Genomic DNA, 57,671 nt, shown 5'->3' with positions numbered 1-57,671 from the left:
AACGTCCAGTCGATGGCTTACGGCAACATGGGCCAGGACAGCGGTACCGGCGTGGCTTTCACCCGTAACCCGTCGACCGGCGAAAACAAGTTCTACGGCGAGTTCCTGATTGACGCTCAGGGTGAAGACGTCGTGGCCGGTATTCGTACGCCACAGCCTGTTTCCGAAATGAGCAAGTGGAACAAGGCCGTCTACAAGCAGCTGATTGAAATCAAGGACATCCTGGAAGCCCACTACAAAGACGTTCAGGACATCGAGTTCACCATCGAGAAGGGTGAGCTGTTCATGCTGCAGACTCGTAACGGTAAGCGTACCGGCGCGGCTGCCGTGAAGATCGCCTGCGACATGGTAAAGGAAGGTCTGATCGACGAAGAGACCGCCCTGCTCCGCATTCCAGCGAACGACCTGACGCAATTGCTGCTACCAAGCTTCACGGTAGAATCGAAGAAGGACGCTACGATCCTAACGCGTGGCCTGCCTGCTTCGCCAGGTGCTGCCGTGGGCGTTTTGGCCTTCACCGCACAGGAAGCCGTCGATCGTACCCATGCTGGCGAAAAGGTCATCCTTTGCCGTAAAGAAACCAGCCCAGAAGATATCGACGGGATGCACTCTGCGGTTGGTATTCTCACCTCGACCGGTGGTATGACCAGTCACGCCGCCGTGGTGGCTCGTGGTTGGGGTCGCTGCTGCGTCGCAGGTGCCGGTGAAGTCGAGATCGACGAGAAGACTCGCAAGATCAAAGTCGGTGGCAAGACCTTCAAGCACTCCGACACCATCTCGATCGACGGATCGACAGGCGAAGTCATGGCTGGCACCGTCGAGACGAGCGAACCGAAGCTCTCCGGCGACTTCGCCAAGGTCATGAAGTGGGCCGATAAGTATCGAACCCTTGGTGTCCGCACCAATGCTGATACCCCGAACGACTCGAAGCGTGCTCGCGACTTCGGTGCGGAAGGGATCGGCCTGTGCCGTACCGAGCATATGTTCTTCGAGGAAGATCGTATCACCAGCATGCGTGAAATGATTCTTGCTGAAAGCGAAGAAGATCGTCGTGAGGCCCTGGCGAAGCTACTACCGTATCAGCGTGAAGACTTCATCGGCATCTTCACCGCCATGAAGAACCTGCCCGTGACGGTCCGTCTGTTGGATCCGCCGCTGCACGAGTTCCTGCCGCACGATCCCAAGGCTCAAAAGGAAATGGCCAGCCTGATCGGCGTTTCTCCTGCTAAGGTGAAATCGCGTGTGGCTGCCTTGCACGAATCGAACCCGATGCTTGGTCATCGTGGCTGCCGGTTGAGTGTCACCTATCCAGAAATTCTGGAAATGCAGGTCACCGCCATCGTTGAAGCGGCTATCGAATGCAAGAAGAAGCGTATCAACGTGATGCCGGAAATTATGATTCCGCTGGTTGGGACCGCTGCTGAGCTCGCATTGCTGCGTGAAAAGGCCGAAGAAACGATCGCCAAGACCAAGGAAGCCAAAGGCTACAGCGGCGAATTGAATATCTTGATCGGTACCATGATCGAAATTCCACGTGCTGCTCTAACCGCCGATGAAGTCGCTGAACATGCCGAGTTCTTCAGCTTCGGTACCAACGACCTCACGCAGATGACCTTTGGTTACAGTCGCGACGACATCAATACGTTCCTGCCAGACTATACCCGCTTGGAAATCCTGCCGACGGACCCGTTCCAGTCGCTCGACACCTCCGGCGTGGGTCAACTGGTCGAAATGGGCGTCACCAAGGGTCGTAAGGGTCGCAAAGGCCTGAAATGCGGTATCTGTGGTGAACACGGTGGTGACCCGGCTTCGATCAACTTCTGTCACACCGTTGGCTTGGACTACGTGAGCTGCTCACCATTCCGCGTGCCAATCGCACGCTTGGCAGCTGCTCAGGCTGCGATTCGCAACAGCAAGTAATAAGCTTGCGTTACGATCGGAAGACAATCAAAACGCCGACCTGAATTCAGGTCGGCGTTTTTCATTTCAAGTCCGAAAAGCCTAGTCTTCCAGACTCATCACCAATCCTTCTCGCGTAGCCCAACGCCGTAGGATTTCATTCGCTGCAGGGCTCAGATCTTCATTGCTCTTGGCTTGAGCCTGCACGATTGCTTTCCTTTCCGGATCGACTTCGATCGTCACAATGCGTTTGGGGCAACCTTTTAGATGGATCCGCATCGACCAAATTGATGATTTCCGATCAGCGCATTGCTCGACGTAGTCGCTGACGCAGTGATCCATCGCAGCTCCCTCCAGCATCAAGGCACGGTCGTTCAACAGCTCGAAAATGATCCATTTCACATCGCCATCCTGATGCACCATGGGCTGAACCTCTATCGCTGGCCAATGGAAATTTCGCTGCGCCAGCGATGGCCGTTTGAGCAGTAATTCCTGCCGCCAGTTACTCATGTGCCGCCAGAGAGAACCAAGGGTTCGCCCTTTCATCGAAAACTTTGGCTGCAGTGGCAAAGGTCCTCCACCGCGTCCCCAAACCTTTTCGGCTGGCTGAAACCTCTGCTCGTCGACAAAATCAACCAGCATCGACGCATGCTGAATGTAACTTGGCTTCTCGCGAATCAGAAAACGAATCATCGTTTCCCAAAAACGTTCGTCACGAGTCGGTTCTTTCAGGATCGTGTTGCGAACCAACTCCGCGGCCAATTCCTTGCTACCACTGAACCCACGAATCTGAGCCCACCGCATTGCTTCGCCAGGTTCCAGATGATCGGGCGTCTTAAGGAAACACTTAGCGGCCGTCGGCGATAACGCGATGCCAGGCTTCTGCTTGAATTGACGTACACCCCGTCCAGCGGCCATGTGCAGGTACAATTCGTGGTACCAGCGTTTGGCATGCGGTCGCATCCAGGCAAACGCCATAAAGTTCGGCACCGGATAGCGTTCGAACAAGTGTTTCATCAACGATCGAAGGGCGACTCGATTACTGGTCGGCTCTACTAGAAACTTCTCAGGACGCCAGAACTCGGGCTGGCGAATCCACTTAGTGCGGTATTTAGCCATATAGCCGAGAGCCCTGATACAAACACGTAGATGCTCAGGCTTCCGGATAGCTGGATCAAATCCGACACTCAATATTTCAGACTTCGCCCGCACCTCGCGTATCAAATTCCAATACACGCGTCGATGCCGTGCGCAAGGCTGTTGGCAGACGAGCATTTCGTCTACGTATTGTTTCATTTGCTGCTTACGAGAACTCATAGCAACCCATGCTTTCCTAGAAATTACGGACATACCGCGAGCGTTACACACGCTTCGCGAGTGATTTCAGGTCAAACCGAAACAAGCCTGACCAAGCACGTCACTGTCCGAAATCCAAGAGCATGATTACTAACCTTCCATCCGCAGGACTTTATCGGCGCGCGGATCGATCGCAAAATGAATAGAAAAGACAAGCGTTCATACAACGCCTGGCCGTCGGAAAAGAGAGATGCATGCCGACAGAGAAAGGTTCACTGAAATCTCTTCCAGCCAAATTAGCCCTACTTTTTGCGAGTCTATGACCGCACCGGAAGCAACGCCCATAAGCGGCGATCTCGCAAGAAAATGCCGAGCCATATCAACACGCCGATGATCACCTGCACGACGAACACGTCCCCGACTCTCCAGTGTGTACAAATCGCGCCGCCGATGTAGCCGGTCAGAAGGATAGCCCCGAGAACGGCCGTTTGCGGGATCAGATAAATGATCGCAATGACCAGTTCCAAAGTAGCCAGCGGATACTGAATCTCCATCGGCAATCCCAAGTGGGAGAAGCCTTCTTCCAGTCCCGGCCCTCCGACAAATTTCAATGCGGCGCTGGCGAGAAAGGCCAAACCGACGAGCGCGGAAATGGCCCGCCCTGTCCACTTTGCCGCGACTGGCGTCGATCTCGACTGCTCGGTGGAAGGGGCAATCTCTGTCTCGTTCATCCTCGGCTCCTCTGGAGGTAAAAGCTATGACCGTCAATGAAGTACTTGTGCAAAACTATTCGCTCGCCGAGCCAGCCTGGACCTGAGCGAATCCGGCAGGGTCCATCCAGAAGACTTCCCAGATATGACCGTCCAGATCTTCGAATCCATGTTGAATCATAAAACCATGATCCTTTGGCTCGGCATATGTCTTTCCGCCAGCGGCGACCGCCTTTTCTATAAACTTGGCGACTTCCTCTCGAGACTCTAGCTGCAACGCATTTAGTACTTCGGTACTTTTCTTGCTATCGCAAATCTCCTTGGGCGTGAACTCCTTGAAACGGCTTTCAATCATAAGCATCACCATGATGTTCTCTGAAACAATCATGCATGTGGCCGAGTCGTCGGTAAATTGAGGGTTGAACGTGAAGTCCAATTCCGTGAAGAACTCGACCGATTTCGCCAGATCTTTTACCGGCAGATTGACGAATAGCTGTTGAATCATCGTGTTCTCTCTTAGAAAAATGAAAAAGTGGCTGTGCGGCTACGAGGTTGTCGCCGATGCTTGTTTCTCGCTTATCTCTTTCAAACTGGCGAGCCCCTCGGTGAACTGGTCGCCGCACATCTTGTCGATGTCGATTATGAGATGAAAGAACTTCGCCATCAGGTCTACCTTACCACTCATGCTCCACGTCACCACCGTGCTCTTGCCCTCAGGCCGGAATGTGAAAACGACATCATTGTGACAGTCCATCGGAGCGGTCATTTGAAGATCAATCTGAATCGACTCGTTGGGTTCACTTTGGACGATGGTCGTGCTTCCAGCACCTGCGTTACCATTTCCCGCCCATCGCATGACGGCCCCCTGCCCTGCCGTGGGCCCTTCTAAAGTTGTCGTCATATTAGGGTCGAGCTTTTCGTAGGGAGACCAGGCCTTCCAGGCAGCGAACTGATTTACATGCGGAAAGACTACCTCAGGCGGAGCATCCATTTTCATGGATCGGGTAACCTGAAATTCATTTGGCTGCAGGGACACGGCAATTGCCAAAGCAAAGGCCAAAACGATCAGCCCGATCAATAAGAATAAAACGATATTCAAAACCCGACGTTTCACAGGCGAAAGTGCCATTTTAAGGATTCCCTTGAATAGGATAGATAATCATTGTTGGCGAGTATATTTGGCCGTCATGAACTCTTGCCAGACTTCGTTTTCGTCCAGCATGAAGGAATGCAAAATACGGTGGTCCTTGTCCACGATCTCAATAACATCCTGATATTGCGACATGCCTTCCCCAGTAAAACTAGGCCCAGTCGTGTTTAGCGTCAGCTGATTGCCTGCATCGTTGAGCGTGCCGCCTCCATAAATCCAGAGTGTGGCCATGCTCGACGAAACAAAAGAACCGACAAACGACTTCTGTTGCGGATCGTACCCAAGGGCCATTTGCGAGAGCGCTGTGCTGCCCTCAGGCATATCGCTCTCCATATCGCAAAGCACCCACACTTCGCCGAGAAGCCGAACGCTTTCCTTGCCGACAGATGTTTCCCTTGGCTTGCCAGGGCCCATATCCATTTCTGCTTCGATGGTCCAGTCACCCAACAAATTCTCTAGCCAGCGGTGCTCGACTTGAGGTTCAACGTGCATGAATATTGTCCTTGCAATGGGATTGAGAACGGGATCTAAGGTCAGCTACCGATGTGCCTAAATTTCGTTGGTTTCTTTGGCCAAACGCTCTGAGATTTCCAGAATCTGCAAGTTCATAGCTTCGTCAGCCGGGCGAATTTCAAAGGGGCCCATGCGAACTCCAGGATGCTTTGTCATCAGCTGTATGGCATGATTCAAGTCGCGGGCTTCCAACAGCAGGATCCCCCCGATCTGTTCTTTTGTTTCGGTATACGGACCATCCGTCACACGGACTTGGCCCGCTTGATGGCGAAGTGTCACACCGTTTTGGGGAGCATCGAGCGCCCCGCCGCCTGCGAAATTGCCTCCCTTGCGGAGTTCATTGTCGTAGGCCATACACTCTTCCATCGCCTTTTCGGCTTCTTCCTTAGGGAGACTCTCCCACATCGACGCATCGATATATCCCAAGCAGACGAACTTCATCAGGTTCTCCTAAAACTGAGGTAAGACTCGTTCCTTTACCCCATGGTCGATTCAGCCGGTGCGAAATCGACAGGTCCTGAAAAATAATTGGAAATTGAGACTAACTCAATTGTTTGATCCGTCCCTCAAGAAAACGGCGTTCCGGTTCCTGCTTCACCAATTCCAAGGCACGCCGATAAGCATTCACGGCATCGTTGGTCTTGCCCATTCGTCGACAGAGGTCAGCTCGCGCGGCATGTGCCAGATGGTATTCGGACAAGGTCCCTTCGGCGAGTATTTCGTCGATCAACGTCAAGCCAGCTTCAGGACCATCACGCATTGCTACAGCGACGGCACGGTTTAATTCAACGACTGGCGACGGATCAATTCTAGACAGAACATCATAGAGGGCAATGATTTGCGTCCAGTCGGTTGCTTCAGGTGTTTTTGCTTCAGCATGAACGGCGGCAATAGCCGCCTGGATGGTGTATAAGCCAAATCGACGAGTCAGCAAAGCTTGTTGAATGAGTTCCACCCCTTCCGAAATGTACTGCCGAACCCACAATGACCGGTCTTGGTTTTCCAGCAAAATAATATCGCCTGAAGCTGAAGTACGCGCCGTTCGGCGCGATTCCTGGATCAGCATCAGGGCCAAGAGGCCAATTGCTTCGGCGTCGGGAAGTAGTTGGACTAAGAGCCGCCCCAGCCGAATGGCTTCTTCTGAAAGATCACGTCGCGTGGCCGTCTCTCCAGACGAGGCGGAGTACCCTTCGTTAAATACAAGGTAGATTACCGAAAGCACTGAATCCAAACGCTGAGGCATATGAGGAATCGTCGGTATCTCAAACGGGATGCCTGCGTCTCGAATCTTTTGCTTTCCGCGGACAATCCGCTGAGCGATGGTGGGCGGAGTGGTAAGAAACGCGCTGGCAATTTCTTCCGTACGAAGTCCGCATACTTCCCGTAGCGTCAAAGCCACCTGAGTATTGGATGGGATCCCTGGATGACAACAGGTAAAGATCAGCCGAAGTCGATCGTCTTCGATATTTTCGTCATCAATGGCCGCAAACTGGTCTTGTTCTTTGTCCAGTCGTTTCGCGATATCCCCCAACGATTCGTCGAACCTCACGCGTCGACGAATCGTGTCGATAGCCTTAAATCGCCCCGTAGATACTAACCACGCACGGGGGTTTTGGGGAATTCCCTCTTCCTGCCATTTCACCAACGCTGACGTGAACGCCTCATGCATAGCTTCTTCTGCAAGATCGAAGTCGCTAAGCAGGCGCACTAAGGTTGCATAGACACGGCGCGATTCCGTGCGGTAAAGCTCATCAACGAATTGACGAACGTCTCGACGGTCCTCGTCCACCATTGCGGACAAATCCTGAAACGAGGTAGAGTGAATATCGCTGGAAGCAAACGGAAGCGTTTACTCTTCCTCAACCAACCACTTCTTAGCTTCTTCCAACTTGGTATGGTCGAAATACTTAACATTTGCGGAAGTAAATGGCTTGCAGAAAACGGCCATGCCCGATTCCCATTTCGATTCACCAACGATCGCCAGACGTTTGATGTCGCCCCAATGCTTTGCATCAAACTTGACGTCGTCCCACAGAGCTCCCATGGTCCAGCCTTCGAAGTTGTGCATTTCGACCAATAGGCGAAGCTTACCGAATTCCGAAATCTGTTTTTCGATTTCAGGTACAAAGTGTTCGTAGTCGGCAGCGGTTAGCTTGCCGGTTATGCGAACAATGGTCAGATCCTTCAGATGCACAACTTCTACGTGTTCACTCATTACTTGTTGCTCCCTTGAACGCAATCTTGTCAGCGGGTGTTGGTTTTGCCCCGACAGGGGCGAGCCTATATTCTAAAGGTCGCGGCGGGCTAAACAAATCCTAGGCGGACTTTTCTGATTGGCTTACGCTTAATCATCCACGATGCTTTACGCATTGTGCCTTTTGGTGAACTTTTTCCAATCCAGGCCTTATTATGCCCCTCCTTTTGGTTCTGCCGCTTTTGTTTCTGTGCGTTTCTCCTGCAGTTGCAGTCGCCGAGATCGAAGTTACCTCAAAAACTGAACTTCTTCAGGCTGTTTCCCAAGCAAAGCCGGGAACCGTGATTACCATCACGTCTAAGTCTCTGGAGGGAGGTATCTCGATCAAGAATCTTCACGGAACTTCCGAAATGCCGATTGTTATTCGCGGTAAAGATCCTGCCAACCGCTGCCTTATCGAAGGAGGACATTTCGGACTACAAGTTTCCGATCCGGCCCATGTTGTACTTGAGAATCTGGAGATCCGACGGGCCTCTCAAAATGGCTTGAACGTCGACGATGCTAGCACCTATGACTCCCCTGCCCTGCATGTGACGCTTCGAAACATCTATGTTCATGACATTGGTCCCAGCGGTAATTGCGACGGCATCAAGCTCTCTGGCGTCGATTATCTCACCATCGAAAACTGCCAGATCGAACGGTGGGGGAAAGGGGGATCGGCAATCGATATGGTTGGCTGTCACCAAGGGATCGTACGTAACTGCACGATGAAATTCGACACGATGAACTCTGCCAGCGGAGTTCAAATGAAGGGCGGTACAAGCAAGATAGTGGTTTCTCGATGTTTCTTTAGTGAATGCGGACACCGCGGCGTTAACATTGGCGGAAGTACTGGACTCCCTTATTTTCGACCGCGGGGTGTGACTTACGAAGCTAAAGACATCACGGTCGAAGACTGCACATTCATTGGCGGCATGGCCGCGATGGCGTTTGTTGGGGTGGACAGAGCCATCGTCCAGCACAATACGATTGTCGACCCTGCCAAGTGGGTTTTACGCATTTTACAGGAAACGACCGAACCCGGATTTGTACCGTGCCGAAACGGAGTCTTTCGCAACAATGTCATCCAATTCAAAGCAGAGCAAGCTTTTCGTAGTGTGAACGTAGGCCCGCACACCTCACCCGAAACGTTCCAATTTGAAAGCAACGCCTGGTACTCAATCGATAGAAAAATCAACGAGAGTGCCCTGAGATTGCCTGTCAAAGAAAAGGACGGAATCTACAACATCGATCCTCAATTGAAATTAGTTAATGGCAGGATGCGGGTAGCAACGTCCCAGCAGCTTCCAAGCAACGTTGGCGCACGACAACTCCACTCGCGTGATCAATAATCGGCATTTCAAGTTAATAACCATATCTTGCTAATCTATGGTTTTGTCTCTCTCTGAACACAACGCGTCGCTACTAAGCTCGCTGGAAGACGTATCGATTTCACGTGAGAATCCCATTGGCGGGATCTTCGTTTCGAATGGATTTGCCTGCACTGAGTTAGAGTTGATTCAACTGCGAATCAGCACTCTATCGGCTGCTCGTCCTGCTTGCGAGTGTCGGTTTACATCCCGCTAGGTAACGAAGTTGCCGTCTGACAAGGAACCGACCTAACACTTCAAGTTCTGGCGAAGACATCTCAAAGATTCCGCTAGAGCCCCTTAAGAACGAAAGAAGTCCACGGGTGGAATAAGATCGACGTAATTGGGCTGGTTGATCAGCATGGGGAAATTCAACGCCCTAGGCATGACGAAACGTCCTCCTCTGCTGGAGTTCGCTTACGTAGCGCACCATACTTTTCAAGGCCCCGTTTTCTAATGCGTAACCGCTACTGAACAGCGATGGCACTTAACTGATTCATGATCCAATCGACTGGTGAGACCTCTGAATCCATATCGGTTAGCATCTCTTGTTTCTCATCTCTGCCGTAGGCCACTCGCACAGGCTTTTCACTATCTTCGTCTTCCCCAATAACTCGAAGAAGCATCGGAGATGCCATCGCTAAGAATCCTGGCACGTCGCCGTACTTTGCGCCGCCCGGCAACAAATCAGGCGAACGGATTGATTTAACGTGACCGAATCGAAAGCCATCGGTCTTAAGGACACCGAAGTCAAATGCGTCTGAGTGTGTGGCGACAGCGACACTACCTAACGCTGCTATAGCAGGATCGAGAGCGACCAGCCCGATCGACTTTGGTTGACGATCATGTTTTCTCATGAAAGCCGCCGTGGACAAAATATCTTGAATGCGTTGAGCGGCGACCGAGTGGTTATAACCGAGAGTATAAGCTGCTGCCTCTCGGCTATTTTCGACTCTTGGTGTCTCCTGAAAAGACTGCCGATCCGGCAGAAAGTCTCCCTGATAGATCAAGTCTACCGCCGCGACCGATATGCCCGAAGAGACTAACTTGGCGACCTCAGGTTTTAGACGTTCTCCCTCGTCAAACACACCAGACTTCCCTTCCTTGGTGAGCCAGAGAACCGTGTGCCCGTTCCAATTTTCATTGGGGTATAGAAAAAGTGCTGGCAACTGGGACTTGTTCTGATCGTTGTGCAGCAGCCCGGAAATCAACAAGAAGTCTTGCTGCTGCTGTTTATCCTTTACATTAAAGTCTAGCTGATCGGCGGCAGGGGCTTCCCAACCAACAATCACGTCCAACGCCTTATCAACCATCTCACGATAATTGGCGAACTTTTCCGAGTCACCCAATAGCAGCGGCATGATCGTTTCGTCCGACTGCTCGGTCATTCTCTCGACCAGTTCTCTCTCAAACTCTGGTTTGTACGTTGGGCGATTCTCTTCGTTCCAGACTGACAGCTCTTCAATGCCAAGCCGGTTGAACGGTCGCTCTTGGGTGGAAGCATCTAAACCAAATTCCTTCTTGAACAGCTCGTACATCGCTTTGCGAGATACGGCATTATAATTATGCCCGAACTCGGTTCTCGCGGTCAGATGCACGCGGTTTTCAGCATCCATTAAGTCGTATAGCTGATTCAGTTCGGGAAAACCTTTCGTTTCAAAATCGACCGTCCAGTCATCGGCAGACGTAAGTCCCTGAGGCTTAGGGGCGAAGAGAGCGGCGAACTCGACGTTGCCAGTCCCAATGCGAAGCAACGTACAGTTTTCACAGGTGCAACCTCCTTGCATGGCCGTTGAAACCATCACAGCTGGAAAGCAAACGGCGACCCGAGGGTCGATCGCGGAAGCCAACATAGTTTGCGTCGCACCACCACTCGCTCCTGTGATTGCCAGGCGTGACTTGTCGACGCGAGAAAAACTTTCGAGAACATCAAGCGATCGAATGCAATTCCAGATCTGTAGCCCCATGACCGATTGCAAATGCGATTCCGCTTGAGGGCTGAAAAAACCCCAACGCTCGTTCGTGTTCATTTCTGGCCGCTGCTGGGAAAACTTGTGAACGAGCTCGAACGATAGTTGCTGACTATCGGCATAACCAAGCATGTCGATTTGCAGTACGACACAACCCATGCGTGCCAAATGCACGGAGCGGGCCTGAATCGGGTTCTCAGCGGCTACGGCGTCGGTTTCCGCACCGCTTTCAAGCTGCTTTTTCACAGCGTTTTCATCGGCAACGTAGTATCGCCCATTCGCCCAGTGCCCGTGCGGACAAAGGACACCAGGAAAAGGCCCCTCTTTGCCTAGTGGTTCGTATAGATTACCGGTGACATACAGCCCTGGAATACTCTCAAATCGAATATTTGAGACCGAATAGTCGACAAACTCTCGTCGTCCGGTGACCTCATAGTTGAGCGATGTCTTTGGAGGCATTGGCCAAAGACCGAGCGCGACTTTCAATTGAGTACGAACGTCTTCCGACCGGACATCCCACTGGGCGACACTCGCAGGTGGCGAGAACGGAAAGTACCCGTTCAGATCTTTTGGCGGAGCCAGACGAGAATCGCTAGGCAGCTCTCCAGGAGGTAGAACACGCATGGCATCCTGAGCGTTTGCTACCGAAAAAAACATGCAGGCAAGCATTAGGAATATGCCTGCCAAGAAGACTTTAGTTCGTCGCATCACAATGGTCGTCCAGAGGGTGGGAAATTGAGGGACGAGGGGGCGACTAGCAGTTTAAGCAACCGCCAAGAGATATGCGAATCTTTTTAGGAAGCTTTGAGCTTTTCGATCTCTTCCCGAGTTTTGGCAATCTCTTGCTCGACTGCTTCCACTTCTCCCGGTTCGTCTGCTTGTTCCTTGACTCCGGCAAGTTTCTGATTCAATGTTTGCATCTTCTTCTGAAGAATATCGAGACGCTTCTTTTGCTTCTTGTCCATGAAGACTCCCATTTATCGCTTGGTGAAAGAATGTGTTGTACTAACTGCTAGAGGGAGCAGCAATAATCTCCCGCATCTTTTGCAGGGCAATCATCGCCTCGATTCCCTGAAGTCCGAAGCATTCGTGCATCAGCATTAAGGCATCGTTAAAACGGTTATGCGTAAGTTCCTGTCTAATACGCATCGCCTTGACGACAACGGCCGTATCGCTTTCGTACCGAACGGAGAAGGTTTCTGCGCACTTCATACCGCTAAAAGGAGACAAACCAAAAATATGAGCAATGACATCTCCAGCCTGATCGATTTCGCCTTGTTCGATATGGGAAACAAAACGAGCAAAAGCAGGGGCCTTCGGCTGACTAACGCCGGGAGCGGGCAGTCCGATTAAGTCATCGCGTTCGATGCTTGGCGCCAGCTGCGTAGCCGACTGCGATGCGATTGGAATATGAGGTAACCGGGCCTTTGGCTTTTCGTCGGCTTCGTCTTCCCGATCGTATGAGTACGCATCCAATTGCGGTTCTAGCTCAGCCGGCAAGTTGGCAATCATTTGATTTAGGTGCGCCAGCTTATTGCCCATTTGGTCGTACAACGATTCGATCTCGCTGAGAAACGATTCTCCTTCCGCATCGGCGACGATCTCTTCGGCTTGGTCGAGTATCGCTTCGGTCATGCGAGCGAGGAGCGCATCGCGAGCTAGCTTCAAGACAGCCAAGGCCTCGTTTCGGTTGGACATGGCAGGCACACCTATCGTCGAAGGGGAATATAAAACGCCAGCAGCCTTAAAGGAGGTAGCCCCCGGCGTGACTCTATCTTAGTCGCTTTCCCCCAATACATTAAGAATTCTCGCCGGTCACCCCTTCCTGGGAAGGAGCTAAGACCTCAGAATCGGCAGAATCGGCATTTTTAGGCACGCGATCGGCCACTCGTAGCGTTCCGGCCATCAACACCAAGATGACTGCCAGAGTAGCGTTGAGCTTCAGCCAGAAGGCCTCCTTCTCGCGGAACTTCTCTGCATTCTTACTACGCCCACTCAGCAAACTGGCAATGTAAAGAATGACCAACGCCAATAAAAACTTCATCCCAGCTACGGGATGATAATACTTCTGAGGGAACGTATACGTGGTTGCTTGAAGCACCAGGGATGCAATCCCACTAAGAAGAATGATGCCGGCACAGATCATCACAACCTTGGCCCAGCGCGCACGAATTGCCGACTTTAACTCGTCCTTTTCGGAAAACTCGGTTGCTTGTATCGCGGGACGCAATGCCAAAACCATATAAAGCGTTCCTCCTACGAGAATGATAGCCGGTATGATGTGGGCCCAGCGAATGATTAATTCCAGTAGAAAATGCATCGGGTCGTCCTTCGGTTGTCTGTTCTTTGTCTGGTTTGTTGTCAGTTTAGCTGTGGTCTAAATCCCAATTAGCCCTAGCGAAAGCCAAAGCCTCTTCGGTGGTGTGCAGGCGTTTCTCCAGTTGCTGATCGCGAACCGCTTCAAGCACTCTTTGAAACTGCGGACCTGGCTTGAATCCAGCTTGAATTAAGTTGCTGCCAGAGAGGAGAGGAAGGGGATTCAATTCTTCTTCTGGCAGGCTCATGCGAGATTCGGCATATTCTACGCCGGACGTTGAGTAATCACGAGCTCGCTGAATGGCATACCCCATGCCTAGCAACAGCGGTGCCGAGTCAGCAATCAATAACCGCTGAAGCTTTGGCCAAGTAACTTGTTCTGCATGGCGAATAGTATATTCGTGCCGTAGCAACCATTGAATTGTTTTTGTCTCGTCGTTGGTTAACTTCCAGCGATCGCACACCCTTTCGGCTGGCTGAATTGGCTTGAGAGGGTTGCCATTCAACACGCTATTTTGACAGGGATATCTCAATAGTAGCGCCATCGCGATTCGAAAGTCACTCAGTGTTAAACGCTGAAGCGAATGATAGGTCTCGCTCCACCGCAGCGCATGGCCCACGGTTGAATCTGCTTCGGGAAAAATCTCGTGCAGCAAAGTCAGATCTCGCAACATTCTCACGGCGATCATGCGATGATCGTTAGTCAGCATTCGCCGCATCTCGGAAGCGATTCTCTCCGCGCTCACGACGTGAATATGCCTGGCGTACTCGCGGATCGCATGCTGAGTCTGCAGTTCTAGATCAAAAGCAAAGGTTGAGCTAAACCTTACAGCTCTGAGCATTCGCAGCTTGTCTTCCTCGAAACGCTTGTATGGGTTGCCGATACTGCGTACTAGGCGATTCTTCAGGTCGCGTTGTCCGCCGACATAGTCGAGAATCTTCTCTTGGATAGGATCATAGAACATCCCGTTGATCGTAAAGTCGCGTCGCTGAGCATCTTCCTCGGCACTACTAAAGCGAACTTCATCTGGCCGACGACCGTCGGAATACCCCAAATCGGTCCGAAAAGTGGCGACCTCAACCTGACCTCGACGCTTGCCCCCTTGCACGGTGATAACCCCAAAAGAGGCCCCAATCGGCAGTGTTCGATCGAAACCGAAAAGATCGCGGACCTGATCCGGCGTGGCGTCGGTGGCGACATCAAAATCTTTCGACGGCTTTCGCAGTAGCAAGTCTCTTACGCACCCCCCTGCCCAAAGTGCCTGAAACCCTGCCGACTGAAGCGTTTGGATGACTTCGATTGAGAATGTTCGGGTTGCTTCGAGATTCATGCTAATCGGTAAACTGGCTGAGTAAGACGTGCATCCTGTAAACCATCCAACTTATCAGATTACGTCCTACTGGACGATGGACGGCCTCATCCTTTAGATTCGTCGGTACATTAACTTCCAACTGCCAGGAAATAGAAATGTCTGAAGAAACCAGCCTACCTATCGAAACAACCTGCCTCGACGTTCAAGAACTGACAAACCAGAAGGCCGATTTCGTCTTGCTGGATTGCCGCGAACAGAATGAGTTCGACTTGGTCCGCATTGACGGTTCTACGCTCATTCCCATGAGCGAGATTCAGGATCGTCTAAGCGAATTAGAACCACACCGTCAGCGGCACATTGTCGTGCATTGTCATCACGGGGGACGTAGTATGCGAGTCACCCAGTGGCTGCGTCAACAAGGGTTCCCCAAGGTGCAGAATATGGCCGGCGGTATCCACGCTTGGGCTCAGGATATCGACCCAAGCATGCCCACCTACTAAGCGATCAACTAATTCTTTTCCGCTTCAAACGGACGCTTTGCCTCGGCGTTGGGTTCGGGAAAATCATCCGGAATCGTTTTAGTAACTTTCCCCGTAGCGGCCCACTCTGTTCCGCGAAGCAAGGTCGTAATGAAACCAACGCATTCCATTGAATATTCGGCATGCCCCATCGGCGTGTGGAAAACGCGGCCTTTGCCATAGTCGATGGTCATAATCATCGGTTCGTGCCGTCCACTTCCGCCGGTCGCTGGATCGGCATAGGCAGTGGCAAGCACTTTCATGTTTTCAGCAGGGCCACGAAGCTGATCGTATAATTCGTCTTGCGTGTGCATCCACGACTTGGGCATTCCCTGAGTAATCGGATGATCTGCGTCCCGCACGATCACTTGAAATGGATGCTGGCGTCCATGGTGCCCCCCTTTACCCTTGGAGGTATCGCGGACGATTTCGTCTTGCTTGTTGAAGTAAACGTAAGGCCCGCTCTGGGCATTACGGCCACCCCAACCCCCTAGCCCAATGATGCGGTTGTATTCGTCCCAGTCGCCAAACGCATTGTTCGCAGCATGTACGACAACGAAGCCGCCGCCAGAGTTCACATATTCGACAAAGGCCTTGTCCGTAGCACTAGGCCAACGCTGACCGTTGTAATTGCTGATGACGACATCATAGTCTTTGAAAACGGGAGCAAACCCATCGGTTGATTTCTTACCTGTCGTAGCGACATCTACGGTAAATTTCCCTGAATCCTCTAGGTATGACTTCATCATCTGAGTCGTTTTGGGCCAAACTCCATGATTATTTTGACCATCGACGATCAAGGCCTTTAACTTGGCATCATCCGCAAAGACTGCGGACGAGAAGACAAACAGAAGCAAGCAAGTCCAGGACAGCAATAGGGTACGCATCGTAGAACGCTCCGAGGAAGTTCGGCTGGGGCGAGATACTCTTTCAGACTTGCTCCAGTATAAACCAAGCGAGCGATGCGCTAAGCAGCATTCCGAGCCAGTTAGAACTGCCAGATCAGCAAACAGGCATAATCCAAGTCATTTCTTTTGCGATCGTTGGGGGTACTGTCGTAGCGATCTTCAGCGCTGATCTTCAACGAAAGTCCATGATCCAAAGCTATCGTATAGCTTGCATCGGTCACGCTGCGGTAGCCCTGGTCGGCTTCAAATGCAGGGAAGAATTCAAATTTGAGCTGAAATGACTGTTTCTCGGTAAGCTGATGGTTTAATTCCGATCCAAGCGTCGCTTCCGGAATAATCCCCTTCTGAGGACTGCCGTATTCCTGTGAAAAACCAGAACCGACGGACAACGTCCAATCTGTTGCATCGGTCTTATACGGCTTGTAACTCACACCGCCGTTGAAAACCAACCGCATATCGAACGCTTTGAATGCGTCGTATTCGATGTCCGTTTTTTCAAACAAGGACCAATTCTTATGAAGCTTCAGTGGCCATTCCAACTTATGTTTCACGTAGGCGTTGTTCTGCGTGAGACCGTCCTTGTCGCTCGTTCGAAGATGGCGAATATCTGCGGAAAAGATCGTCCCTTTCCCTTCGCGTTTAATTTTAGCGCCGACACGCAAACTGTTAGATTCGGTATTACCTGTTTGCCCATTTAAGCCTAGCTCTGCACTGTTTTTCCAGATTGCCTCACCTAGCCAATAGTCGACATGGTAGTACTGTCCGTACGGAACATATTCGAAATATCCATACGTATCTTCCTCTTCCTCCGGCTCCTCTTCCTGCTTGGTCTCTTTCGGTTTCTCTATCTCTTCCGGCTTGGGCTCTGCAGGCTTTTCTTCTTCTGGCTTTGGCTTGGGTAGCTCTGGCAGCGGAGGCACCTCCAGCACAGAAGACAACGAGGATTGTACGTCGCCTTCAGGCATCAGATAGTGGACGAACTCAGCGTCCGACTTTTCGGTAGGTGCCTGGTCGAAGTAGCTTAATCCGATTCCATCCAAAGACGCCTGTTCCGAAGCGCGCACGCTTGAAGCTAGCGTCAGTAGCGTAACTAGGGACAAGACCTGTATTGATTGCGGAGAGAACCATCCCATTCGGGGAATTTCCTTATCGGACTCCTAGGTGGGCAATTACCGAAAAGAGTCGTATAAGGAAATTCTGACCTGTTGCCAAGATCAATCGTTAGCGTGATGAATCAATCGGCTTGTTCGGTCTCATCAATGCGTGCAACATAGGCAAAAAAAGAGCGTCCCGAGCTGCGAACAGCAAGGGACGCTCTTAATGCTGGCGTACAAGGACTAAAGGCCTCCGTGCCGCCGTATCAAACTGCAATTGTATTATCCTGAGCCTATCGACGCAGTCTGCGTATCAATCGCGTTAACGGACCTTCGCAGCACTCGGTGCGACAAGGTCGGCAACAGCAGGGGGTGCTCCCTGCGTCAAGTGTTCCGCCAGGCGATGAAATTCCGACGGGGTCATCGGTACTAGTCGCTGCTGGCTCACTTGGCTGGTCAGGCTTTGAATCACTTTCCACGGACTGACTGGCGAGGACGGAGGCGAAGCGGGCGTCGGGGATCCAAGACGAGCTAGGAGCTCCCCCACATTGGACTGCGCTTCCTCCATATCGTGTCCGGCATGATTCAACTGTTTCTGCATCGTCAGAAGTTGCTCCAAAGATTGAACCGCAAATTGGGAATCTCCCATCTGGCAGATCAAGTCGGCTTCAATCTGGATCATGTCATTGGCAACTTGTCGGGCTTTTTCCGTTCGAGATTGCCCATCAACCAATTCTTGCTGCATCGCAAAAACATTTTGCAAAACCAAGTCTGCCTGGTTTGCTTGCTGTGCTTGCAGGACGAGTCGATCCTGCAGGTTGACCAAATCCGCCAACGTAAGTTTTGCCTTACGGACGTCATTCTGAGACAGAATCAGCTGAGAGTTCAAATTGGCCGACTGGTTGAACACATGCTCGGCCTGGATCGCAGCAGGATACTGGTTTGCGACACGATCATGCAGGCTCGAAATTCGATCGAGTGTAACTTCTGCCTCGTGCATGGCCAGTTCCATCGACGTCAGCCTTTGAAACTGAGTCAGTAGTTGATCGTTGACTGCACTGACACGCTGGGTCAGCAACTTCTGTTCTTCCAAAGAAGCCAGCAGATCATTGGTACCACTGATGGTAGAAGCTGCCTTACTCAGCTTTTCGACCGACCGATCCAGACGCGAGACGCGGATGTTGAGGTCGTGAAGTTGCTCTTCCGAAGGGCGAACGGCAAAAACATAGACCAAGACCACGCCCAAAATGATCCCGAACGCGAAAGAACCCCAACTGTAAGGTTCGTAGGCGTGCTCTTCTCCACCGTGATTGCGATAACCGTCGCTCATCGTTCACCTGCCTCCTGCGGCCAGCATTCGTCCAATAATTGCCAATCGTTTCCGTACGATAGCACTGGTTATCGTCAGACTCTGTACAAGCATAACGGTCTTTTTAGATTGCCCATTTTAAATTCACACAAGGCGGTTCCGGTTATAGCGAATGAACTGTCCTTGAGTTTTCCAGTTTTGATGTGGCCCATTTTCGGTGAAGGAGAGTGGCCACAATCGCCCGTGGTATGCGAGCACTCACTCGACTGAAATCTGAATAGTCCCCAATGAAACCTATTGCCCGGTATTGTTGCGGGCGTTTTGACCTAGACCCGCCTCAATCATCTTGGTAATTTTCGCGCCCACACAAGTCTCGGGCGGTTAGAAAGGGTATTTGGAATATGAGCAACAACTTCAATTTCTTCGAGTGGATGCGTAACGGAGTCAAGTCGGCCGTCTTGCTAGGCGTTTCGGACGCCGTGGAAGAAATCGGAATGCCGACCGAAGCCGAAGGTTCCGACAAAAACATGTTGGGTTTTCTGCAAAATGCTAAGACGGAGAAGATCAGCAACTCTTCCAGTTCCGGCAGCACCACCACGCGTGGCGGGAGCCGAAAGCGGTTAGGACGATCGCTGAAAGACATCGAGCCTTCGTCGACTTCAACAAAGTAGTCGATCCAAGCCGTTCACAGCATCAAAGACAATAAAAGGCCATCTGATTCAGAAGAATCAAATGGCCTTTTTTCTCAACATGTCCCAGAAACGTACTTCAGGGACGGTGTAATCGATATGAAGCTCGCGAGTAAAAATCAAATCGCGAATTCATAAGAGGAGGTCAATACGATTATCGCCGCGCATCTCACGGCGACGCGGATAAACTTTAAGCCGCCTTGGCAGGTGAATCCAACTGAGTCGTCGGCAACTTCTTTGAGGCATGGTCAACCCGTGGTTGCTTAGGATTGAAGATCTGCGGAACGGCTTTCTTCAAGCGCCCGTGCCACCAGAATTTATTTCGCCACAGCGGAATATGCTTGAAATCAGGCGTTTCCCAGTCTTTGGCTTCGATTCGATCCGCCATTAAAGCAGGGTGAGTTCCATTGTAAGGAACACAAGACTGCATGTCGTAAATGTATTCGCCCACTTCTTCTAACGGGCGGTCTTTGATCTTACGGACCTGGTTACCCTTTTTATCGAAGACGTAGAACTGCTGGAATTGAGCAGCCTTTTCGGCCATTTCCTTCGGGGGACGGACATACCCGTAATGAAAAACACGAGCATTAATTAGGCTAGACCGTAAGCGGTGGCCATTCTTCCCGAAACCGCAAGCATCGCCAACGCTACGAATGTGGCGATCATTTCGCACGATCCGAACCTGCCGTCGATACCCCAGTGGATCTCGAATATTGTAGTCACCCCGAAAGTGTAAATATCGAAAGCGAATACCATCGACCCACGGCTTGTGCCAGTTGTCTTTCATCGCCCGTCGAATCACAGGGTAATCGTCTTCGTGGATCACTTCATCCGCTTGGATATAGAAAAACCAATCCCCATCGCAACGGTCCATTGCCAGATTGGTCTGGTGGGCCAGCACTTCGCCGGCCTTCCTCATTTCGGGATCCCATGGCGTGATTTCTATGTCGATCTTGGGATCGTTGATCGCCTTCAAGACTTCCAGAGAATTGTCGGAGCAATCCCCTACTTGAATGACGAATCGGTCGACCAGTGGTAATACCGAACGAATACTCTCAACAAACGGGTACCCGAACCGCACTCCGTCTCGCAGAATTGTGAATCCACAAACGCGCATTTGACGCATCCTTGCGACGCTAGCATTTCAGTTCCAGGCAATTTAAACCTGCGAACCGACTATTGTTCCATAAACTCTGGGTGACGATAACAAATCGACCCGTTTGAAACCAACCCAGTTCGTGCGGGTTTAGCCGTCAACACCTGCGTCCTTCTCGGCCAGCAGATCAGCAAATTCCTGTTCATTAAGAACTCGCACTCCCAAGGCTTGGGCTTTTTCAAGCTTACTACCGGCCTTTTCACCAGCAATGACAAAACTTGTCTTCTTAGAAACGCTTCCCGACGCTTTCCCGCCACGCGCCCGAATCAGCTCTTCGATTTCATCCCGCGTGAACTTCTCTAGCGAGCCGGTCACAACGAACGCCATTCCATCGAAGACCGCCGGGCCAGAATCTGCACTTCGCTTGACCGTCTCCATCGAAACCCCTATGCCCCGCAGATCTTCGATGGTTTCCTGCCCGAATTCGGTTAGGAAATACTCGCAGACACTCTTGGCGATTACGCCACCAATGTCTTCGATTTCGGCAAGTTCTTCTTCTGATGCTTGCATCAACTTGTCGATGGTTCCAAAGTGCATGGCCAAACGCTCTGCTCCCCGAGCACCGACATGGCGAATAGAAAGTGCATTCAATAGGCGGCCAAGCCCCCGCGATTTACTTTCCGTTGCCGCAGCAACTAGATTGTCGCCAGACTTCTTTCCCATGCGGGGCAGGGCAGCGATTTGGTCGGAAGTAAGCCGATACAAATCGCCGTAAGTTTTCACTAGCTGCTCGTCGACCAGCATATCGACCAGTTTGTCTCCCAGACCTTCGATATCCATCGCATTACGTGTGGCAAAGTAACGAATGCGTTCCTTAATCTGAGCCGGGCAACCCTGCCAATTGGGGCAACGGATGGTTACCCCTCCTTCATCCTTGACGACCGGAGTACCGCACGAAGGGCAGTTCTTAGGAAAAGGGAAGGGCGGCAAATCTACTTTTCGCTCGTGTTTCTCCGTGCGAACGATATGCGGAATGATCTTACCGGCCTTTTCGACAACCACAACGTCGCCGATTCGCACATCCTTACGCTCGATTTCATCCGCATTATGCAAACTGGCCCGCGAAACGGTCGTCTCGGCTAGTTCTACCGGTTCCAAGATCGCCACCGGCGTAATAGCGCCCGTTTTGCCGACTTGGACTTCGATGTTATTGACCTTGGTAATCGCTTCGTACTTCTCGAACTTATAAGCGATCAGCCATCGAGGACTCTTAGAGGTTGTCCCAAGACGTTCTCGTTGCTCGAATCGATCGACTTTCAAGACAAGCCCGTCGACCTCGAATTCAAGTTCATGCAGCGACTCGATCAATTCCTGGCAGTGCTCGATTGCCGAATCAAAATCGACAAACGATTTCACGAATGGTGTCGCTGGCAGGCCGTAAGAGTTTAACTCTTGCAGGAATTCAGTATGCGAGGTTGCCTTTAATCCTTCGGCGTATCCGACACCGTGGCAGAAGACCCGCAGGTTACGCTCGGCGGCAATGCGAGGATCAAGCAAACGGATCGTTCCGGCTGTTACATTGCGAGTATTCTTATAGGCAGGTTGCCCGGCTTCAGTTTGCCTTTCATTAAGCTTCACCAGATCGGCGTTGGTCATGTAGATCTCGCCGCGAACTTCCACTACCGGCGGAACACTTTCGCCCGACAGCCTGAGCGGCACATCGGCGATCGTGCGAACGTTATGCGTGATATCGTCCCCAACCGTTCCGTTACCTCGCGTTAACGCCCGCGTGAGGACACCATCCTCATATAAAATCGATACCGCCACACCGTCTATCTTCAGTTCCACAACCCAGGCAATCTTCTCGTCGGGCAATAGCTTATTAATTCGCTCCCCGTACTTTTTCAACTCTTCAAGGCTATAAGTGTTGTCGATCGAAAGCATCGGGATACGATGTTCGAATTGCTCCAGGTAAGGAACCGGGGCGTCGCCGATTCGCTGCGTGGGACTGTCAGGCGTAATCAGATCTGGGTACTGCGACTCCAGTTCTTTTAACTCGTTGAGAAGCTTGTCGTACTCAAGGTCCGAAATCTCGGGACTGGCTTCGACGTAGTACTTCCGATCATGATAGCGGATCTGGTCTCGCAGCTTCTGGATATCCGTTTCGACCGACATGAAAAGGTTTCCTTCTTCGTCCCCGTGAGGAAAGGGCTAGAGTGACCGTCACCGAAAGAATGTGCTATTCCTGGCACTCTGGCGGGAACTGGGCGTTGTTAGCTGCGTTAGGAACCAGACACAGGAACTTGAGCGGCGAGGTTCCCGTATTGCGGAACTGATGTACTTCGTCCGGCTCGACCAAAATTGCGTCTCCTGCTTTGATAGGACGGGGCGAGTCCTTTTCCAAAATGACGCCTTCCCCAGCGATCACGTAGACTTCGTGCTCGTAGGGATGATGGTGGTGGGGGGTGTAACCTCCCGGGGCGACTTCAAATTGGCGCATGGCGAACAACGGAGCACCATCTTGCTGGCTGATCAATTGCTTTACCTGGCATCCGTCGACGCCGTCCATCTCGACTTTCATCGAATCGCCTTGATCGATGTTCTGAATCTTCATATTCACTTTACTCCTGGCAGACCGCGGGTACTTGGAACAAAGAAAACTTATCTCACCCCCAAAGCCTGAACAAGCGGACAGTCCTCCCCCCTGGTATTCTCACGAGAACATTCTCGTTACTATAAAAAGTTCCTTTGCCATGATGGATCCCGTCCAGTAGGAAGGCGAGCCTTGTCGACACTGCAGATTGAAGCCCGAGGGGTCGAAGTTCATAACCTGAAAAAGGTGGATCTCGACATTCCACACCGTCAGCTGATTGTCTTCTGTGGTGTCAGTGGGAGCGGTAAAACCAGCATGGCCCTCGACACGCTCTACGCCGAGGGACAGCGTCGATATATCGAGAGCTTCTCGGCCTACACGCGGCAATTTCTCGATCGACTGGAAAAGCCGGATGCCGACCGCATCGATAACATTCCGCCAGCTTTGGCTGTCACCAAGGTAAACGACACCCGCTCAAGCCGTTCCACAGTGGGTACGGCCACCGAAACGACTGATTACCTGCGGCTTCTCTTCAGCAAGATCGGCCATATTATATGCCCGAGTTGCAATCAGCCGATTACCAAAGACACCCCTGGGCGTGTTGCCGATCAACTCAGCGAGGCTGGGGCGAGTGGCCGGATGATGGTCGCATTTCCTGTTACCTGTGAAAGCGATGAATGCGAAGGGGTCACCGAACAGCTACGTGAAGATGGCTTCGTACGAGCAATCGTTGCCGGGCAAACCATCTCGTTAACGCCAGACCAAGACGGCCCCCTCACCCAGCGACTCGAATCAGGCGAATCGATTTCGGTGGTGGTCGACCGACTGACGCTCGAATCGCTCAAAATCGAACGCCTCCGTGAATCGCTCGAAACAGGCTTCGCGCATGGGGACGGTGTCTGCGAGATATTGCTTCAACTACAAGAGGAAGGTGAACTGAAAGGGCAGGGGACTGCCGTCGAAATCGATGGAACCACCTGGCAAAGCCTTCGCTTCAGCAGTCAACTTCGGTGCGAAGCATGCAACTTAGAATTCATTGAACCCGACCCGCGTCTGTTCAACTTCAACAGTCCTTTGGGCGCATGCCCCGAGTGCGAAGGCTTTGGCAACATTATCGACATGGACATGGATCTGATTGTCCCAGATCGTCGTAAGTCGATTGCCGAAGGTGCCATCGCGCCCTGGAATACGCCAGCCTACAAACACGAGTTGGAAGAGCTGATCGCGTTGGCTCCCGACTATGACATTCCCGTCAATAGTCCTTACCGCGATCTGACGGAAGCACAGGTCAATCTGATCATCGAAGGCGTACCGGAACGTGAATTCGGAGGCCTCAAAGGTTTCTTTGCCTGGCTTGAACGCCGCAAATACAAGATGCATATGCGGGTTTTCCTTAGCCGATGGCGAAGCTTCCGCATGTGCGAGTCTTGCCGAGGGACACGTCTCCGTCCGGAAGCCTTGGCCGTTCGTGTCGGTGGTAAAAATATCGCCGAGATAGCCTCGATGAAAATAGTGGATGCCCTCGAGCACTTCCGTCAATTGAACCTCAATGACTATCAAAGCGCCCTTTGCCGCCAAGTGCTCCCGCAGGTACTCGCTCGCTTAGAGTACTTGTGCATCGTCGGCCTAGGCTACCTTGCATTGGACCGATCACTGCGAACGCTCAGTGGTGGGGAAGCCCAGCGGGTCACTCTCACCAGCACGCTCGGATCGAGCTTGGTGAACATGCTGTACGTGCTTGACGAACCAACAGCCGGACTTCACCCAAGCGATATCACGCGACTTAATGAAGCAATTATTGACCTGAGAAACCGTGGCAATACGGTGGTCGTTGTCGAACATGAAGAGTCGCTCATTCGCGCGGCGGATCAGATCGTCGAGTTCGGTCCCGGGGCAGGGGAACGTGGCGGAGAGATCATGTTTCAAGGGCCGCCCTCCGAGATCGAAGAGGATGAAGACAGCCTGACCGGCGAGTTCCTCTCTGGCCATCGCAGCGTGGTCCGCAAGCGAGACCGACGGACAGCCACCCACGGGAGAGTCCGCTTAAAGGGAGCATGTGGTAACAACCTTAAGAACCTGGAGGTCGAGTTTCCACTTGGCGTCCTAACGGTTGTCACAGGCGTCTCCGGGGCAGGCAAGAGCTCACTTGTCGATCAAACACTTTATCCAGCGCTCTGCCGACGCAAGAAGAAAGAAAACATCCAGAGTCTGCCGTATGACGATGTCTTCGGCGATGGTCAAATCGATGATGTGGTGCTCGTCGATCAGGGGCCCATTGGACGCTCTCCGCGGTCAAATCCCGTTACCTATATCAAAGCCTTCGACGAGATCCGCAACGTCTTTGCCGGAACCATGCAGGCCCGGACACGAAACCTGACCGCCAGTCACTTCAGCTTTAACGTACAAGGAGGCCGCTGCGAAAGCTGCAATGGCGACGGGCACATCGCCATTGACATGCAGTTCATGGCCGATGTCTACGTCAAGTGTCCTGAGTGCAAGGGACAACGCTATAAAAAGGAAGTCCTGGAGATCACCTACCGCGGCAAGAGCATTGCCGACGTATTGAATATGACCGTTCGTGAGGCATTCGTTTTCTTCCGCGGTCAGCCCAAGGTGCAAGGCAAGCTAAACCTGCTTAATGAAGTAGGTCTCGACTACCTTCGTCTCGGCCAACCGGCCAATACGCTTTCCAGCGGGGAAGCCCAACGGTTGAAACTAGCCGGCAATTTGGCGACTACCAAAAAGGCCCGCACTTTGTTTCTCATGGACGAACCAACCACCGGCTTGCACTTTGCCGACATTGTGCAGCTGCTGGATTGCTTCGAGAACCTTCTGCAAATCGGTCACTCGCTGATCGTCGTCGAGCACAACATCCACGTCATGACGGCCGCCGACTATATCATTGACCTTGGCCCCGGAGCCGCCGATGAAGGTGGCAACATGGTAGCAACAGGAACGCCGGAAGAGATCGCAGCAAACCCTGACTCGGTGACCGGGAAGCATCTCGCGGTGGCTCTCAAAATGTTGAAGGCCTAAACATGCTTCGTCAAGGAAAGACTTCAACGCTAGAAGCGGAAGTCTGGTATTTCCCAGGCGAAGGAGAAGATGCCGATTCTCCTTATCTGGAAGGTCCGATCAGCAGCAAAGCGCAGACACTCAAAGCGAAGTACTTCTTTCGACCGACAGAATTGCATGGGCAAAAGGCTTGGAAGGCCGTTATCCCTGAACCTTGCCTATGGAGCATTCAAAACCCTGCGATCTATGCATTAAATGGGCATGCACCGCTCATCGGACTACGTGACCTTCGGGTTCGTGGTGAAAGCTTCTACCAGGAAGATCGCCGGTGGGTTGTTCGCGCTGCACGTGGAAGCTACCGCAATGACAAGGAATTGATCGCCAATGCCATAACCCCCATCCACCGCAGGGGGGACCTCGCCTATATCGATTCTGGCAATATTGCTGGCTTGCCGTTGATTGTTTGGCCGGATGGATATCCCCAAATAGAAATCGAACGGCTGAGCCGTTCAGCGGCCGTTTTGATGCTCGTTTTGCCATCCGATTCATCGCTCGAAATCATTGCCGAAGCCCATTCTCATCTCCTGTTAGGAGCAGAGATTAGCCCCGGCAAACCGACTCCCGACTGGGCAAAATTCGCGGTCGTGTCGGAAGACTTGATTCATGCTAATTGGCAGCCCGAACGTCGACTTCCCGTGGTCGTCACGCGACAATTGGATGCTGGCGTACTTTCAGGAGAAGAAGTTCGTGCTCATTGCGATAAATTCCAGGCCAGTCTCAAAAATGGTGCTGAGTTCGCCGGTCTGTGGCTAATGTGGGAGCCTTCCTAATGACAGATCCCAATCAAGAACCTTTTGCTCGGTACGCTCGCCAGACAAGCTATGCTCGCTTCGGTCGTGAGGGACAAGAGAAGCTTGCTCAGTCGACAGCCCTAGTGGTAGGCCTGGGTGCGCTTGGTTCGGTGATTGCCAACACATTGGCTCGCAGCGGCGTGGGAACGCTAAGAATTGTCGATCGCGACTTCATCGAATGGAACAATCTTCAACGGCAGGTCATTTACACCGAAGAAGATGTTCGCCAGCGTTTGCCCAAGGCCATCGCGGCTAAGAATCACTTGGCTGCAGCCAATGCTGACATTCGCATCGAGGCTGAAATCACCGACGTCGATCATCGCAACATTCGTCAGCTTTGCGACGGCGTCGATGTGATTGTCGACGGGACCGATAACTTCGAGATCCGTTTTCTGCTCAACGATGCCTCGCTAGAGCTTGGTATCCCCTGGGTGTATGGGGGATGCATTGGCGCCGAAGGCCAGACCATGACTATCGTTCCGGGAGAAACACCGTGTCTGCGGTGCGTTGTGCCGGAATCACCTCCCCCAGGCACCACACCGACGTGCGACACGGCTGGCATCCTTGCCCCAATCATCGGCGTCATCGCTTCGATTGAAAGCATGGAAGCGATCAAAATTCTTAGCGGTCATACACAGCAAGTCAGCCGAGCGTTGACCGTGTTCGATCTGTGGGAGAATCGTATTCGGCCGGTGAAACTGGATGGCCTAAAAGACAACACCGATTGTCCGGCATGTGGTCGTCGAGAATTCGAATGGCTTGCGGGGAAAAAGGGAAGTCAATCTGCAGTGCTATGTGGGAGAGATGCGGTTCAATTAAGTTTTGTCGAAAACGAAATGATCGACCTCACTGCATTTGCCGAAAAATTGAAGCCGCTGGGAACGATCGAAGTAAACCCTTACTTGCTACGAGCAAACATTGGCGAGCATGCGTTTACGCTCTTTGGTGACGGACGCTGCATAGTCCATGGGACAAGTGACCCTGTCGTAGCGCGTTCGCTTCATGCACGCTATATCGGAACCTGATCGACCATTCTGGTTTTAGGCTCTGCTAATCAGTACAATTAATTGAACCTTACGGCGCTTTCACCACTCGTAAATTCCCCCTCGTGCGACTAAGGATTTCCCCGTGACGGACCAACCTCACCACCAGTTCAATGAATCTGACTTCCAAACCATGTTAGATTCCATGTTCGCCGCTGAGAACGAAGAGCTTCTGGAGAAATTGCGGGAACAGATCAAGCATGACGAAGAGCTGGAAGAACTCTCAAAGGCGATTGGGATCGACGACAAGCAGCTTGTCCAGAGACTCATGGACCTGGGTATCACCGCGCATAGCATGGCCGCATTGACCATGTACCCGATGGTATGCGTTGCATATGCGGACGGCGTTCTTAATCTTGAAGAACGCGACTTGATCATGAAGATGGCGAGCGAATGGAACATGAAACCGGGTGATCCGGGCTTCGAGGTTCTTAATCACTGGCTGATTGATGGTCCTACGGAAGATGGCTTCGCGGTCTGGAAGAAATATATCAAGACCGTCATGACCCAAATGACCCCCGAGCAAATTGCTGACCTGAAAGTCAGCATCATGAACCGCTCGAACGCCGTTGCGACCGCTGTCGGGGACGTTTTGGGCCGATTCGGCAACCGTACGAACAAGGCAGAAGACGCCCGATTGAAAGAAATCGAGTCGGTCTTCCAGTAACACTGGGTGGTACGCAAAAAATTCTTTTTAACGAATCGTTTGCAAGAAATCGCCGCAGTTTGCAAACTAAAGGACTTCCGGGAGCATTCAAAGGAACAATACTCCCGACTCCTTTTCCACTCATCCCTAGCTCGTGGTTCTCATGGAGCGATCCGTCGCGCGACGCCTTAGTTTGGTTTCCCTGATGGGAGTCTGCCTATTAGGCATGTTCGCCAGCTTATCTGTTGGTGCGGAAGTCCCTAACCCACTAGCTGAAAATGGATTTGAAAAATTCGGGTCGAAGTGGATCCTACCGGAAGAACTTGCATTAAGAAGAGATTTGGATTCGCTAGAAGATATCGTCAAACGCACTATTCCCCTGCGTCGTCAGGTTGATCTTGCCGTAGCAGATAACGCACTGAGATGGCAAAAGCAGCAGGCGACCTCCAAATTGATTGATCAGATTGCTAACATCATGCGGCGTTCGGCCGTCGGAACCGACGAAGAGAAGAAAGTTCAAAAGCAAGTCGATCAACTGAAAGAAGCGAGCCGAGAACTTCGAGATGGCGTTGATCCTAAACGACTTGGCGCTCAACCGCACATGCGTGCAATGCTTGAATCGTTAACTTTGATGCATCAACAGGCAGCGGTTCTAGCGGTTCGAGTAGAAAGGGCTTCTGCAGAGATTAACCAGGTCTATCAAAAACTGTCCGATACAACTCGAAACTGGCTGGAAGCTCATCCCGAGGTAAGCATCGGACCTCTCTCACGTACCGAGCAAATTGGTCAGATCACTCGAAAAGCGCGTGCTTCGATCGATTTGGATGACGTCCCGATGTATCTACAGGGAGATCAAAAACGCGTGGGCGTCGTATTGAGCGACCAGTTTCCGACCGTTGTAACCATCTGTCCGAAAGACAATCGACTAATTTTGACATCCAACATGGCTTATACCGCTGGCTTGCGCAATTTAGGTGGTACCGTGCCAGTGACCCTCCCATGCGGGCACGAAACCAAAGCTCGAACGGGTAAGCTTTCGCAGGTGCGAATGGGATCAGCAACCCTTCTAGATATATCAGTTATCGTTCTAGAACCCTCGGATGAGCATCTAGGGGGGTTTATTGGCCTCAAGTTGCTCCAGGCTTGGAACCCTACTTTTGCCAAGTCGGGAATTTCTCTATCGCTCGATGCGTCCAACCAAACATCAACCGCATCACGCTAAGGCGAACTCGCTCTTCACGTCTTCATCAGGCGACAGTAGCGAGTATCCGCAATTGCTCTGTTTTTGCGAGTTTTCAGACGACGATGCTTCCATTGCTTTAGATAATGGTAACAATGAGAAACTTGGGAAATTCCATTTATGCCTTTAAATGAATTTTCGAAGAGACCCATGAAATTATTTCAAGATTGGGTTTTCCAAGTTTCGGAATAAGCATTATGAATAACCTCGCAGGCCAGTGAATTTTGGCAAACTTTGCGTGTTGGCTAATTTCTGCCCATTAGAACGCCGAATGCGTATTAGATGGGCAGATAATTGTACATGGCAAAGTTGAACGTATAATTCACTGAGTCAATTAACGCGAAAGCATGTTTCTGAGGAGTATTGGGGTTGGCGGCGAAACCCAAAATCCTGTGTCTGTGCGATTCGACCAACGATTCTGGTGTCGTTGCGGAGCTTCGCCAGGATTTTGAAGTCACGGAAGTGAATAACCCACTTCGCGTGATTGCCAAACTTCGAAATGACCCTTACAGCGGCTTATTCATTACGACCTCGCACCAAGAGGTGGCAAGCCGCATCAGTAACCTGCTTGAGAACGAGCATATTCTTGACGGCATGCCTGATGGTGTCGCGATGCTCGACCGAGACAACACCATCGAGTGGGTGAATTCCTGTTTGCAGCGATGGGCTAATCGTGGTGACCTGGTTGGCCAAAACTTCTATGCGGCACTAAACAGTCCCGAGATACTAGGCCCTGACTACTGTCCCTTCCACACGGCTATGTCTACAGGGCAAGCAAGCGGGTCGACGCTCCGCACGGAAGACAATCGTTACTTCCACGTGCACGCGGCCCCTGTACTTGTTCCCAACAGTCCGCCGAATAACCTCATCGTTACCGTCAGAGACGTTACCGATGAAGTCATTCAGCGACAAAAGCTTGATGCCATCCACCGTGCAGGGATGGAACTTGCCGATCTCACGACCGAAGAAATCTTCAACATGGAGGTTTCCGAGCGGATCGAACTACTGAAGAGTAACATCCTGCACTACACCAAGGATTTGCTCAGCTTCGATGTCGTTGAAATTCGTCTTCTCGACCAGCGCACCGGAGAACTCGTTCCGCTCTTGTCTGTCGGTATCGATAAAGAAGCGGCTGAACGAGAACTATACGCTCAAAGCACGAACAACGGCGTGACTGGCTTCGTGGCCTCGACCGGCAAGAGCTACCTTTGCGAAGACACAAGCAAGGATCCGCTCTACCTCGAAGGCTTCAAAGGCGCAAAAAGCTCTTTGACGGTTCCTCTGCTGCTGCACGATCAGGTAATTGGATCTTTCAATGTTGAGAGTCCAGAACCTCAAGCATTCACCAACAGCGACTTGCAGTTTCTCGAGATCTTCTGTCGTGACCTTGCGGTCGCATTGAACACACTCGAGCTTCTCGTCGCCCAGCAAGCCAACACGGCACAGGCCAGTGTCGAAGCGATTCACAGTGCCGTGGCTTTGCCTATCGACGAAATCTTGAACGATGCCGTGAACGTGATGCAGCGTTATATCGGCCACGACGAGGAAGTCGTCGAAAAACTGAAGAACATCATTCAGAATAGCCGCGATATTAAACGTGTGATTCAGCGTGTTGGCGAAAAGATGACGCCCGCCAAGGCCGTTCCCGCCTCCGCGAAACAAGAGCAGCGTCCTTTGCTCAAATCGGCTCGAGTTCTAGTGGCCGATGCCGATGAATCAGTCCGCAGTGCAGCCCACGCCTTGTTGGATCGTTACGGCTGTGACGTTGAAACAGCCCACGATGGTGCTGAAGCGATTTGCATGGTTCGGGCAGGCCTACATTCGTCCGGATACGATGTCATTATCAGCGATGTTCACCTGCCAGACATGTCAGGCCATCAGCTGATGGTTAAATTGGGCGGCATTATCACCCCCGTCCCTATGATCTTAATGACCGGCTTCGGCTACGATCCTGGTCACTCGATTGTTAAAGCCCGTCAAGCTGGTCTTCTACCTAATGCGGTTCTCTACAAGCCGTTTCGACTTGACCAACTAGTCGAAACGGTCGAACGAGTCATGACCGCGTTCGCCAGTACCCCGTCGCCGTAGCTCTATCAGCAAGATCTGAGCTAACGATCTCACTGGCATAACCTAGACTTCACGTAGCCAGATTCGATGCGCTCTAGCGTTTCACTTCATCCCCACCTATTCTGTAGACGGCATTGGGCTAACTCCTCGTAGATTGCGGCGAAATATGTATGCGTTGATAGCGGTGTTGATGTTGCTTGCAGGCATCGGACACCTAGCAATTTGGACTCGTCTGCACTGCATGATTCATAGTTTGCCGTACAAACAATCGTTGATCGATCTCGGCGAATATACCTGTTACCTCATGTCGGTGCTAATCCCTGCAATCTTCCTTCTATGGTGGATGCAACAACCACTCAACCCACCGGTTTCCGTCGACAAAACCGTCGAGTACTCGTCGATTTACTATCTCTGGATGATCTATGGTTTCATCAGCGTAGTCGCATTCTTTGCCGCGAGTTTGCTGTGGGTGCTTTATCAACGGGATGCTCAGATCGCTTCGGCCTACTTCAACGAGCGACTGCTTGCCTCCTTTGATTTTTCAGACCTCGCCCCACAGTTGCTGACATCGACAAGCACGCAAATCGCCAGCTTCATACCCGGCAACGAGATCCTGCGATTGGAGGTAGATCGAAAAGAGATATTCCTTCCGAGACTTCCCAAGGAACTGGACGGTTTCACCATTACACATCTGTCCGATCTGCACCTCAAAGGTCACATGGCGGAAGACTTTTATCGCAAGGTGGTCGATCAGGCCAATGACCTGCAGAGCGAAATGATTGTCATAGCCGGAGACATCTTCGATCGTACCGAGTGCTTTGCGTGGAGCCGGACTCTTGCAGAGCTGTCTGCCGATTGCGGAGTCTTTTTTATCCTAGGAAATCACGAAATACGAACCCTCGATCCCAGCGGTTGCCGAAAGACGCTCGTCGATGAAGGTTTTATTGATGTGGGTGGCCGTCACATGACACTTTCGATCCGCGGTTACCCGGTGGTCCTTGCAGGTAACGAGCTTCCGTGGCATACCCCTGCTGCGGATATGCCATCACTAGACGATTCCCAATTCGATCGGCGTCCGCTAAAGCTTCTGCTGGCACATACGCCGGACCAAATTGCATGGGCGAAATCATTTGACTTCGACTTAATGCTCGCAGGACATAACCACGGCGGACAAATTCGCTTACCAGGGATCGGTGCAATTGTCAGTCCAAGCTGGTATGGCACTCGGTACTCGGGCGGCGTGTTCTACTTCGACCCTACGCTGTTGCACGTCAGTCGAGGCATTAGCGGAACGAGCCCATTGCGTTGGAACTGCCCTCCAGAAATCACGCAGTTGGTGTTACGGCAAGGCAATCAAACGTAAACGCGGCGATTGTAGATATACCACTCGAGCAGCAGGATCAACAGCGCGATCACCACGAGCCACTTCCAGAACTCGCGCCGCATAGGCAGCCAGGCAGATTCACCTTCAATCGTTTCCCATTGGGTTTCGATCTCTGGCTTAGGTTGAATTTCACTCTCTTGCATGTCGAAGATATTCACCGAGAAATACCGTGAAACGTCCTTCGCATTTCCCTCGCGAACTTCATAAGTCCCCAGTTGGCCAGTTTCGCCAAAGCTAAACAAGTTGTCAGCGGTCGGTACGATCGTTCTCGTGCGACCGGATGGGGGCATAATATGAACCTCCTTAGCGAACCCACTAGAGCGGAACGCGTAATTTTCGCCGGGACGAATACTAAATTCCCCCTGGCCTTGCCGCACACCACCGAGATACTCGACCAGGTTCTTCACGAAAACGGGAAAGCTAAGCCGCTTGGTCCATTCTGTATTGAAAAAAGTCTTGTCGTCCTCGGAGGTTAAAAATGCAAATCCTAGCACGACATCTTCAAAGCTCTTCCGCGGGGCGATGGTCATCAACGCCCCTTCGTCTGATTCGATGAGTACCGTGCTGCCTGGGGGGGCCTCCAATGGTGACGCCTTGTAAATGGAGACGTTCCCCAAATTGACGAAGTTCATTACAGGATGACTCTGGGCCACATCGATGACTTGCGGCAAAACACGGGCTTCCTGGAAGACCCACCCTTGGACAGGTGGCTTCTGGCCAAAGAAAACCGTATTCGATTCCGGCATCGTCTCAGGAATACAGTTGTCGTAGATAATTACATCGTAGCGACCACTGGCAGCTTCTTTGGGATAGTCTTCCCCTGTCAGGTAGTCTGGCGTTACAAGCGTCACATCGGCAATTCGCCGAACTTGATCCGTTGCTAAAGAGAATCGCAAATAATTATTCCCCTCAGTTACAACCAACACCTGGGCCCGTTCAGGCGGATTAATTGCTGCATAGGCTACGTTATCCGCTGGAAACACATCGTCGTGCTCGACTTCCAGGCGTAGCTTTCCGACATCGAGACTTCCCAAGTCGAACTGAGCCCCACCGGTGCCATCTTCGTTATCTAAGGGAATTCGAGCTACGTCCAAGAGGTCGTCGTTGAAATAGAGATTCACCGTAACTTCGGTCGGTTCGGGTCCAAAGCGAGCAATACGGCAAAACACCTGAAGCTCGTCATCCTTCTCGGGATTTCGCTGAGTGCTGAATGCGAGGATGCCGACATTGGATGAGATTTCATCTCCGAGTGGAATATAAATTGGTTGCAGATTCCCGAACGAAAAGTCCGTAATCGTTTGAAATCGACCGTCACTGAGAATATAAGCGGTCGCCGGTTTGGCGTCGGCAACCTGGACATCCCCTTCCTCAAAAGCCGACTGCCCAGGATTGGCCAGGCCTGAAGCGACACGAAGGGCTTCCATGATGTTCGTCGTGTGCTCACTGGGCTCGATCGCAGCGACCTTGGCCGACAGCACTCTTTGATTGTCCGTAAACTGCTGAGCGACAGTGGCCCGATCGGAGAAGGTCACGACCATCCCTACATCGCCACTGTCCATTTGGTCGATCATTTCTTCCACGCGACGTTTTGCTTCTTCCAGTCGTGTGCGGCCAGACGCTTCATCCTTCGCCCCCATACTAGCCGAATTATCAATCAGAAAGACGAACCGGTCGCCGAGCAACTGTTGCTCACCGTCCATACCTGGCCGCAGGACCGCTAGAATCAACAGCAAGATGAATAGCAGTTGCAAGAAAAGCAACAAGCTTTGCCGCATCTTCTGCCACAGGCTGTTCACGTGGAGATCTTCGATCGTGCGGCTCCACAGGAAGGTACTAGGAACTTCTAATGGTTGCCGCCGCAACTTCAGAAAGTATAGCGCGACTATCGCCGGAGGGACGAGAGCCAACAGCGTCCACCCCAGTGGTCCCAATGTGTTGATAAAGAGACTTGTCACCGCAGAAGCCCCCGTTGCCGCATGTAATTGGAAACGAGATGGCTTACCGGGACATCCGTATTGGCCAACATGTATGCCATGCCGCGTTTAGCACAGAAAGTCCGTGCACCATCGACAAACGCATCGAGCGTTCTCTTGTAGCGATCCAAGAGAGGACGACTTACAGTAATTTCGGCGATGTCACCATCTTCGCAGTCGACCAGTTTTAGGTCCCCTTTAATCTGCTCGGCCGGGTTTAACTCTACCGGTGCGAGCGTCTGGATCACATACACATCCATTTGCTGGGTTGATAGGAACCGGAGCGCAGGTTCGTATCCGCTCTTATCCATGAGATCGGAAATCAGAACCAGGATTCCCTTACCGCTATTTCGCAAACAGAAGTTTTTTGCTCCTTCGAGAAGTGGAACGTTCTCGCCCGGTTCGATCCCGTTTAAATAATCGAGCATCCGCCAGACACTATGCCGACCACGCAGAATTGGGCCAGGTCTTCGCATAGGGGTTCCGAGTGTTTCAATTCGGACCCGATCTGTCCGGCACAAACCGACAAACCCTAACGAGGCTGCCAATTGCTTGGCATAGGTCAGCTTGCTCGGCGTCCCGAAATCCATGGAATTACTGGCATCAATCAGCGTGTAAAAATGAAGATCTTCCTCCTCCAGGAACATCTTGAGAAACAACCGATCCAAACGTGCATACATGTTCCAGTCGATGAATCGCAAGTCGTCGCCAGCAACGTAAGGCCGGAAGTCGGCGAACTCGACGCTCGTCCCTTTTCGTTTGCTACGACGCTCACCCTTCATTCTGCCACGGAATACTTTGCGGCTGACCAGTTCCATCCGTTCCAACTGAGCCAGCAGTTCCGGAGAGAGGAGATCGGAAACAATATTCGTCTTCGCCATCGAACTTGGGTGCCTAACAGAGATTCATTTCAAACGGACTGCCTACTTAGCGACCGATGCCAAAACCGTGTCGTCGGCCTTTTCCGGCACCTTCTCTAAGAGTTCGAGCAACACGTGATCTGTATCGAGTCCTTCGGCTTGTGCCTCGAAATTGAGGATCACACGATGACGCATTGCCGGCAGGTAAACACGACGGACGTCTTCATAGCTGACGTTGTAGCGGCCATCTAACAACGCCCTGACTTTAGCGGTTAGGGCCAGCGTTTGCGCACCACGCGGACTCGATCCCCACCGCAGATATTGATTGGTAATTGGAAGCGACATCGGTCCCTCAGGATGGGTTGCTAAGGTCAACCGCACGATGTAATCCTGAACGTGCTTTGCCAAAATGACCTCACGGATGACTTGCTGCCACTTCATGATTTCGGCTCCTTCCATCACCTTTTCCGCCTCCACATTGGTCCCCTTGGTGGTGCGATCGATGATGGTGCCTAGGTCATCTGCCGAGGAATACCCTACGACCAGCTTGAACATAAACCGGTCCAACTGCGCTTCCGGCAGAGGATAGGTCCCTTCCTGTTCAATTGGGTTTTGCGTGGCTAACACGAAGAAGGGCTTGTCCAGCACAAACCGATTCCCCCCCACAGTCACGGACCCTTCCTGCATCGTCTCGAGCATGGCAGATTGGGTTTTGGGCGTGGCCCGGTTGATTTCGTCTGCAAGACAAATCTGCGTAAAGATCGGGCCTTTTTGAAACTCGAACACACGCCGACCATCGGGCGTCTCCATCACCATATTGGTGCCCAGAATATCTGCCGGCATCAGGTCTGGGGTGTATTGGATACGACTGAAGTTTAAATCCAGCGCTTGTGCGAGAGTGCGAATAAGTAGCGTCTTACCTAGCCCCGGAACACCTTCGAGTAAACAGTGCCCCCCAACAAAGAGACATGTCAAAACGCCATGGACGATATCTTCATGTCCGACGATAACCTTTTGAATTTGCTCTTTGACGGCCAAATAGCGGCTGCGAAATTCATCAGCTTGCTGCTGCATCGATTCAGCGACACTCATGCGGGTTCCTTGCTGCGGCGTGGTTCTCGGAGATGTAGTTCGGGTTGTATTCTCTAGAAATTGGCAGCCAGGGCAGCCACATCTATGGTAACTGAAATTGTTTCTCCCCGGGCGAATCAGGCAACCTAGGACGAATCGTTATCGTCTAAATTTCCGCCGGGACGTTTGCGGGCTTGTTTCTTTGCTTTTAGCAAACGCGAAGTATACGAATCATCATCCGGAGATGATTCTTCCATTGCCTTCGACTTCTTGGGTGATCCGCTGGAAGCCGGCATCTTGGCGGACAACTCTTCGTCGACGGCGAAAGTTTCACCAGGTTGATCCAAACCCACTTCGAACCGAGCCGAAGATTTACGCTCATCATAGTCGGCCGTCGCACGCTCTTTAATCATCCGCAGGCGTTCCATGCGATCTTCCTCGTCCTCTTTCTCTGCGGCGCCAAACATTCGGGCATGAACCCACTGGTAGCTGTGCTGTAACCATTCAGTACCAAGGGTCACACGGCGAACAAAGACGTCCTCGAAAAAGACTAGCCCGCACAGGACCAATAAAACGGGCCAGATATGTTGACTGCTAATCGCCTTGGGAAGCGTGTGGCGAAAAGTATCGACATCCAACAGTTCTTCCACGCGGCCGATGGCGAAGTCACCATCGATCACCTGCCCTACTTCACCTCCTTCAGGCTTCAACGCGGCAAGGCTGTCGACCAAAGCTGAATTCAAACGCTGCTGGCGGAATTCGGCCGAGTAAGGGACATTCGCCCCAGTACGGATCGGTGCTTCACCTGGCCCCGGCAAGATCGAAAGAAAATAGCTGCCGGACTTATCCGCCGGAAACTCACCAATGTAGCGTCCCGATGCGACCTGCTCTAACTGGAAATCATTGGACTCCATTTCGGGATCGACTGCCGTACCGGAAAGCTTGAGAAAGTTAAGGTACTCGTCTTTCTCGTCTGTGGCCGTAACCACTACGCGTACCTTCCCGTCCTTAACTTCGCTGGCGACGGTGAAGTTGCCTTGATTGTCGGTTGGTCGCATGGCGTAGCGTACAAATTGAGTGAAAAATTTATCGTAGCCTTCCCACGCCGTCCACTTATTCGCCCAGCGTTTGCCCGCATCGGTCGTCAGGACTCCTGCTCTTCCAACCCCGTACGTCCAAGTGGCCATAACCGTAGCATTCTCGGGATGTTCCGCGGGAACCGGTGCCACCATTCCGACATCGACCAGGGCGTTATCCTTAACGGTTGTCATCACATAGCCATCGAAAGACGGAAAGCCGTCGATACCTTCCAAGACCTCGTGCGGATACGTAATCGGAACCATTCCAGGATGGTCTTTGATGAGTGGCTGGGCGATTCGTCTGGCCTCGCGCTGGTAGATCCGTGGAAGTGCTTTCGGATCAGTAACCGCGTAATACTTCCCTCCGGTTTGTGCTGCCAGTTGTCGAAGCGGCGTACTGCCAGCGGGGCCGTGTGTCCCGATGGCGACCGTTGTGATCTTGACGTTTGCATTGATATACCCCCTCACCGTTGCGGGATTAGGGGGCGAAGGGTCACCGTCGCTAATCACGATCATATGCTTGATCGCAACATTCGCCCCTTTCGCTTGAATTGCATTGAAACCGGCCAGTGACATTTTCATCGCTGGATCAAACTGGGGCATGTCGCCGGGGGTCATTCGGTTGAGTCGCGCTAACATCTGATTGCGGTTGGGGCCAACCGGGATTAGACCGTCAGGAGCCCCCCACATCCATTGATCGTTACCACTCCAGTGAATCAGTCCACAATAGTCTTGCGGTCCGAGGGCCTTGAGGGCTTCACGGGCTACGACCTTCTGCCAATAATTTCCCTGGGCAAGCTCGGAAGCGTGCATCATCATTACCAAGGCTCCCACCGGCACGACCTTGGCATCTTTGATGTTGAAATCGACAGGCATCGACTTTTCAATTTCGGTATTCGACCAACCGCCGGCACCGAATGCTCGCGGCCCGCCAATCATTAACAGTCCGCAACCCATCTGCTGCGTGTTGCGGACAAGCATCTCGATCTGCTGGTCACTAAAACTCGATACGTCCCCTGCCCCGGCACCGCTGGCCCGGGGAACGTCTCCCAAAATCACGCAGTCAAATCGCTGCAATTCGGCAAGGGAAGTGAAGAGCCCGTTGCTGGGCATGACTTCGACCTCAATATTATTCGCCCGGAGCCGCGAGATCAGGTAGTCAAACTCACCTGGGTTCTCCCAGTCTTCAATCAGCAGCACCGAACCTTCGCCACGGACATGCGCGAAGGCCGAAGCAAGGTTATTCTGCGGCATCGAGTCGTCGAGTCGGTCGTCCGGAACGAAGCGTGCCTCATAGGTATAGAAATCACTCTGGTCAATCGTGTGCTCAAAAGTCAGCACCTTCTTGCCAGGCTCCAACTCCATGGGCTGCTCAATCAGCACATCTTCTCGTTTGCCGTGCTTCCGGACGACGACCACCTTGCCACTCACTTTTCCGTCATCGTCTTCGGTCGCTTCAGTCATGTTGTTCAGCACAACATTCACCTGCACCGGTTGCCCTTTGCGGATGTCGCTGGGGAGCGATATTTTCTCAACCGCCACTTCGGCCCGACTGGAAAGTTCCACCGGCACCACGTCGATGCCTATTCCGCTTTCGGCAAGTTGCCGAGCAATGTTAGTGGCATCGCCGTAGGTCTCATTGCCATCGGTAACGAGCACCACGCGTTTGGCTGAATCTTCCGAGAACGATGCCTGGGCAAGTTTCAACGCACCCTCAAGATTCGTCGCATCGGTACGAACCTGCATCATCGCTTCCAAACGCCCTTGTTGGATCGGCAGGTTGTCATCGTAGGGAGGAACTTCGATCGCCGCTTCTCGGCCAAATACGACCACCCCGGCACGATCGCCACGAGCACCCTGGCGATGCTCGACGACATCCTTCACCACGTACTGCACCATGGCCGCTCGTTTTTCGCGCGGAATGCTTTCCGACTGATCGAGTACATAGATAACCGTGACACGGTCGCTCGAATGTCTCAGTTGCATCTCGGCCAGGCAGAAGACTAGCAGTAGATATACCAGCGAACGCAGGCCCAGAGCGAAAAACCTCCGCACGCGGCCCAGCCCGGAGATACTACGAAAGCTAAAGAACCACAAGAGTGGCAGCCCCGCCAGAAGCAGCAAAAACCAAGGCTTGTTGAACGCAACATCGACGCCAAACATGCGGCTGGGTAACTCCAGGGGTGCAAAAACACTGACGAGATCAGGCAGACCCACTTAACAATCTACCTGACAATTCGAGAAGTCCTTTTATGGTAATGGTTTTGAGTGCACGTGCCCACAATTTCATGGGCAAAAAATCGAAAAGCAAACCACGCCACGTCACCCAAGGGAGCGGGCCACATGTTCGTTTGTAAATTGCCAGGCAAAGCCTCGCCTCGTGGAAGCTCCAACCTGAATTTACTTTAAATGCGATGCCAGAAGGGCATTCATAAAAAAAGCCAGGGCTCTGATAACGAGCCCTGGCTTAGGATTCACCGTCCCATCCAGCAGAAATCGTGAACTACTTCGAGTCCAGGGAAAAGTCGAAAGTATTTTCACCCTCTTTAACGTCGGCTGTCAGGGTTGTCCTCTGATTGTATTTCGACGGCAAGGTTTCCTTTTTAGCACTGCCCGGTACAGCATCATCACCAGGCTTTGCTGTACTGATAGTTACCTTGTTGACTCCAAGCGGCACGCCCTTGATGTCGTTCATCAAATACATCGTGTACTTGCCTTCGCTGTCGGTCTGGCCGGTCGACACTCGTTTGGCAGCCTCCGATTGAAAACCGACCGTAGCATCGGCCAAAGGCTTCCCATCCAGCGTGACAGTACCACTAACTTCACCCAATTCGGGGACATCTTTAGAAGCACTCGGGCCACAACCGCCGGATGCGAACAACGACAACAAAACGCAAAGCATTGCAAACGAGCGTACGAAGGAAAATGCAATTTCCATGAGCCTCTACCCCTGATTCTCTGTGCGAGAAAAGCGAATACGTTTCGTGTATTTCAAAAAAGAAAGCTGCCTCGGAAGTGAAGCAGCTGTTACGGAACAAATTGTGATGATAGCAAGTTAGTTTTCCGAGATCGGATTCCCGTCACTAATCGCAATCAGGTATTCATAAAGACTATCCACAGGAGTATCGTTTGGACCGCCTGCTGTGCGTAGAAATTCGATGTTTTCCGAAACGAATCGCACACTTCCATCAAATTGCAATGCCAGAACACCTCCTGGGTGCAAGCTGCTTGCCATCTCACATTCAATGTCTCGATTATTATTCGAGGTGTCATTGATCGCCCAGCGTCCCGAGATACCAATATCATCGACGCAGTTCGAATCTCGCCCTTCCAGGCACCCTGCCCAGGACTTCATGCATAGTTCTTCACCGTTTAATTTAGACGACGCTTCCGAGATCGCCAGAGTGTTGCTTAGACCGTCTGTGATATCTCGGAACTTACGGCCGCTATTGTGATAAAAGCCGCCGTCTGCTTTCTCGAAGTTCGATTGACCGTTTCCCAGAGTCGGTCCGCTTCGCGAGTGGTAGTAAGCAGCGTAGTTCGAGCCTGCTCGCTTTAAGAATCGCTGCGAAGGGTCATCGACCGCTTTTCCCGTATCCGATGGACAACGATACGCATCGACAACGACTTCAGCCGTATCTGAAAGCTCCGTGGAAAGAAGGTTTCCGCTACCAATACCTGCTTGGTCATACAGGGCCCCTTGCTCAATAAACGGCAGAATCAGAGCACTCCATCCCCAACTATAATTGTCGCTAGTATCTGCTGGATTGATCACCAAAGAAGGTAACGCCCCGAAAGTATCATGGTAGTTATGCAGCGCAAGACCAATCTGCTTGAGATTGTTACTACACTGCATTCGTCGAGCCGCTTCGCGAGCCTGCTGGACCGCCGGGAGCAAGAGAGCTATCAAAACACCGATGATTGCAATCACCACCAGTAATTCGACAAGTGTAAAGCCTCGGCGCATACGCTGCCTAATGTTAAGCATGGGGGGGATTCCGAAAAAGAAAATACATAGATTTTTGTCAAAAAAACTCAATGCCTCTATTAGTTATTCTACTAAGCATCCGCATTTCGTCAAACCAGTGGTCCAGAAGCCTACAGAATCCCTGCGTAAAGGAGATTAAATCTGCAAAGACATATTCACGCTGCGATTTGACATGGCTTCTTTTCATAGTTGTCTCGCCTCCACAGAATCTGAAGACAGAAATGGATCAAGCGGAACTAACAGCGAAATATCACAAAAACACAGATTCAATCAATTAGGCATTTCGCGACCCAGATATGGGGTGGTCTTGAAGCAAACCCACTTTTTTTGCCCCTGCGACAACCTTGGAACGCATAGATAGATACCCAGCAATTAGCTATCGAGTCCTCGTAGTCCCGATTTTACGACTTTCCCTCTTTGCTGCGAGATCTCGACTTCTGTCGAATCTCTTCGCGGGCCTTATTCAACCTCTCGGGCCAAACGAATTTGGGAGCCTGACTGGGATCGTAATCTTCAAGATGATCTTTTAGGCGTGTCAGCGGCTTGGTGTATTCCAACTTGGTTTTGCCGAAGACTTCTTCGCATAATTGCGCCAGACCAGGGTCGTACTGCTGCAGTTCCTTGCGGGTATCGACATGATTGTGATCGTGATCGGGGGCCCGGTTGTTGTTGAACCACGACTGAACACCTTCAGCAAAGTATTCGTGATGGTTTGTCCCTGCATATTTCCCTTGCCAAAGCCCTGCTTCCATGGCCTCTTCGTAAGTCTTCTTCACGCGGGCGTCGAAGGATGGATCGATATTTGACATGCCACGAAGATGAATGTTGTGGGCGAATTCATGGATCAAGATACACTCGGTAGAGTAAGGATCGCCTTCGTAACCCAATAGATTCTCTTCCCCACAAGTGCAGTAGGGATCGGTTTTCGATCCACCGGTCCCTCGGGCTCGCGCATCCCAATAATCTTTTGGCTTGAAATCTGCGAACTCTGGGAGGTCGGTAGTGTATTCGTTGTGAGCGATGATCAGCATTCGCGAGCCACTGGCAACCATCGCTTGCTTAATATCAGGCCGCTCAGACAGCATCAACTCAATCAAAAATGCCGCTTCCTTTAGCGCGTAATCATCGACGGTCTTCGAGGCCAGCACCGGATAGCCGCCTGCATCGATATACTTTCCGTAGAACTTAGGAGCCTTCATCGCCTCTGGCGGAGCTGTCACACGATACGATTCGTCAGCCATGACCGGCATCGAAAGAATGCCTAGCAACAATACCCAAGGAAAACTCGCTCGAAAGATCAGACCAGTCATCAATGCATCTCAGTTCTACTAGAGTTCAGGCGGGGCTCCTGCGTAATATAATACATCGCGGGCAGAAATGCGAGTAAAACCTAAGCGAACCTAAGACATTCGGCACTTCATCACCAGAAAAGGCTCTTCGTAGCAGCCGTTCAGACACCCTGTTCACTCGACTACAACCGAATCCGCTGCACTCGGTGATTCTCGGAGTCGATCACATGAACCCGCCCAAACCGGTCCAGCACCAGTGCCCAGGGGCTATTGAGTTGGCCTGGATCATGGCCAGAGCTTCCCCAAGTGCCTAAGAAATTCCCTTCCAAATCGAATTTCTGTACGCGGTGATTGCTGTACTCGACGACGTAAAGATGTCCTTCTCCGTCTAGGACCAAATCGTAGGGGTACCCAAGTTTCCCGGGCTCGCTCCCCTGCTCTCCCCAAATCTTGATGAGTTTCGCTTCGTCTTCCGTGGCATCGAAAACCTGGATGCGATGGTTACAGGCGTCAGCGATCCAGATGTGGTCTTTCTCGTCAATCACCATGTTCTGCGGACGGATAAACTGGCCCGGCTCGCTGCCGTGGCCTCCCCATTGGAAGAGAAAGTTGCCTTCGGGATCGAACTTTTGTACGCGGTCGTGCTGACCATATTCGCTGATGTAATAGTTTCCCTGGGAGTCCTGCACCGCCTCGGTAACAAAGCCAAACTCGCCCGGCTGGGAACCTTCCACTCCGCCGATTGATTGCTCGTCCAGCCGTTTTCCATCGGGCGTATAGACCAACATCCGGTTGTAGTGGGTATCGGCAACTAAGAGATTGCCATCGTTGTTGAAGGATAGCCCTGAAGGCCGTCCCTTATAGAATTCAGGGATCTGCCAAGCCCGGCGAAAATTGCCATCGAGGTCAAAGACTTGGATCCGAGCAGTCATATCGACTATGAAAAGCTCGTCATCCGGGCTGATTGCGACGGCTCGGGGTTTCTCGAACAATCCCTCTGAGACGCCGCGGCGTCCCCAGATCAGCTCCGGTTCGATGCTAGGCCCAGATGGTGGAAGACAGCCCGCAAGTGTCGTCAAACCAATAACTAGCAGCACCACGAACCCTGTGGGAAACGGCCGCTGCAGGCATCGGTGGGAAAATAATAACACGTTGGGGCATATTTAAGGGAAAGACAATAAGATGAAAACGCTTGTGGGGGGATCGCCCCTTTTCGTATAGTAACCTCTTTCAAGATAATAACTTCTGCATGTGAGTCCATTCAACTGCCGATCAAACTCGATAAACCGCAAATTCGCGGGAAAACGGTAATGATCGTAGTCATCTCAGCTTTTCACAAGAAACAACCTGGAAATTTAGACGTTGCCCGCCACAGTAATTGACGTAAAAGCCGCCGACGACCGCCGAGATGTCGTCCATCGTGCCGTTCAGGCTTTAGCCGAAGGGCAGCTCGTGGCTTTTCCCACTGAAACGGTCTACGGTTTGGCCGCTTCTGCGCTGAATCCCCAAGCAATTCATGACCTTCGCCATGCTAAGGGGCGTCCGGAAACGAACCCATTTAGCCTATGTGTCTCGGGTGCGGACACGCTATGGGATTATGTTCCCAACGCTTCTCCACTAATGAGCCGCTTGGCCCGTCGCTGTTGGCCGGGACCGGTGACGCTGGTGATGCCTTGTGACGCGGGATCGGTCGTCTCGCAATTTAGCCCCGATGTACGTCAGGCCGTTTCGCCCAGTGGCTTGGTCGGCCTACGTGTTCCGGCTCATGATTTGATCGCCCAAGCCATGCACTTCTTGCCGGGCCCATTGGCATTAACCAGTGCTAATCTTTCTGGTCAGCCGGATGCGATTCACGGAAAAGAGGTCGTAGAGGCGCTAGGAGATCGGGTAGGATTAATTTTGGACGATGGCAAGTGCCGGTATGGGCAACCTTCCAGTGTCGTTAAAGTGGAAGGCAACCACTTCCAGATGTTACGTCAAGGTGTCGTTTCGGAGAGTGTTTTGAATCACCTGAGCAGTTACTTTGTCTTGTTTGTATGTACCGGAAATACGTGTCGTAGCCCCATGGCTGAAGTGGTCATGCAAAAACATCTGGCAGATAAAATCGGCACCACGATCGATCAGCTAGATCAAAAAGGGATTTTGGTCGCGTCGGCAGGCATTGCCGCCTACCCCGGAGGGCGAGCCGCACCGGAAGCCATTCACATCCTGGGTGCTCGCAGTTTGGATTTGAATGGCCATGCAAGCCAGCCGCTAAGCGATCGGCTGGTCGAGCAGGCCGATCTGATCTTGACGATGACAGCCGGACACCGTGATGCCATATTGGCGAGGTGGCCGGAAGCACGCGAGCGAATTCAAACATTGAGCGGCGATGGCCGCGACATAGCCGATCCAATTGGAGGTTCGGAGGATGTTTATCGCCAGTGTCTTGAACAAATCGAATCCGAAATCAAGCAGCGGGTCAAAGACCTCGACCTGGACAATCTCCTACCTTCCTAGTCTTTTCCAGCCACTCAAGCGGAGGGCTCTCTTGCCTTCTGTGGTGGGTGGCATACCGCCTTTTGTCAAAATGTGACCGCCATGAAAATCGCAATTGGAAGTGATCATCGTGGGTACGAAGTAAAAACGAAGATCATCGAACACCTCAAAAAGCTAGGACACGATTCCGTCGATTGTGGCGCCCACGACTGCCATAGCATCGACTACCCCGATATCGCCATGGCGGTGGCAGAGAAGATCGTCGGCGGGGAAGCCGACCGCGGTATTCTCATTTGCGGCTCAGGGATCGGAATGGCCATCACGGCCAACAAGTTCCCAGGCGTTCGAGCTGCAACGTGCCACGATGATTTAACGGCTGAAATGAGCCGTCGTCATAACAACGTCAATGTGATGTGCCTCTCGGCTGATCTACTAGGCGAACGCTTGATCGATCGCATGGTCGATCTGTGGATAACAACCGAGTTCGAGAAGGGGCGTCATCAGCGCCGCGTCGATAAGATCACGGAAGTAGAAAAGCGATTCTCAAAAGAGGGCTAATTCGCAAACGTCTCTACACAGTTTGCCCAGTCCTAACGCCACTTAGGGATTGATTTTGTGGCGCCCCCTCGCAAGAGCAGGGCCGAGCATGCTTGAATTTTTCCGCTAATTCTTAGCATAGTTTCTGGGAAGTGTGGTTGGTTTGCACCGATTATTTCCAAATTCTTCGGCAAGCTTTTCCGTTTATAACGATCGCACTTTCATCTGGTCCATTTCTGCAGTTTTTCTCCTCTCGAGACGCACCCGAAAATCTTGATGCGAGATCGATTGTTGATAGAGTCATCTAAACAGTCATCGAAAACGCACGTTTCGATTTCGCATCGTCGTGCATTGCCTCTTTTTCGGAAAGATTGCTAGGAATGGTTCGATTTCGTCGACCACATCCGGAGGATGTTGAACAGTTGCTCTTGAACGCGAAACTGCGCGATGAGCTAGAGCCGTTCTTCGACGAATCGCTGCAAATTTTGGACAGCGGCCGGGTCCCCATCCGCGTAGAAAACGAGTTTCTCAGTGCTATCCTTGCCTGGGAACATGCCCCGGTCCTGCCCATCGCCCAGTGGTTCACTCCAACCTTAACCCCGCCCAGTGCCGATCAACTCTCTGCCGACGAGTTGCATGAAGTCTTGTGGGACATGATCCATAAATTGGCTTCACGGCGAATTTACCTCGACTTCACCGATCACCTAAGCGACGTTGAACTGTATCGCTTAATCGTTCGCGATATTTTACCGTCGCAAGAGAAAATGGTCGATCTGACGAGCCACTGCATCTATTTCAACTGCGCTGAAGCAGACAGTGACGTGGATACCTGGCTACGGTTTTATGCTTCCGAAGAAGAACGCCTAGGATGGATGGAAGAAACCGGCGAGTCTCTGCCACCAGTCGAAAGCTCACCATATCCTCGAAAGCTTCCCGACGGATCCTGCTAAAAGTCATTCAAAAGCGAAAGCGGATTTCACCGCGTGCTGAAATTAGCACCGGGGCATGGTGTGGTCCGCTTCGCTTTTTTGCTTAAGCGATCTTTTTCTTGTCGGTCATTTGCAACCAGCGGCGGACCAGAAAAGTAAGCAGTAGTGGAAGCCCGGCCGAGATCGCTAGGGCAATGACTAGCCACTCCTGCTGGGCAGCCATGCTTCCGAATACGGAGTACGCCAGGGCAATCCCAGCATTAGCAAGAAGGACCGGCGGCCAAAATTTTCGCCAGGAAAGTCCTTGAACGCCGAGCAACACCACCGCCGCTTCAGCAAGAATGGGTAACGCCCTGGTCAGTACCAAAGTGACCACTCCCCAGGTTTCGGCAAACTTTTTTAAACTTTGGGCGTCGCGGTCGGCCAGCCATCTTCGCTGAAGGGGCGGCCCCGCCAATTTAGCGAGGCCAAAACCAATCGCAGCCCCCACTGTGAGGCCAGCAAAGCAAACCGTGGCCCCAGCAAAAACCCCTAATTTAGCCCCTGCCAGCGTGTTAACTAAACTCGACGGCACTGGGAGAAACACATCCAACGACAGCATTCCAAACAATACAATCGCCATAACCTGTGGATTAGACTGGGTTTGCTCCCACGTACGGGCCGCCTGCTCCAGCGATTGTCCCCAAATCGCAAAAGGTATGATAGGGATGGCCAATGCCACCGTAACCAAGATCAGAATTTTCACGAATGTCTGCATCAATTTGCTCGGCGAGTCCCCCATTTTTCGTGGCATCTGATTTCTGACTTAACTATCATTTTTACTGGGGTAGGATTACCAAAGTACAACTACATCCCCTCGCAACGTCACTGCGAGGCCGGTCACCCTTATAGCTTTCCTGCAAACGATGGATAGAGTCATGGTCTCAAGATCACTTATGGTGGCACTTCTCTTGCCGCTTCTAGCAAGTTCATGCTACGCACAATACTACGGTGGCCCATGGGGCGGAGGCTATCATGCCTCAACCGCAGCCGAAGGCTACCAGCGTGGGCTGGCCGACGTGGTCCGCTCGGCGGGACAATACAATCTTGATACCTCACGGGCGAACGTCAACCAGGAAGAGGCAAACGCTGCTTACATCGAGAATCGAAACCGAGCTCAAGAGGTTTGGTTCGATATGCGTAGACGGAACGATGCTTACCGAGCGGAAAAAGCTGGTCCCAAGGTCACCAGCGAACAAATCTTCCGCATCAATGCTCAGCGTGCCCCGAACCGCTTGAACGACGATCAAATCGATCCGGTTACCGGCGAGCTTCACTGGCCACTCTTGCTCACTTCCATGGTTTACGATCCGTATCGCAAAGTGATCGACGAGGGCTTTGAAAAGCGTCACCAAAAAGGTTCGTTTGTCAATTTCGACTCGCATCAAAACGTCGTCAAGGCTGTCGATTCGATGTACGGAGAGCTAAAAAAGCGGATTCGTGATTACGAGCCGCAGCAGTACGTCGAAGCGAACCGTTTCATGGAAGCTCTTTCCTACGATGTGCGTTTCCCGTCTAGCTAAGTCGTCCGAAGATTAGTCGACCCCAACACCTTTGATTTGCAACGCAAACTCTTCTCAATGAATAAGAAACTGGAGACGGCGATGAGTGCCCGTTATTTGTTTGTGTGTGTCGCGCTGTTTTTGTGCGGCACTCTTTCTGCCGCCGAGCCCGATACCGGTAAGTTGACCGCTGACCTAAATGCCGGAGGTGACGCGGCATATCAAGCAGCCGATGATTTGGCCGATGCCCCTGCCGAAAAGGCAATCCCTGCTTTAACCTCCGCACTGGATAGCGACGATGCGGAACTCCAGCGCCGTGCGGCGCGTTCGATCGCGCAATTCGGTAAAGAAGCCCATACAGCCACTCCTGCGTTGGCGAAGCTCTTGGATAGCCCCATTCCTAAGGTCCGAGCCTATGCCGCCTACGCCCTAGGCAAGATTGGCAACGGCAGCGATAAGTCGCTTCCGAAGCTGATCGAGCTTATCACCGATCAAGACGCAAACGTGCGTCGCGAGGCGCTGGAAGCGATGCTCGAAATGGACGCCGATCCTGAAGTTACCTTGCCCATCATGGTGAATGTCCTGGAGAAGGCAGACCCGGCAATGGTCCTGCCTGTCCTGAGTGAACTCGCGGAAATGGGAGACAAAGCCGTCCCTCGCTTGCGAACGGCACTGCAAAATGAAAAGGCAGCCTATTGGGCATGTCTTGTTGCCGCGGAAATGGGCCCAAATGCTGCTCCAGCCGTTCCAGAGCTTACCGCAGTGCTCGACAGCAAAGACGCAGAAGTCCGCATGCATGCACTGATCGCACTGGGTGAAATTGGCCCAGCGGCTAAACCGGCACTAAGTCGCGTGGTTAAAGCACTTCAGTCGGATGACGTTCCTGCGGTGAAGTACTCGGCCGCGTTCGCCCTGGCAGCCATGGAAGATTCTCAAGCGACCGAAGCTTTGCAAAAGGCCGCTGCCGGAGAGGACGCTTTCCTGAGTTTGATAAGCTATTACGCAGTTGCCAAGCTAAATTCCGATGACAAACAGAAGATGACCACGGCGGCAACCTTCCTGGTGGAAGCCATGAAGAATGAAAACCCGAACGTGCGTGCTGCAGCGGCTCGGTGCCTGGCAAACTTGGAAGCTCCGCCAGAAATCGTTCAACCGATCATCACCGACGCATTACAAGATGCCGACCCACGCGTGGTCGTCAACATCACCGATGCAATCGTAAAGATGGGTCCTCAGGTCTTGCCGAAAGTCATCAAGGGTCTTCAGAACGACAAAATGAAATGGGTCTCCGTTGGGATTATCCGTCAATGGGGAGAAGCAGTTCCAGAAGCAGTCGCCCCGCTCGCAGATGCCTTGTCCAGCGAGGACGAACAGTTCCAAGCTGAAGTCTTAATGGCCCTCGGAGCAATCGGCGAGCAGTCCTCAGGAGCGATCCAGCAGATCCGCCCTTTCCTGAAGTCGGATTCGCGAACACTGCAACTTGACGCCCTGTATGCATTGGGACGTATCGGTGCTGGTGCTGTCTCGACCAAGGGCGAGATCGAACCGCTGCTTTCGAGCGAAGATGCATTCACTCAGTTTGCGGCGGCTTGGTCATTAGCACACATCGCTCCAGAAGACGCCGATGTTGCTGCGAAGGCCATTCCCGTGCTGATCCTGCACCTGAACGACACTTCGCAAGACTACATCCCTGGCGAAGCCGCTCAAGCACTGGGCATGTTTGGCGACAAAGCCAAGTCGGCCCTGCCAGAGCTTAAGAAGTCTGCGGAAAGTGGCAATGAAGCTGCTGCCGAGGCGGTAAAAGCGATCTCGATGTAAGCATCGACATCCCACGGTGACACGAAGGGCCACCCCATTCAGGTGGCCCTTCTTTTTGCTAGCAAGCTTCCCGTCGGCAAACACGGAGTTTGACTTGAACTGATCTTTTACCAAACTGGCAATTTTGCTAGTAATCTCGGGCCGACACTGTTTTCTTGAGAATGGATGCCAGAAAGAAGTTTCGCATGTTAGGCAAGGATGCCATGAAGAACATTTACTTACGTTTGGCCGTGATTGGTGGAGTTGTCGCCCTCGGTGCCACCGCAATCGGACAATCGATGTTGGCATCACGGGATCCCGACCCCGAGCCAATTGAGATTTCGCAAATCCCTCCTGGCACACCGCAGCAACAACTTGCAGCGTCGTTTCCTCAATCTCAAGTCGTGCTCGCGTCGAATGACACGCCAGCTGAAGAGAACGCAGGCGAGCCAACCCCTGCCAAGCCTCCGGTCGACGCCGAAGCTCCCACGCCAGCTGCAAGATTCAGTGTTTCTGACTCTGCAGAGCCCAAACAACCAACGCCGGCTGCGACCAATCCAGCCGCTGCGGGTGACGGTAGTGCCCCACCGAGCCGATTCAGTCGCTTCCTAGGGGATTCTGCCACCAATCCTGCCGCTGCCGAAGTAGCGGAATCAGGTCCTTCGACGTCGCCGACGGCCGCCGGAAGTCGATTCAGCATGGGCGACAGCCCAACTTCAGCTGCCGAAAACCCTGCAGCCGGTGAAGCCTCAAGCCCAACCGTTGCGACCCCTCCGATGCCGACCGGCCCTCAAAGCTTCGCCGCCGATGCCTCAGGCCCCACGCCTGCCAATCCGGCTGGTATGTCGCCGCCGCCCGTTCGTTTTCAAAGCGGAGTCCCAGCCGCAGCTGGTAACGTTGCCCAACAGGTCACTGATGGTGCCAATGCCGTTGCTGCGGAAGCAACCGCCGCCACGGCAGTAGCGTCATCCGCAATACTAGGATCGGTTGAAAATGCCAACAATCGATTCTCATCCATGGCGAATTCGGCAGCACAATCAGTTTCTGATCAAGCTAACGCCGCCGCCGATGCTGTGAACGGGCAACTTCCACAGAACACTCCGGTCCAGCCGCGTTTCAGCTCGAATGTTAGTAGCAATCCGGAATCAACCGCTGCTGCCCCGACAACTCCTACACCATCCAATCCCACTCAGTTTTCCGCAACGAATACCGCGATCCAAACGCCGCAACCAAGCGTCATGGGATCGGCGACGCCTCCTGCGTACGGACAAACCCGCGGCTTCTCAGCCACGGCTTCTCCAGCCCCTGCGGCGATGACAGAACAACCTCAACCAACGTATCAGGAGACTGCTCAGCCGCAGCCAACCCGATTCTCGGAGCCAACACAGATTGCCTCGCTGCCTTCCGCAGCGGCAGGTGCCATGGTTTCAGCTCGGCCTGGGGAAATACACCTCGAAGGGGATCAACAGCCCAGCATCCGCTTGGAAAAAGTGGCTCCTCCGGAAGTTCAAGTGGGAAAAGTCACCACGTTTGAAGTTCATGTCGAAAACAACGGCCCGGTAGATGCCTCGAACGTCATCGTACGCGACATGGTCCCGGCTGGGACCAAACTCGTTTCTACCAGTCCTCAAGCTAACCAAGGGGCCGATGGTAGCTTGGTTTGGGATCTCGGCACTTTGCGTCCTCAAGAGCGCAAGACACTCAAGTTAGAAATTCTTCCCCTGGAAGAAGGGAACATTGGTAGCGTCGCGAGCGTGGTTTTCTCAGCGAAAGCTTCTGCCAAATCAATTGTTACCAGGCCAAAGTTAGAGATTTCGCAGTCTAGCGCCACAAGTGTCTTAGCTGACAATCAACTCGGAATCACCATCACCATCAGCAATCCGGGAACAGGTGCAGCAACAGGCGTCGTTCTCGAAGAGAACGTCCCTAATAACTTCGCTCACCCGGCCGGTAATGAGTTGGAATTTGAAGTCGGTACACTAAAACCAGGCGAATCACGGCAACTTAATCTCGTTCTCAATGCCGTCTCTGCCGGTCGCGTTCAGAATATTTTGCGTGCCCGAGCTGATGGCAATCTCACTGCAGAACATTCTGTCGAATTAGAAGTCACCGCACCGAAACTCCAAGTTGCCATGACAGGGCCGAAGAAGCGATACCTGGAACGCCCAGCCAAGTACACCGTTTCAATCAGCAACCCCGGCACGGCACCAGCACATGAAATCGATGTCGTTACCTACTTGCCCAAGGGCTTGAAGTTTGTCGAAGCCAATAATGCCGGTCAGTATGATTCGACTCGTCATGCGGTCTTCTGGAACCTGCAAGAGCTGCCTCCAGCACAAACAGGTACGGTCGAACTAGTCGCCTTGCCAATCGAACCTGGCGATCAGCGATTACGCGTTGAGGGATCCGCCGCCAAGGGCCTCTCGGCCGAAGTCGAATCAACCGTTCGCGTAGAAGGCCTGGCAGCCATCTTCTTCGAGGTCGCCGATATCGCTGATCCGATTGAAGTCGGCAAGGAGACAACCTACGAGATTAAGGTCGTCAATCAAGGTTCCAAAGAAGCTACGAACATCCATGTCGCGGCCGCTTTACCACAAGGACTGCGTGCGATTGCCGCCGACGGTGAAGTCCCAGGTCAGGTGCAAGGCCAGCAAGTGGTCTTCCAGCCAATTGGACGAATCGATCCTAAGCAAACGGTCCGCTTGCAAATTCAAGTACAAGGGACCATGCCTGGCGATCAACGCATCCGCGTTCAAGTTCGCACCGATGGAATTCCGGATCCGATTACCAAGGAAGAAAGCACCACGGTCTATACGGATCAGTAAACGCGACATAGACCTCAGTAAAACAATAAGGCCGTCATGATCAATGTCATGACGGCCTTAGTTTTATTCCGAATCTACGAGTGGGTCTGCTAGTAACTCTCTGCCATGTCTCGGGCGTGGTAGCTACTTCGTACGAAAGGTCCACTAGCGACTTTTACAAAGCCCATACTCTTCGCTTGGTGACCAAGTTCATCGAATTCCTCGGGGCGAAGGTAGCGAACTACCGGCAAATACTTCTTCTGGTCTGGCTGCAAATATTGACCGAGCGTAAGAAAATCGACGTCCGCATCGCGCAAATCAGCCAAAGTGTCCAGCAATTCTTCCCGCGTCTCGCCCAGCCCGAGCATCAATCCGCTCTTGGTCTTTGTACCTGGAGCAATTTCTTTAACGCTCTTTAACAGCTCTAAAGTCCATGAGTAGACCGACTTCGGACCTCGGACTCGGCGATATAGTCTGGGGACTGTCTCTGTATTGTGGTTGAAGACTTCCGGCTTGGCTTCCAGAACACGTGCCAACGCTTCTTTGGAATCGATGAAGTCAGGCGTAAGTACTTCGATCGTCGCACCGGTCTTCTCTCGGACCGCTTCGATACAGCGGAAGTAGTGATCGGCACCGCCATCGGGTAAATCATCCCGAGTCACCGACGTGATCACGACATGCTTAAGTCCAAGGCGATGCGCGGCCTCGGCCAAACGTTCTGGTTCGTCACCCGAAAGCTCTTGCGGAGTACCTCGGGAGACAGAACAGAAGCTGCAAGCACGCGTACAAACAGCTCCCAAGATCATGAAGGTCGCGGTCTGCTGCGAATAGCACTCCATGCGATTGGGGCACTTGGCTTCCTCGCAAACCGTTTCCAGCCCCAACTCTTTTATCAAGCTGGTCGTCTTGTGGCCGGGATCTCCCTTGGGGACATTCCGCTTGAGCCAGCGGGGAAGACGTCGCCCTGAATCAGGCGACGGAATATCAGACGAATCGATTATCGGTAGCTCAACTGGCTGCTTGGCGGGTTCGATCACGGCTATGCTTGACTACTTCAGGAAACAGAGGATGGCTCGAGTGCCAAACTGCTTGAGCGGCCCCGAACCGTTGCGCCAAATGGTAAGCCACACTCCGTGCGACCTCTCCTATTGTAGGGCACGTCTCTGTTTCTTCCAGGAGACTGCTCATTGTGGCAAGGTCTCCGGGACAGGCAAGCTCTGCCGGATTTGACTCAACACCCACCTGACTGTGGGGTCCGCAGGTGACATTTAGGAATGCACCGTGACTAGTAATCCAATTTTGAACGGCCACGCCGATGGCTGCCAGCATGCCACTACGCCCCCACAGGCCGAATCGACCAGGCCGTTTGTAGCTGGGAACCTCGAACTCGCGAGCTGTGTCCAAGAGTCCATTCTGAAGACGTTGCAAATAATCGCCAACAGACCAGCCATAGTGCTTGAGCGGTACAATCGGATAAACGGCCAATTGCCCAGGCGTGTGGGCCACACAGGCCCCGCCACGTCCAATCCAACGCATTTCGAGCTGACGGTGTCGCATCTCTTGTGTAGTCAAGCGGATATGTCGCCGCGAGCCTGCTCGGCCTATACTAATCAGCGGTGGATGTTCGCAAAGCAGACAGGTAATGTGACCATCGTTGCGTCCCCCTGACTCATAAACTAGGCGTTTTTGCAAATCGATACACTGATCGAAGTCGACGATTCCCATGTGATGGAAGTCGATGACGGTCGGCTGCTGCCGGAGTAAATCGGAAGACTGAAATTCGGATATTTCCACGCGCTCGATATACCTGAGAAGTCGTCGTTGCGAGGTCTTCGTTGGAGGGCGGGAGATTAGCAGGAGGCTCGCGATGAGCCTAGGTCGAAGTTCAGAAAAACTCCCTCCACATGCTGGCATCGCAGACACCCTTACCGCCCCATCTGGAAAGTATCGGAAGTGGCCAAGAAGTCAAAAGCTACGAAAAAAGAAGAAAACAAGAACGAGAAGAGCATCGGCGAGAATCGCAAAGCCCGGCATGAGTACCAAATTCTGGAGCATCTGGAATGTGGCATTCAGCTAACCGGCAGCGAAGTAAAGAGCCTTCGAGATGGCAAACTCCAAATGGCCGAATCGTTTGCCCACGTGGTCAACGGCGAGGTGTTCCTGGTCAATTGCGAGATCTCGCCGTACTCAAATGCCAGTGAGTTTCTCAATCACGAGGCCCGGCGCAAGCGTAAACTGCTGCTGCACAAACGCGAGATAATAAAGTTTGCCCTGAAAAGCGAAGAAAAGGGGTTCACTCTTGTGCCCCTTAAGATGTACTTCAAGCAGGGGCGAGCCAAGGTTCTACTGGGTATCGGTCGCGGCCGGCAAATGCACGATAAGCGTGAAAAGCTTAAAAAAGATGTCGCGAAACGAGATATCGATCGAGCCATGAAACGGGGATAACTTCATTTCTCGATGTCGAACCGTTAGCTAGCATCATGCGTATTTGACTACATTGCTATTCTCTTAACACAAACATGCGAACTAGGCGCACAAGCAACTCACTTGCACTTAGGGGTTGGCGCAAAGCGTCTCCCGTATTTCAATGGGTGCTTGCGCAACTTGGCGTTCCCTTGCCTTATGCCCCCATAAGTGGCCATGCTTAAAATCTCGAACCTGAAAAAGTCATTTCGATTGCCAACCGGCGAACGAATGCCGATTTTGGATGTTCCTCAATTCAATGTCGCTGCCGCCGAACAGATGGTGATCGTAGGCCGCAGCGGATGTGGCAAGTCGACACTGCTCCATCTCATCTCAGGAATCGGCACTCCAGATTCTGGCACAATCGCCGTCAACGGTCTCGATATAGCGAGACTCTCCGAGGAAGGCCGTGACCGCTTCCGAGCGGAGGTAATGGGCTATGTCTTCCAGACGTTCAATCTGCTTCAAGGCTTTACGGCACTCGAGAACGTAATCCTAGGCATGTCCTTCTCACGCGGCAAAGTCGATCGTGATCGGGCTCGGGAGCTACTACGACGCGTTGGTCTGGAACACCGTCTCAATGCCCACCCACGTACGATGAGTGTCGGAGAGCAGCAGCGAGTGGCCGTGGCTCGAGCGTTGGCAAATCGTCCGAAACTCTTGTTAGCGGATGAGCCAACCGCCAACGTCGATCCGGCCAATCAACAATCGATCGTCGACTTGATTCGTGAAACGTGTCAGGAAGAAGAGATCTCGCTGGTAATGGTGACCCATGCGATGGAAGTGGCGGAACAATTTCAGCGCATCGAACCCCTTGAGAAACTGAACCTGATAGCCCAAGCGAATAAGGCACACGCATGAGTATCTGGCAAATCGCTTGGCGAAGCATCCGGCAGCGAGCTTTAGCCTCGACGTTAACTTCATTTTCCATGGCCCTAGGCGTACTGCTGGTAACGGCCGTGCTGCTAGTCCATGGTCTCGTATCGAAGTCGTTCACAGACAATTCCGATCTCGGCTATAACATGATCGCCGGAGCTAAGGGGGGAAAGCTTCAGTTAGTGCTGAACACAACCTTCTACCTCAGCGAACCGGTCGAAAACATTCCGTACACCTTCTACCAGGAATTCCTTACCAAGGAGCAGCAGGAAGAAGAGTTGGACCTGATGAAGCCGGAAAACCGTGGAGAGTTGACCGGCGGCACATACGCGAAGAATACCGAATTCGCGATCCCAGTCTGCCTGGGCGATTACTACGAGACCTACCGTGTTGTCGGAACCCTGCCCAAATTCTTCGAGGACTTCAAAGATTATGGCAGCGACGAGCCCAAATATTCGTTTCGTGAAGGGCGTAACTTCGAGGTTTGGAATGACCAGAATGGCTACTTCGAAGCGGTCATTGGATCGATGGTCGCTCAGCATACCGGCTTGAAAATTGGTGATAAGATTGCCGCCTCTCATGGTGGTGACCCGAACGACATTCATACCGATTCACCATTTACGGTCGTTGGCATTCTCGCCCCATCCGGAACGCCCAACGATCGGGCCGTCTTCGTCAACATGGAAGGCTTCTACCTGATGTCAGGGCATGCCAAGGTGGAAGAAGCCGAGGAAGTTGGAGCCAACGTGACCGGCTCGACCAT

At 52.4% G+C, this 57,671-nt stretch carries 50 protein-coding genes (2 of these 50 cut by a window edge); 20 read left to right on the top strand and 30 right to left on the bottom strand.

Features of this window, described 5'->3' with window-relative positions; genetic code table 11:
• A protein-coding gene (gene ppdK, locus HOV93_RS07325) for a pyruvate, phosphate dikinase (RefSeq protein WP_207395813.1) crosses the window boundary here: on the top strand, positions 1 to 1,920 show its 3' portion. It extends 750 nt beyond the left edge of the window; 1,920 of the gene's 2,670 nt are visible here — the last part of the coding sequence; its start codon lies off the left edge, out of view; its stop codon occupies positions 1,918 to 1,920.
• Positions 1,921 to 2,001: 81 nt separating this feature from the next.
• Here ppdK and HOV93_RS07320 read toward each other — a convergent pair whose 3' ends face one another.
• From HOV93_RS07320 to HOV93_RS07285, 8 genes are all read right to left on the bottom strand, one after another.
• On the bottom strand, positions 2,002 to 3,216 hold the full coding sequence (locus HOV93_RS07320) for a PcfJ domain-containing protein (protein WP_207395812.1): 1,215 nt from the start codon (positions 3,214 to 3,216) through the stop codon (positions 2,002 to 2,004).
• Between the two features lie 296 nt (positions 3,217 to 3,512).
• Positions 3,513 to 3,926, bottom strand: coding sequence for a DoxX family protein (locus tag HOV93_RS07315; protein ID WP_207395811.1), 414 nt, complete (start codon positions 3,924 to 3,926; stop codon positions 3,513 to 3,515).
• 55 nt (positions 3,927 to 3,981) lie between these two features.
• Entirely contained in the window at positions 3,982 to 4,410 is a 429-nt protein-coding gene (locus HOV93_RS07310; protein ID WP_207395810.1) for a VOC family protein, read from the bottom strand.
• Positions 4,411 to 4,449: 39 nt separating this feature from the next.
• Entirely contained in the window at positions 4,450 to 5,034 is a 585-nt protein-coding gene (locus HOV93_RS07305) for an SRPBCC family protein (RefSeq protein WP_207395809.1), read from the bottom strand.
• Between the two features lie 30 nt (positions 5,035 to 5,064).
• Complete coding sequence (locus HOV93_RS07300; RefSeq protein ID WP_207395808.1) at positions 5,065 to 5,547, bottom strand: DUF1579 domain-containing protein; 483 nt, start codon at positions 5,545 to 5,547, stop codon at positions 5,065 to 5,067.
• A 57-nt stretch (positions 5,548 to 5,604) separates the two neighbouring features.
• Complete coding sequence (locus HOV93_RS07295) at positions 5,605 to 6,009, bottom strand: YciI family protein (RefSeq protein ID WP_207395807.1); 405 nt, start codon at positions 6,007 to 6,009, stop codon at positions 5,605 to 5,607.
• Positions 6,010 to 6,109: 100 nt separating this feature from the next.
• A complete protein-coding gene (locus HOV93_RS07290) occupies positions 6,110 to 7,360 on the bottom strand; it encodes an RNA polymerase sigma factor (RefSeq protein ID WP_207395806.1) in 1,251 nt (416 codons plus the stop codon).
• Between the two features lie 57 nt (positions 7,361 to 7,417).
• The gene (locus HOV93_RS07285; RefSeq protein WP_207395805.1) at positions 7,418 to 7,783 is read right to left on the bottom strand and encodes a SpoIIAA family protein; all 366 of its coding nucleotides are present in this window, start codon (positions 7,781 to 7,783) and stop codon (positions 7,418 to 7,420) included.
• Positions 7,784 to 7,977: 194 nt separating this feature from the next.
• On the opposite strand from HOV93_RS07285, the gene HOV93_RS07280 reads away from it, so the two are divergent.
• Positions 7,978 to 9,153, top strand: coding sequence for a right-handed parallel beta-helix repeat-containing protein (locus HOV93_RS07280; RefSeq protein WP_207395804.1), 1,176 nt, complete (start codon positions 7,978 to 7,980; stop codon positions 9,151 to 9,153).
• 485 nt (positions 9,154 to 9,638) lie between these two features.
• Here the strand turns inward: HOV93_RS07280 and HOV93_RS07275 are convergent, their stop codons facing one another.
• From HOV93_RS07275 to HOV93_RS07255, 5 genes are all read right to left on the bottom strand, one after another.
• On the bottom strand, positions 9,639 to 11,765 hold the full coding sequence (locus HOV93_RS07275; protein WP_207395803.1) for an alpha/beta hydrolase family protein: 2,127 nt from the start codon (positions 11,763 to 11,765) through the stop codon (positions 9,639 to 9,641).
• A gap of 170 nt (positions 11,766 to 11,935) precedes the next feature.
• Complete coding sequence (locus HOV93_RS07270) at positions 11,936 to 12,106, bottom strand: hypothetical protein (protein ID WP_199188722.1); 171 nt, start codon at positions 12,104 to 12,106, stop codon at positions 11,936 to 11,938.
• Positions 12,107 to 12,146: 40 nt separating this feature from the next.
• Entirely contained in the window at positions 12,147 to 12,839 is a 693-nt protein-coding gene (locus HOV93_RS07265) for a hypothetical protein (RefSeq protein WP_207395802.1), read from the bottom strand.
• Positions 12,840 to 12,939: 100 nt separating this feature from the next.
• The gene (locus HOV93_RS07260; protein ID WP_207395801.1) at positions 12,940 to 13,461 is read right to left on the bottom strand and encodes a hypothetical protein; all 522 of its coding nucleotides are present in this window, start codon (positions 13,459 to 13,461) and stop codon (positions 12,940 to 12,942) included.
• Between the two features lie 46 nt (positions 13,462 to 13,507).
• Positions 13,508 to 14,788 (bottom strand): CCA tRNA nucleotidyltransferase, encoded by a 1,281-nt coding sequence (locus HOV93_RS07255; RefSeq protein ID WP_207395800.1) that lies wholly within the window; start codon positions 14,786 to 14,788, stop codon positions 13,508 to 13,510.
• A 137-nt stretch (positions 14,789 to 14,925) separates the two neighbouring features.
• Here HOV93_RS07255 and HOV93_RS07250 point away from each other — a divergent pair, with 137 nt between their 5' ends.
• A complete protein-coding gene (locus HOV93_RS07250) occupies positions 14,926 to 15,270 on the top strand; it encodes a rhodanese-like domain-containing protein (protein ID WP_207395799.1) in 345 nt (114 codons plus the stop codon).
• Between the two features lie 8 nt (positions 15,271 to 15,278).
• Here HOV93_RS07250 and HOV93_RS07245 read toward each other — a convergent pair whose 3' ends face one another.
• The 3 genes from HOV93_RS07245 to HOV93_RS07235 form a co-directional block, all read right to left on the bottom strand.
• Positions 15,279 to 16,175 (bottom strand): ThuA domain-containing protein, encoded by an 897-nt coding sequence (locus HOV93_RS07245; protein WP_207395798.1) that lies wholly within the window; start codon positions 16,173 to 16,175, stop codon positions 15,279 to 15,281.
• 101 nt (positions 16,176 to 16,276) lie between these two features.
• Positions 16,277 to 17,329, bottom strand: coding sequence for a DUF481 domain-containing protein (locus tag HOV93_RS07240; RefSeq protein ID WP_207395797.1), 1,053 nt, complete (start codon positions 17,327 to 17,329; stop codon positions 16,277 to 16,279).
• A gap of 283 nt (positions 17,330 to 17,612) precedes the next feature.
• A complete protein-coding gene (locus HOV93_RS07235; protein ID WP_207395796.1) occupies positions 17,613 to 18,620 on the bottom strand; it encodes a hypothetical protein in 1,008 nt (335 codons plus the stop codon).
• A 380-nt stretch (positions 18,621 to 19,000) separates the two neighbouring features.
• On the opposite strand from HOV93_RS07235, the gene HOV93_RS07230 reads away from it, so the two are divergent.
• Positions 19,001 to 19,270: a hypothetical protein gene (locus HOV93_RS07230; protein WP_207395795.1), complete on the top strand. Its 270-nt coding sequence runs from the start codon at positions 19,001 to 19,003 to the stop codon at positions 19,268 to 19,270.
• A gap of 208 nt (positions 19,271 to 19,478) precedes the next feature.
• Here the strand turns inward: HOV93_RS07230 and HOV93_RS07225 are convergent, their stop codons facing one another.
• The 3 genes from HOV93_RS07225 to HOV93_RS07215 form a co-directional block, all read right to left on the bottom strand.
• Positions 19,479 to 20,405, bottom strand: a complete 927-nt coding sequence (locus tag HOV93_RS07225; RefSeq protein WP_207395794.1) for a hypothetical protein — start codon at positions 20,403 to 20,405, stop codon at positions 19,479 to 19,481.
• A gap of 129 nt (positions 20,406 to 20,534) precedes the next feature.
• A complete protein-coding gene (gene ligA / locus HOV93_RS07220; RefSeq protein ID WP_207395793.1) occupies positions 20,535 to 22,559 on the bottom strand; it encodes an NAD-dependent DNA ligase LigA in 2,025 nt (674 codons plus the stop codon).
• A gap of 64 nt (positions 22,560 to 22,623) precedes the next feature.
• The gene (locus tag HOV93_RS07215) at positions 22,624 to 22,998 is read right to left on the bottom strand and encodes a cupin domain-containing protein (RefSeq protein WP_207395792.1); all 375 of its coding nucleotides are present in this window, start codon (positions 22,996 to 22,998) and stop codon (positions 22,624 to 22,626) included.
• 171 nt (positions 22,999 to 23,169) lie between these two features.
• On the opposite strand from HOV93_RS07215, the gene uvrA reads away from it, so the two are divergent.
• The 7 genes from uvrA (at position 23,170) to HOV93_RS07180 (ending at position 33,202) form a co-directional block, all read left to right on the top strand.
• A complete protein-coding gene (uvrA, locus tag HOV93_RS07210; RefSeq protein ID WP_207395791.1) occupies positions 23,170 to 26,013 on the top strand; it encodes an excinuclease ABC subunit UvrA in 2,844 nt (947 codons plus the stop codon).
• A 2-nt stretch (positions 26,014 to 26,015) separates the two neighbouring features.
• Positions 26,016 to 26,822 (top strand): hypothetical protein, encoded by an 807-nt coding sequence (locus HOV93_RS07205; protein ID WP_207395790.1) that lies wholly within the window; start codon positions 26,016 to 26,018, stop codon positions 26,820 to 26,822.
• Positions 26,822 to 27,868, top strand: a complete 1,047-nt coding sequence (locus HOV93_RS07200) for a ThiF family adenylyltransferase (RefSeq protein ID WP_207395789.1) — start codon at positions 26,822 to 26,824, stop codon at positions 27,866 to 27,868. Before HOV93_RS07205 ends, HOV93_RS07200 begins: the two co-directional genes overlap by 1 nt.
• 103 nt (positions 27,869 to 27,971) lie before the next feature.
• Positions 27,972 to 28,553 carry a hypothetical protein gene (locus HOV93_RS07195; RefSeq protein ID WP_207395788.1) on the top strand — a complete coding sequence of 194 codons (582 nt, stop codon included), beginning with the start codon at positions 27,972 to 27,974 and terminating at the stop codon, positions 28,551 to 28,553.
• 205 nt (positions 28,554 to 28,758) lie between these two features.
• Complete coding sequence (locus tag HOV93_RS07190; RefSeq protein ID WP_207395787.1) at positions 28,759 to 29,754, top strand: hypothetical protein; 996 nt, start codon at positions 28,759 to 28,761, stop codon at positions 29,752 to 29,754.
• 387 nt (positions 29,755 to 30,141) lie between these two features.
• The gene (locus tag HOV93_RS07185) at positions 30,142 to 31,860 is read left to right on the top strand and encodes a response regulator (RefSeq protein WP_235989920.1); all 1,719 of its coding nucleotides are present in this window, start codon (positions 30,142 to 30,144) and stop codon (positions 31,858 to 31,860) included.
• Between the two features lie 220 nt (positions 31,861 to 32,080).
• Positions 32,081 to 33,202: a metallophosphoesterase gene (locus HOV93_RS07180; RefSeq protein ID WP_207395786.1), complete on the top strand. Its 1,122-nt coding sequence runs from the start codon at positions 32,081 to 32,083 to the stop codon at positions 33,200 to 33,202.
• On the opposite strand, the gene HOV93_RS07175 is transcribed toward HOV93_RS07180, so the two are convergent.
• The 8 genes from HOV93_RS07175 to HOV93_RS07140 form a co-directional block, all read right to left on the bottom strand.
• Positions 33,193 to 35,178, bottom strand: coding sequence for a vWA domain-containing protein (locus HOV93_RS07175; RefSeq protein ID WP_207395785.1), 1,986 nt, complete (start codon positions 35,176 to 35,178; stop codon positions 33,193 to 33,195). The two genes, HOV93_RS07180 and HOV93_RS07175, sit on opposite strands and share 10 nt — an antisense overlap.
• The gene (locus HOV93_RS07170) at positions 35,175 to 36,077 is read right to left on the bottom strand and encodes a DUF58 domain-containing protein (protein WP_235989919.1); all 903 of its coding nucleotides are present in this window, start codon (positions 36,075 to 36,077) and stop codon (positions 35,175 to 35,177) included. The genes HOV93_RS07175 and HOV93_RS07170 overlap by 4 nt, the downstream gene beginning before the upstream one ends.
• A 42-nt stretch (positions 36,078 to 36,119) precedes the next feature.
• Complete coding sequence (locus HOV93_RS07165) at positions 36,120 to 37,148, bottom strand: AAA family ATPase (protein WP_207395784.1); 1,029 nt, start codon at positions 37,146 to 37,148, stop codon at positions 36,120 to 36,122.
• Between the two features lie 125 nt (positions 37,149 to 37,273).
• Positions 37,274 to 40,423 (bottom strand): VWA domain-containing protein, encoded by a 3,150-nt coding sequence (locus tag HOV93_RS07160; RefSeq protein ID WP_315853366.1) that lies wholly within the window; start codon positions 40,421 to 40,423, stop codon positions 37,274 to 37,276.
• Between the two features lie 286 nt (positions 40,424 to 40,709).
• Positions 40,710 to 41,144, bottom strand: coding sequence for a carboxypeptidase-like regulatory domain-containing protein (locus HOV93_RS07155; protein ID WP_207395783.1), 435 nt, complete (start codon positions 41,142 to 41,144; stop codon positions 40,710 to 40,712).
• 117 nt (positions 41,145 to 41,261) lie between these two features.
• Positions 41,262 to 42,194, bottom strand: a complete 933-nt coding sequence (locus HOV93_RS07150; protein ID WP_207395782.1) for a DUF1559 family PulG-like putative transporter — start codon at positions 42,192 to 42,194, stop codon at positions 41,262 to 41,264.
• Between the two features lie 401 nt (positions 42,195 to 42,595).
• The gene (locus HOV93_RS07145; protein WP_207395781.1) at positions 42,596 to 43,504 is read right to left on the bottom strand and encodes a hypothetical protein; all 909 of its coding nucleotides are present in this window, start codon (positions 43,502 to 43,504) and stop codon (positions 42,596 to 42,598) included.
• Between the two features lie 161 nt (positions 43,505 to 43,665).
• On the bottom strand, positions 43,666 to 44,580 hold the full coding sequence (locus HOV93_RS07140) for an NHL repeat-containing protein (RefSeq protein ID WP_315853365.1): 915 nt from the start codon (positions 44,578 to 44,580) through the stop codon (positions 43,666 to 43,668).
• A gap of 265 nt (positions 44,581 to 44,845) precedes the next feature.
• On the opposite strand from HOV93_RS07140, the gene HOV93_RS07135 reads away from it, so the two are divergent.
• The 3 genes from HOV93_RS07135 to HOV93_RS07125 all read left to right on the top strand — a co-directional run bounded on the left by HOV93_RS07135 (position 44,846) and on the right by HOV93_RS07125 (position 47,448).
• On the top strand, positions 44,846 to 45,982 hold the full coding sequence (locus HOV93_RS07135; RefSeq protein WP_207395779.1) for an L-threonylcarbamoyladenylate synthase: 1,137 nt from the start codon (positions 44,846 to 44,848) through the stop codon (positions 45,980 to 45,982).
• 81 nt (positions 45,983 to 46,063) lie between these two features.
• On the top strand, positions 46,064 to 46,519 hold the full coding sequence (gene rpiB / locus HOV93_RS07130; RefSeq protein WP_207395778.1) for a ribose 5-phosphate isomerase B: 456 nt from the start codon (positions 46,064 to 46,066) through the stop codon (positions 46,517 to 46,519).
• 359 nt (positions 46,520 to 46,878) lie between these two features.
• On the top strand, positions 46,879 to 47,448 hold the full coding sequence (locus tag HOV93_RS07125; RefSeq protein ID WP_207395777.1) for a hypothetical protein: 570 nt from the start codon (positions 46,879 to 46,881) through the stop codon (positions 47,446 to 47,448).
• 82 nt (positions 47,449 to 47,530) lie between these two features.
• On the opposite strand, the gene HOV93_RS07120 is transcribed toward HOV93_RS07125, so the two are convergent.
• Entirely contained in the window at positions 47,531 to 48,172 is a 642-nt protein-coding gene (locus HOV93_RS07120; protein ID WP_207395776.1) for a TVP38/TMEM64 family protein, read from the bottom strand.
• Positions 48,173 to 48,344: 172 nt separating this feature from the next.
• Between HOV93_RS07120 and HOV93_RS07115 the strand changes: the two genes are divergently transcribed.
• The 3 genes from HOV93_RS07115 (at position 48,345) to HOV93_RS07105 (ending at position 53,590) form a co-directional block, all read left to right on the top strand.
• Positions 48,345 to 48,989 carry a hypothetical protein gene (locus tag HOV93_RS07115; protein ID WP_207395775.1) on the top strand — a complete coding sequence of 215 codons (645 nt, stop codon included), beginning with the start codon at positions 48,345 to 48,347 and terminating at the stop codon, positions 48,987 to 48,989.
• Positions 48,990 to 49,070: 81 nt separating this feature from the next.
• Positions 49,071 to 50,786: a HEAT repeat domain-containing protein gene (locus HOV93_RS07110; RefSeq protein ID WP_207395774.1), complete on the top strand. Its 1,716-nt coding sequence runs from the start codon at positions 49,071 to 49,073 to the stop codon at positions 50,784 to 50,786.
• A gap of 203 nt (positions 50,787 to 50,989) precedes the next feature.
• Positions 50,990 to 53,590 (top strand): DUF11 domain-containing protein, encoded by a 2,601-nt coding sequence (locus HOV93_RS07105; protein ID WP_207395773.1) that lies wholly within the window; start codon positions 50,990 to 50,992, stop codon positions 53,588 to 53,590.
• An 89-nt stretch (positions 53,591 to 53,679) separates the two neighbouring features.
• Here HOV93_RS07105 and lipA read toward each other — a convergent pair whose 3' ends face one another.
• Both lipA and HOV93_RS07095 read right to left on the bottom strand, forming a co-directional pair.
• Complete coding sequence (gene lipA / locus HOV93_RS07100; protein ID WP_315853372.1) at positions 53,680 to 54,570, bottom strand: lipoyl synthase; 891 nt, start codon at positions 54,568 to 54,570, stop codon at positions 53,680 to 53,682.
• Between the two features lie 7 nt (positions 54,571 to 54,577).
• On the bottom strand, positions 54,578 to 55,363 hold the full coding sequence (locus HOV93_RS07095; protein ID WP_207395772.1) for a lipoyl(octanoyl) transferase LipB: 786 nt from the start codon (positions 55,361 to 55,363) through the stop codon (positions 54,578 to 54,580).
• Between the two features lie 159 nt (positions 55,364 to 55,522).
• Between HOV93_RS07095 and smpB the strand changes: the two genes are divergently transcribed.
• The 3 genes from smpB to HOV93_RS07080 form a co-directional block, all read left to right on the top strand.
• Entirely contained in the window at positions 55,523 to 56,014 is a 492-nt protein-coding gene (gene smpB, locus HOV93_RS07090) for an SsrA-binding protein SmpB (RefSeq protein ID WP_315853364.1), read from the top strand.
• Positions 56,015 to 56,209: 195 nt separating this feature from the next.
• Entirely contained in the window at positions 56,210 to 56,893 is a 684-nt protein-coding gene (locus HOV93_RS07085; RefSeq protein ID WP_207395771.1) for an ABC transporter ATP-binding protein, read from the top strand.
• Positions 56,890 to 57,671 carry the 5' portion of an ABC transporter permease gene (locus HOV93_RS07080; RefSeq protein WP_207395770.1) on the top strand. It continues 652 nt past the right edge of the window, so the window shows 782 of its 1,434 coding nt (coding positions 1-782); the start codon lies at positions 56,890 to 56,892; its stop codon lies beyond the right edge, outside the window. The genes HOV93_RS07085 and HOV93_RS07080 overlap by 4 nt, the downstream gene beginning before the upstream one ends.

This window comes from Bremerella alba, from assembly GCF_013618625.1.
In the GTDB taxonomy this organism is placed as follows: domain Bacteria; phylum Planctomycetota; class Planctomycetia; order Pirellulales; family Pirellulaceae; genus Bremerella; species Bremerella alba.
Note: the sequence above shows the minus strand (reverse complement) of the source record. Positions and strands in the feature narration are given on the sequence as shown.

Coding starts and splice junctions, on each gene's coding strand:
- HOV93_RS07320 (WP_207395812.1), bottom strand. CDS start 3,216: ATGAGTTCTCGTAAGCAGCAAATGAAACAATACGTAGACGAAATGCTC.
- HOV93_RS07315 (WP_207395811.1), bottom strand. CDS start 3,926: ATGAACGAGACAGAGATTGCCCCTTCCACCGAGCAGTCGAGATCGACG.
- HOV93_RS07310 (WP_207395810.1), bottom strand. CDS start 4,410: ATGATTCAACAGCTATTCGTCAATCTGCCGGTAAAAGATCTGGCGAAA.
- HOV93_RS07305 (WP_207395809.1), bottom strand. CDS start 5,034: ATGGCACTTTCGCCTGTGAAACGTCGGGTTTTGAATATCGTTTTATTC.
- HOV93_RS07300 (WP_207395808.1), bottom strand. CDS start 5,547: ATGCACGTTGAACCTCAAGTCGAGCACCGCTGGCTAGAGAATTTGTTG.
- HOV93_RS07295 (WP_207395807.1), bottom strand. CDS start 6,009: ATGAAGTTCGTCTGCTTGGGATATATCGATGCGTCGATGTGGGAGAGT.
- HOV93_RS07290 (WP_207395806.1), bottom strand. CDS start 7,360: ATGGTGGACGAGGACCGTCGAGACGTTCGTCAATTCGTTGATGAGCTT.
- HOV93_RS07285 (WP_207395805.1), bottom strand. CDS start 7,783: ATGAGTGAACACGTAGAAGTTGTGCATCTGAAGGATCTGACCATTGTT.
- HOV93_RS07280 (WP_207395804.1), top strand. CDS start 7,978: ATGCCCCTCCTTTTGGTTCTGCCGCTTTTGTTTCTGTGCGTTTCTCCT.
- HOV93_RS07275 (WP_207395803.1), bottom strand. CDS start 11,765: ATGCGTGTTCTACCTCCTGGAGAGCTGCCTAGCGATTCTCGTCTGGCT.
- HOV93_RS07270 (WP_199188722.1), bottom strand. CDS start 12,106: ATGGACAAGAAGCAAAAGAAGCGTCTCGATATTCTTCAGAAGAAGATG.
- HOV93_RS07265 (WP_207395802.1), bottom strand. CDS start 12,839: ATGTCCAACCGAAACGAGGCCTTGGCTGTCTTGAAGCTAGCTCGCGAT.
- HOV93_RS07260 (WP_207395801.1), bottom strand. CDS start 13,461: ATGCATTTTCTACTGGAATTAATCATTCGCTGGGCCCACATCATACCG.
- HOV93_RS07255 (WP_207395800.1), bottom strand. CDS start 14,788: ATGAATCTCGAAGCAACCCGAACATTCTCAATCGAAGTCATCCAAACG.
- HOV93_RS07250 (WP_207395799.1), top strand. CDS start 14,926: ATGTCTGAAGAAACCAGCCTACCTATCGAAACAACCTGCCTCGACGTT.
- HOV93_RS07245 (WP_207395798.1), bottom strand. CDS start 16,175: ATGCGTACCCTATTGCTGTCCTGGACTTGCTTGCTTCTGTTTGTCTTC.
- HOV93_RS07240 (WP_207395797.1), bottom strand. CDS start 17,329: ATGGGATGGTTCTCTCCGCAATCAATACAGGTCTTGTCCCTAGTTACG.
- HOV93_RS07235 (WP_207395796.1), bottom strand. CDS start 18,620: ATGAGCGACGGTTATCGCAATCACGGTGGAGAAGAGCACGCCTACGAA.
- HOV93_RS07230 (WP_207395795.1), top strand. CDS start 19,001: ATGAGCAACAACTTCAATTTCTTCGAGTGGATGCGTAACGGAGTCAAG.
- HOV93_RS07225 (WP_207395794.1), bottom strand. CDS start 20,405: ATGCGCGTTTGTGGATTCACAATTCTGCGAGACGGAGTGCGGTTCGGG.
- ligA (WP_207395793.1), bottom strand. CDS start 22,559: ATGTCGGTCGAAACGGATATCCAGAAGCTGCGAGACCAGATCCGCTAT.
- HOV93_RS07215 (WP_207395792.1), bottom strand. CDS start 22,998: ATGAAGATTCAGAACATCGATCAAGGCGATTCGATGAAAGTCGAGATG.
- HOV93_RS07205 (WP_207395790.1), top strand. CDS start 26,016: ATGCTTCGTCAAGGAAAGACTTCAACGCTAGAAGCGGAAGTCTGGTAT.
- HOV93_RS07200 (WP_207395789.1), top strand. CDS start 26,822: ATGACAGATCCCAATCAAGAACCTTTTGCTCGGTACGCTCGCCAGACA.
- HOV93_RS07190 (WP_207395787.1), top strand. CDS start 28,759: ATGTTCGCCAGCTTATCTGTTGGTGCGGAAGTCCCTAACCCACTAGCT.
- HOV93_RS07180 (WP_207395786.1), top strand. CDS start 32,081: ATGATTCATAGTTTGCCGTACAAACAATCGTTGATCGATCTCGGCGAA.
- HOV93_RS07170 (WP_235989919.1), bottom strand. CDS start 36,077: ATGGCGAAGACGAATATTGTTTCCGATCTCCTCTCTCCGGAACTGCTG.
- HOV93_RS07165 (WP_207395784.1), bottom strand. CDS start 37,148: ATGAGTGTCGCTGAATCGATGCAGCAGCAAGCTGATGAATTTCGCAGC.
- HOV93_RS07155 (WP_207395783.1), bottom strand. CDS start 41,144: ATGGAAATTGCATTTTCCTTCGTACGCTCGTTTGCAATGCTTTGCGTT.
- HOV93_RS07150 (WP_207395782.1), bottom strand. CDS start 42,194: ATGCTTAACATTAGGCAGCGTATGCGCCGAGGCTTTACACTTGTCGAA.
- HOV93_RS07145 (WP_207395781.1), bottom strand. CDS start 43,504: ATGACTGGTCTGATCTTTCGAGCGAGTTTTCCTTGGGTATTGTTGCTA.
- rpiB (WP_207395778.1), top strand. CDS start 46,064: ATGAAAATCGCAATTGGAAGTGATCATCGTGGGTACGAAGTAAAAACG.
- HOV93_RS07125 (WP_207395777.1), top strand. CDS start 46,879: ATGGTTCGATTTCGTCGACCACATCCGGAGGATGTTGAACAGTTGCTC.
- HOV93_RS07115 (WP_207395775.1), top strand. CDS start 48,345: ATGGTCTCAAGATCACTTATGGTGGCACTTCTCTTGCCGCTTCTAGCA.
- HOV93_RS07110 (WP_207395774.1), top strand. CDS start 49,071: ATGAGTGCCCGTTATTTGTTTGTGTGTGTCGCGCTGTTTTTGTGCGGC.
- HOV93_RS07105 (WP_207395773.1), top strand. CDS start 50,990: ATGAAGAACATTTACTTACGTTTGGCCGTGATTGGTGGAGTTGTCGCC.
- HOV93_RS07085 (WP_207395771.1), top strand. CDS start 56,210: ATGCTTAAAATCTCGAACCTGAAAAAGTCATTTCGATTGCCAACCGGC.